This is a genomic window from Lysinibacillus sp. fls2-241-R2A-57 (assembly GCF_030209535.1).
Taxonomy (GTDB): domain Bacteria; phylum Bacillota; class Bacilli; order Bacillales_A; family Planococcaceae; genus Lysinibacillus.
Genome location: NZ_JARVRU010000119.1, coordinates 1 through 41361, shown reverse-complemented (window position 1 = coordinate 41361; position 41361 = coordinate 1). Strand labels below are relative to the sequence as shown.

General features: G+C 35.3%; 40 protein-coding genes and 3 pseudogenes. 16 read left to right on the top strand and 27 right to left on the bottom strand.

Translation table 11 applies throughout. From position 1 onward, the window contains the following. Positions 1-49: 49 nt before the first annotated feature. Positions 50-580 (top strand): GNAT family N-acetyltransferase, encoded by a 531-nt coding sequence (locus QRN68_RS18050; protein ID WP_285398291.1) that lies wholly within the window; start codon positions 50-52, stop codon positions 578-580. Positions 581-811: 231 nt separating this feature from the next. Here QRN68_RS18050 and QRN68_RS18045 read toward each other — a convergent pair whose 3' ends face one another. From QRN68_RS18045 to QRN68_RS18035, 3 genes are read right to left on the bottom strand one after another with little or no spacing between them, the layout of a single operon-like run. Further along, positions 812-1153 (bottom strand): hypothetical protein, encoded by a 342-nt coding sequence (locus QRN68_RS18045; RefSeq protein WP_285398289.1) that lies wholly within the window; start codon positions 1151-1153, stop codon positions 812-814. 54 nt (positions 1154-1207) lie between these two features. Next, a complete protein-coding gene (locus tag QRN68_RS18040) occupies positions 1208-1600 on the bottom strand; it encodes a DUF2178 domain-containing protein (RefSeq protein ID WP_285398288.1) in 393 nt (130 codons plus the stop codon). A gap of 1 nt (position 1601) precedes the next feature. Continuing rightward, positions 1602-1805, bottom strand: coding sequence for a helix-turn-helix transcriptional regulator (locus QRN68_RS18035; RefSeq protein ID WP_285398287.1), 204 nt, complete (start codon positions 1803-1805; stop codon positions 1602-1604). A 169-nt stretch (positions 1806-1974) separates the two neighbouring features. Here QRN68_RS18035 and QRN68_RS18030 point away from each other — a divergent pair. Further along, a pseudogene (locus QRN68_RS18030) lies at positions 1975-2234 on the top strand (IS110 family transposase); the annotation flags it as partial. A gap of 852 nt (positions 2235-3086) precedes the next feature. Here QRN68_RS18030 and QRN68_RS18025 read toward each other — a convergent pair. Beyond that, the gene (locus QRN68_RS18025; protein ID WP_285398290.1) at positions 3087-3500 is read right to left on the bottom strand and encodes an alpha/beta fold hydrolase; all 414 of its coding nucleotides are present in this window, start codon (positions 3498-3500) and stop codon (positions 3087-3089) included. A gap of 261 nt (positions 3501-3761) precedes the next feature. On the opposite strand from QRN68_RS18025, the gene QRN68_RS18020 reads away from it, so the two are divergent. After that, positions 3762-5855 (top strand): hypothetical protein, encoded by a 2094-nt coding sequence (locus tag QRN68_RS18020; RefSeq protein ID WP_285398286.1) that lies wholly within the window; start codon positions 3762-3764, stop codon positions 5853-5855. A 105-nt stretch (positions 5856-5960) separates the two neighbouring features. Here QRN68_RS18020 and QRN68_RS18015 read toward each other — a convergent pair whose 3' ends face one another. From QRN68_RS18015 to QRN68_RS18005, 3 genes are all read right to left on the bottom strand, one after another. Next, positions 5961-7199 carry a DNA polymerase IV gene (locus QRN68_RS18015; protein ID WP_285398285.1) on the bottom strand — a complete coding sequence of 413 codons (1239 nt, stop codon included), beginning with the start codon at positions 7197-7199 and terminating at the stop codon, positions 5961-5963. A 1076-nt stretch (positions 7200-8275) separates the two neighbouring features. Continuing rightward, positions 8276-9190, bottom strand: coding sequence for a DNA/RNA non-specific endonuclease (locus QRN68_RS18010; RefSeq protein WP_285398284.1), 915 nt, complete (start codon positions 9188-9190; stop codon positions 8276-8278). Positions 9191-9445: 255 nt separating this feature from the next. Beyond that, on the bottom strand, positions 9446-10843 hold the full coding sequence (locus QRN68_RS18005) for an aminotransferase-like domain-containing protein (protein WP_285398283.1): 1398 nt from the start codon (positions 10841-10843) through the stop codon (positions 9446-9448). Between the two features lie 128 nt (positions 10844-10971). Between QRN68_RS18005 and QRN68_RS18000 the strand changes: the two genes are divergently transcribed. Then, complete coding sequence (locus tag QRN68_RS18000) at positions 10972-12135, top strand: aminotransferase-like domain-containing protein (protein WP_285398282.1); 1164 nt, start codon at positions 10972-10974, stop codon at positions 12133-12135. A 54-nt stretch (positions 12136-12189) separates the two neighbouring features. On the opposite strand, the gene QRN68_RS17995 is transcribed toward QRN68_RS18000, so the two are convergent. Then, on the bottom strand, positions 12190-12744 hold the full coding sequence (locus QRN68_RS17995; RefSeq protein ID WP_285398281.1) for a helix-turn-helix domain-containing protein: 555 nt from the start codon (positions 12742-12744) through the stop codon (positions 12190-12192). Positions 12745-12860: 116 nt separating this feature from the next. Between QRN68_RS17995 and QRN68_RS17990 the strand changes: the two genes are divergently transcribed. Further along, positions 12861-13451: a LysE family transporter gene (locus tag QRN68_RS17990; RefSeq protein WP_285398280.1), complete on the top strand. Its 591-nt coding sequence runs from the start codon at positions 12861-12863 to the stop codon at positions 13449-13451. 78 nt (positions 13452-13529) lie between these two features. On the opposite strand, the gene QRN68_RS17985 is transcribed toward QRN68_RS17990, so the two are convergent. The 7 genes and pseudogenes from QRN68_RS17985 to QRN68_RS17955 all read right to left on the bottom strand — a co-directional run bounded on the left by QRN68_RS17985 (position 13530) and on the right by QRN68_RS17955 (position 19687). Beyond that, the gene (locus QRN68_RS17985) at positions 13530-13652 is read right to left on the bottom strand and encodes a hypothetical protein (RefSeq protein ID WP_285398279.1); all 123 of its coding nucleotides are present in this window, start codon (positions 13650-13652) and stop codon (positions 13530-13532) included. Between the two features lie 497 nt (positions 13653-14149). After that, positions 14150-15145 (bottom strand): biotin synthase BioB, encoded by a 996-nt coding sequence (bioB, locus tag QRN68_RS17980; protein WP_285398278.1) that lies wholly within the window; start codon positions 15143-15145, stop codon positions 14150-14152. 191 nt (positions 15146-15336) lie between these two features. Then, positions 15337-15927 (bottom strand): biotin transporter BioY, encoded by a 591-nt coding sequence (locus QRN68_RS17975; RefSeq protein WP_285398277.1) that lies wholly within the window; start codon positions 15925-15927, stop codon positions 15337-15339. Next, positions 15894-17297, bottom strand: a complete 1404-nt coding sequence (gene bioA / locus QRN68_RS17970; RefSeq protein ID WP_285398276.1) for an adenosylmethionine--8-amino-7-oxononanoate transaminase — start codon at positions 17295-17297, stop codon at positions 15894-15896. Before bioA ends, QRN68_RS17975 begins: the two co-directional genes overlap by 34 nt. After that, positions 17278-17982, bottom strand: a complete 705-nt coding sequence (bioD, locus tag QRN68_RS17965) for a dethiobiotin synthase (protein WP_285398275.1) — start codon at positions 17980-17982, stop codon at positions 17278-17280. The genes bioA and bioD overlap by 20 nt, the downstream gene beginning before the upstream one ends. Positions 17983-18354: 372 nt before the next feature. Next, positions 18355-18441: pseudogene (locus QRN68_RS17960) on the bottom strand (amino-acid racemase); the annotation flags it as partial. Between the two features lie 43 nt (positions 18442-18484). After that, on the bottom strand, positions 18485-19687 hold the full coding sequence (locus QRN68_RS17955; protein WP_285398274.1) for an MFS transporter: 1203 nt from the start codon (positions 19685-19687) through the stop codon (positions 18485-18487). A 204-nt stretch (positions 19688-19891) separates the two neighbouring features. On the opposite strand from QRN68_RS17955, the gene QRN68_RS17950 reads away from it, so the two are divergent. After that, complete coding sequence (locus tag QRN68_RS17950; RefSeq protein ID WP_285398273.1) at positions 19892-20443, top strand: CGNR zinc finger domain-containing protein; 552 nt, start codon at positions 19892-19894, stop codon at positions 20441-20443. Between the two features lie 419 nt (positions 20444-20862). Here QRN68_RS17950 and QRN68_RS17945 read toward each other — a convergent pair whose 3' ends face one another. Further along, a complete protein-coding gene (locus QRN68_RS17945; RefSeq protein ID WP_481817464.1) occupies positions 20863-21153 on the bottom strand; it encodes a GrpB family protein in 291 nt (96 codons plus the stop codon). A 303-nt stretch (positions 21154-21456) separates the two neighbouring features. Here QRN68_RS17945 and QRN68_RS17940 point away from each other — a divergent pair, with 303 nt between their 5' ends. Beyond that, positions 21457-21921, top strand: coding sequence for a hypothetical protein (locus tag QRN68_RS17940; protein ID WP_285398272.1), 465 nt, complete (start codon positions 21457-21459; stop codon positions 21919-21921). A gap of 177 nt (positions 21922-22098) precedes the next feature. On the opposite strand, the gene QRN68_RS17935 is transcribed toward QRN68_RS17940, so the two are convergent. Further along, positions 22099-22632, bottom strand: coding sequence for a DUF3841 domain-containing protein (locus QRN68_RS17935; RefSeq protein WP_285398271.1), 534 nt, complete (start codon positions 22630-22632; stop codon positions 22099-22101). 71 nt (positions 22633-22703) lie between these two features. Beyond that, a complete protein-coding gene (locus tag QRN68_RS17930) occupies positions 22704-22838 on the bottom strand; it encodes a hypothetical protein (RefSeq protein ID WP_285398270.1) in 135 nt (44 codons plus the stop codon). A gap of 460 nt (positions 22839-23298) precedes the next feature. Between QRN68_RS17930 and QRN68_RS17925 the strand changes: the two genes are divergently transcribed. The 3 genes from QRN68_RS17925 to QRN68_RS17915 are packed head-to-tail and all read left to right on the top strand — an operon-like array spanning position 23299 to position 25689. Beyond that, a complete protein-coding gene (locus QRN68_RS17925; protein WP_285398269.1) occupies positions 23299-23823 on the top strand; it encodes a hypothetical protein in 525 nt (174 codons plus the stop codon). 59 nt (positions 23824-23882) lie between these two features. After that, on the top strand, positions 23883-24581 hold the full coding sequence (locus tag QRN68_RS17920; protein ID WP_285398268.1) for an ABC transporter ATP-binding protein: 699 nt from the start codon (positions 23883-23885) through the stop codon (positions 24579-24581). Continuing rightward, complete coding sequence (locus QRN68_RS17915) at positions 24574-25689, top strand: ABC transporter permease (protein WP_285398267.1); 1116 nt, start codon at positions 24574-24576, stop codon at positions 25687-25689. The genes QRN68_RS17920 and QRN68_RS17915 overlap by 8 nt, the downstream gene beginning before the upstream one ends. 60 nt (positions 25690-25749) lie before the next feature. Here QRN68_RS17915 and QRN68_RS17910 read toward each other — a convergent pair whose 3' ends face one another. The 4 genes from QRN68_RS17910 to QRN68_RS17895 form a co-directional block, all read right to left on the bottom strand. After that, positions 25750-25995 (bottom strand): hypothetical protein, encoded by a 246-nt coding sequence (locus QRN68_RS17910; RefSeq protein ID WP_285398266.1) that lies wholly within the window; start codon positions 25993-25995, stop codon positions 25750-25752. Between the two features lie 135 nt (positions 25996-26130). Then, positions 26131-27168 (bottom strand): beta-carotene 15,15'-monooxygenase, encoded by a 1038-nt coding sequence (locus QRN68_RS17905; RefSeq protein WP_285398265.1) that lies wholly within the window; start codon positions 27166-27168, stop codon positions 26131-26133. Between the two features lies 1 nt (position 27169). Beyond that, positions 27170-27664, bottom strand: a complete 495-nt coding sequence (locus QRN68_RS17900) for a MarR family winged helix-turn-helix transcriptional regulator (RefSeq protein ID WP_285398264.1) — start codon at positions 27662-27664, stop codon at positions 27170-27172. Between the two features lie 269 nt (positions 27665-27933). Continuing rightward, positions 27934-28821 carry an AraC family transcriptional regulator gene (locus QRN68_RS17895; protein ID WP_285398263.1) on the bottom strand — a complete coding sequence of 296 codons (888 nt, stop codon included), beginning with the start codon at positions 28819-28821 and terminating at the stop codon, positions 27934-27936. 109 nt (positions 28822-28930) lie between these two features. Between QRN68_RS17895 and QRN68_RS17890 the strand changes: the two genes are divergently transcribed. Continuing rightward, positions 28931-29848 carry a DMT family transporter gene (locus tag QRN68_RS17890; RefSeq protein ID WP_285398262.1) on the top strand — a complete coding sequence of 306 codons (918 nt, stop codon included), beginning with the start codon at positions 28931-28933 and terminating at the stop codon, positions 29846-29848. Between the two features lie 169 nt (positions 29849-30017). Then, positions 30018-31064, top strand: coding sequence for a Cj0069 family protein (locus QRN68_RS17885; RefSeq protein ID WP_285398261.1), 1047 nt, complete (start codon positions 30018-30020; stop codon positions 31062-31064). Positions 31065-31099: 35 nt separating this feature from the next. Here QRN68_RS17885 and QRN68_RS17880 read toward each other — a convergent pair whose 3' ends face one another. The 3 genes from QRN68_RS17880 to QRN68_RS17870 form a co-directional block, all read right to left on the bottom strand. Further along, positions 31100-31732, bottom strand: coding sequence for a LysE family transporter (locus QRN68_RS17880; RefSeq protein ID WP_285398260.1), 633 nt, complete (start codon positions 31730-31732; stop codon positions 31100-31102). Positions 31733-32329: 597 nt separating this feature from the next. Further along, on the bottom strand, positions 32330-32593 hold the full coding sequence (locus QRN68_RS17875) for a LysM peptidoglycan-binding domain-containing protein (RefSeq protein WP_285398259.1): 264 nt from the start codon (positions 32591-32593) through the stop codon (positions 32330-32332). A gap of 360 nt (positions 32594-32953) precedes the next feature. Further along, entirely contained in the window at positions 32954-33565 is a 612-nt protein-coding gene (locus QRN68_RS17870; RefSeq protein WP_285398258.1) for a polysaccharide deacetylase family protein, read from the bottom strand. Positions 33566-33790: 225 nt separating this feature from the next. Here QRN68_RS17870 and QRN68_RS17865 point away from each other — a divergent pair, with 225 nt between their 5' ends. The 4 genes from QRN68_RS17865 (at position 33791) to QRN68_RS17850 (ending at position 39421) form a co-directional block, all read left to right on the top strand. Beyond that, the gene (locus QRN68_RS17865) at positions 33791-34777 is read left to right on the top strand and encodes a polysaccharide deacetylase family protein (RefSeq protein ID WP_285398257.1); all 987 of its coding nucleotides are present in this window, start codon (positions 33791-33793) and stop codon (positions 34775-34777) included. A gap of 233 nt (positions 34778-35010) precedes the next feature. Then, positions 35011-36972 carry a DUF3880 domain-containing protein gene (locus QRN68_RS17860; RefSeq protein ID WP_285398256.1) on the top strand — a complete coding sequence of 654 codons (1962 nt, stop codon included), beginning with the start codon at positions 35011-35013 and terminating at the stop codon, positions 36970-36972. Between the two features lie 28 nt (positions 36973-37000). After that, positions 37001-38188 carry a DUF3880 domain-containing protein gene (locus tag QRN68_RS17855; protein WP_285398255.1) on the top strand — a complete coding sequence of 396 codons (1188 nt, stop codon included), beginning with the start codon at positions 37001-37003 and terminating at the stop codon, positions 38186-38188. Positions 38189-38230: 42 nt separating this feature from the next. Next, entirely contained in the window at positions 38231-39421 is a 1191-nt protein-coding gene (locus QRN68_RS17850; protein ID WP_285398254.1) for a DUF3880 domain-containing protein, read from the top strand. Between the two features lie 190 nt (positions 39422-39611). Here the strand turns inward: QRN68_RS17850 and QRN68_RS17845 are convergent. Together QRN68_RS17845 and QRN68_RS17840 are read right to left on the bottom strand one after the other, a co-directional pair. After that, a pseudogene (locus QRN68_RS17845) lies at positions 39612-39806 on the bottom strand (transposase); the annotation flags it as partial. 421 nt (positions 39807-40227) lie between these two features. Next, positions 40228-40965 carry a tetratricopeptide repeat protein gene (locus tag QRN68_RS17840; RefSeq protein ID WP_285398253.1) on the bottom strand — a complete coding sequence of 246 codons (738 nt, stop codon included), beginning with the start codon at positions 40963-40965 and terminating at the stop codon, positions 40228-40230. Positions 40966-41361 lie beyond the last annotated feature (396 nt).

Here is a 41361-nt window from a genome sequence, read left to right as displayed (position 1 = left end):
TAATAAAGCCAGCTATCTGAAAAAAACATCAGAAAGCTGGCCATTTGTCGTGCGTACCGTGAGGTGCGCATATTTTTTTGAATTCGGGCTTACTATTGACTTTATTTATCGACTCTTCAGCAACGAAAAAGTATGTGAATTTTTATATGATGAAGAATTGTTTACGACTAGAAATGAAGCTACAGAGTTTGTTGAATGGAATTCAAATCCTGAAGAAAAAGGATTTAATCGGTGGATATTAGTCGAAAAAAATAATCAGCAACAAATTGGAACGTGTGGATATGATTCTTGGGATAGAACGAACCATATAGCGGAGATAGGCTATGATTTATGGCACGAATATTGGGGACAGGGATATATGAAAGAGGGATTGATAGTTGCTATCGAAAGTGGCTTTAATAATATGGCACTGAATAGAATTAACGCATTTGTAGCTTTGGAAAATATCAATTCTATAAAATTATTAGAAAAGCTAGGATTTAAGAATGAAGGGATTTACAGAGATAAGCATTTATTTAGAGGTAAGTATTATGACCACTACTCTTTCTCTTTGTTAAAAAGAGACTGGAATCAATTCTAAGGTTAATTCAACGATTCGACTAACGATCCCTTTAGTATGTGAATGATTGCACTTAAACTAACGGAGACTTTCCTTCAATAAGAATAGGACTTGCGTGTATTACTGAATCCCATACGCACAAGTCTTTTTGTTATGCTTCCTCAATCACTCCTGCAGCTTCTTACATAGCGTGATAGCGACGATTAGGTTGCCTGTAAAAATGAACCCTCTGCCTCACTATCAACGCTCCTTTTACCATTCTCTCCATTCTTCGGTTATGTCATCTTCGGATTCTAAACCAGCTATACTCGCTGCTTCTATAATAAATTCATACAATTCTTCTCTCTCCATAGTCTCAATAAAGTAATCATAATTATCATTTAGTTCATTTAAACTGATAACCACTTTTTCAACACATTCTAAGATTTCTTCCTCAGTCAGATTATTTCCAAGTTCTTTGAGACTATTGATGTATGTATCAAGAACCTCATTAGTTGCATTTATATTTTCGTCTGTAAAAATATCATCACCTTCATCCATTCTTTGTTTCCATTCTACTGTTGGTTTATTTTTTGTTAGTTCTTCAAAAGTCATAATATCCTCCCCGAAAATGTGTTATTTTATCTTGTTTATTACTTTCTTTTATTATTATTTGTACTTTTTTGAATAAACAAATTCAGTAATCGGAACTGTAATAAATGTAAGACCTACCACAATAACAAGGGGATAATTATCAATGTTATTAAATTTACCAGTTCCTTCGGAAATAAATAGTATTAAACCAGAAAGAATCATTAGTACATAATAACCTATCTTGGCACTTTGAGTTTCGATATGTCTATCTAATTCATCCTTCTCGCCACCACCTTCATGATGTCCCCAATTAAGCCAATTAAAAAAATAACTTAAAGCAAGGAAACTAAAGAATATACTACCAGCATCAACAGTTTTGAATTTTATCCATTTATACAAGGAAAATCCTGCGATTGATAAGAAAACAACAAAGGTTATAAGTGCGATAATTTTTTTTGTTTTATTCATTCTATTTTCCTCCCTTCTCTGATATAAATAATTCCTCCATAGTGACCTTTAAAGTCCTCGCAATATCGAATGCTAACTGTAAACTCGGGTCATATTTATTGTTTTCAATAGCATTAATCGTTTGCCTACTCACATTACATTTTTCTGCTAATTTCCCTTGTGAAAGACCACTTTTTTCTCTATATTCCTTAATTCTATTTTCCATTCACCAAGCCACCTTTAGATTCTATAAGGTGTAAAACATCTTTTACATCCTTATTGTAAAAAAGGATATATAAGATGTCAAACATCTTTTACATCTATATATCTTTTTTCTTCTTATTTTTTTATAGATACAGTTTGAAGTTATCGCCCAGCTTTTCCCCCTGTTCACACCGTACGTTGCCACCCGAATGGCAGAACAAATCTTAGCTGAAATCGGAACTGATGTAGAAAAGCAATTTCCAAGTGCAGCCCATCTCTGTTCTTGGGCGGGGCTAGTACCTGGACACAACGAAAGTGCAGGAAAAAAAGAAAATCCTCCGCTATGAAGAAAGGCAATAAATACTTGAAATCGGCTCTAATCGAAGCAGCTCATTCCGTCAAGGGATCTAAAACCTATCTAGGCGCATTATATAGATGGACTGCAGCCCGAAACATGGACTTTTTTAGTGCCAGAGATTTTATTTTCATGGGAGTTTAAGAAGAACAGAGACGCTAATTAAACAATCGCACTCCGTTAGTTGAACAAGGATATACTTCCATCTTTCTCGTACATCACCTTATTCCCTTTTGTAATTACATCCACAAGTTTCACATTTGGAATGAGTCTTATTGCTGACCATTTCCCCGCAAGAATGACAATTATTAACATTAGGCTCATTTACTTTTTTACCCTGACTATTCTTATAATCAGTTCTAAGTTTTTTTACATCCCAAGTATAAACGTTAATAAAACTTCTTTTTTAAAATCTACTGTTATCTTCGTAATAATAATCTTCATCAATAATATCTCAAATAAACACTACATTTCCTCTTCAAATTCAACTAACAAACTGGAATTATCATGTGAATCAAAATTTACTATTTTCCCCTCCTTTTTAGGATAAAGATTCTCCACTTATAAATCTTTTTCCTTCTTAAACAAAACTGCGCCTTTGTTGAACAAAGACATTCTATACCAAAAAGGTATTGGAAAATTATTACATGAAACCAAATAAACTCTTAAACGTAAATTTATTTAAGAATAATTATAAAGGTCAGTAACTATTTCAGGAAAAGGGATGAGTCATATGAAGAAATTGTTGCAAAGAAATAAAAGCCAAACGGGAAAAAGTAATAAGAGTGATAAAAATTATACATTTTTAGATTTCATTTTTGATGTACTATCCTGTATACCAGAATTAATTTTCTTACCCTTCAAATTAATCTTCTGGTTGCTAAGAAGCGTAGGAAGATTAATTGGAAGTGTATTTGATTTTGTATAAGATTAATATACATACCCCTATTAAAACAAGGTACTGGTTAACCCCAATATCTTATATAACGTTTTAGCTTGAAACTTGGCGAAGGATTTATTTTTTATTAAGGGAAAAGTTAATTTTATCAATGGTCTAATCCATTTTTCTGCAACTGGGGAAGGCGTCACTAAAGCACTGTTGATGATGGCTGAATCTATTAATCGCGGCTTTAAACTAACCATTTGAATAGCAATTTGAGCTCCTAGTGAAAATCCGACTACTATGACACGTTTATTTTCTGCTTTTTCTTCAATTATCGTCAGAAGTTTATTTGCACAATCCTCAATTGAAAAATCAGCGTCATCATTGATTAATTCTGGTACAACACAATGATAATCGGAAAAATATTGGACTTGTTTATCCCACATCCACCCTCCCACACCACCCCCATGGATCAACATTATGAGTGGCTTATGTAGTTCACAGTACTCCTTGTAATGCATTACCACACCTTCTTTCTTTGTTCTAGTATTTCTCGGGAAATAATTAGATTATTCTTGTATTTTATACACTGTATTTATTTTACTATTTATAGTGTCATATTTATAGTTTCTGTTGCATATATAATACTTGAAAAACATTTTGCATATTTTAATGAAGCATTGTGGCTCTTGGGATTGAGGAAGAAAGACAAAAAAATAATAAACATGGAGGTAATACAAATGGATCAAAACAAAACGAACGAAGTAAAAGAATTAGTAAAAGCCATCACCCCTTCCAGTTTAGGAGAATTTCCCCTCGCACCAATTAGTGGCTTATATGCATGGAGTGAACAGCAAATCAGTGAGGAACTTCGTATCGATGTAGACGGATACTACCCACAAATGGTCGCAAGCGGAACTATTATTTCAAACATGTCTTCTACTATTCATTGGATTGCCAAGTTAACAGCTAATGGACCAAATACTTGGACAGGCAATATTCGAAATAAATACTTAGACGAAATACAATCATTTCCTTATACAAATGTAAAAATACAAGTAACACACGGTTCATTAGCTGAACAGCATACTGCAGAAGTCGCATTTCTGATTGGAGGAGAGACAGACCGAACTAGCTCGTTCAAGTTTCAATCTCCTTACTACCATCCTGTGGAATTTGAATTTGATGGTGAAGAAGGTACAACACCAGTCACAACCTATCAAACACACGCGCATCCAGACAAACCAACATCTTTGCCGGATGAAACCCTGTCAATTTCAGAAGTTTTTAAACGCACTGGGTTTGATGTAAAAATATCAGAAGGTAATAATATTGTTTCCAAAGACTATACAGGGACTGATAAAAAGTGGAACACTCAAGAGATGCATGATGCCATGCAAGTATATTGGTCACACTTTGATAATAAACCGCAATGGTCCATGTGGACATTCTTTGCAAATTCGGAAGCTGAAGAAGGCCATGGTCTGGGCGGTATTATGTTTGATAGTATAGGTCCGAATCATCGTCAAGGGACAGCCATTTTTAATAATTCATTTATTTCAGATCCACCTAAAGGGGACCCCTCCCCAGAAGCTTGGGTACAGAGATATCGTTTTTGGTGTGCTTGCCACGAGATGGGACATGCTTTCAATCTCCTGCACTCTTGGCAAAAACACCTAGGTCATCCTTGGGAACCGTTGGATCGCCCTCTTACCCCAGAACCAAAGGCTCTAAGCTTTATGAATTATCCTTTCAAATTTGATGGCAACCAACAGGCTTTCTTTAAAAACTTTGAGTATCGTTTTAGTGATCAAGAGCTTTTGTTTTTGCGCCACGCTCCTGAGCGCTTCGTACAAATGGGTAATGCTGACTGGGCTGTAGATCATGGTTTTGAGCAACCAAACATTTCTATGCACCCTTCATTTAATCTTGAATTGAGGGTTAACCGTAAAACATCTATATTCCAATGGTTAGAACCTGCAGTAATTGAAATCAAATTAACAAATACTTCGAATCAACCTCAGACAATCAATAAACATATATTGTCCGATTTATACGGAATGACTGTAATAGTTAAAAAAGATGGAAAACAAGGACGTCGATTACTACCTCATGTTCAATATTTATGGAACAAAGAGAATAAGGTAATAATGCCTGGTGAATCACTATACGAAACTATTTTCGCTTCCGTAGGGAAAAATGGCTGGTTAATTGATGACCCAGGATTTTATAACATTCAAGTAGCTATGCAAATAAACGGCCATAACATCGTATCAAACAACTTAAGACTTCGAGTTTTACCACCTACCGGATACGATCAGGAATTCCTTGCTCAAGACTATTTCTCTGAAGAAGTCGGCCGTGTTCTTGCATTCGATGGCAGTCGTTATCTTGACAAAGGAAACGATATCCTTCGTGAGATAACTGAAAAACTTCCTGACCATGCTGTTGCTCTTCACGCTCATATCGCCCTTGCTAAACCATTGGCGTTCGATTATCAATTCCTTGACTTCACAGGAGACTCAGATACAAAAGGTAAAATCAAACTAATACCTGCCCAACCAGATGAGGCACGTAAACAGTTTACATCTGCGTTAACAGAGCACAAACAGATTGCTGCTAAGACACTTTCCAATATAGATTATCATGATTATATGGGGACATTCAGTGAATTTCTAAGTAAACAAGAAGAAAACAAGGAAGCCGCACAGGTACAGAATGTCCTTTATCAAACGCTAGCTGAACGGAATGTGCTTGATAGTGTATTACAAAAAATCCAAGATCGCCGTGAAAACTATGAACAAAAGGAAAATGAATTTTCTACGAACATATAATATTTCCCCGCTTTCCATCTAAATACAAATAGAAAACCGTCATTTCAAGAAAAGGTTAATCGAAATGACGGTTTTCTGTTTGATTTTAAAGTTTGATCATTTATTCTACTTAGGTTCGTCCCAAAAGTCCTTACTAAAACTCGTATTTGCATGATATTTCCCAACTGGTTTAGCAATATCTGAACCTCTAACGATCGTTCCTTTTCCAAACTTTTGCTCGATTTGATCAACGAGTTTAATGATTGGTTCTTCCTTTACATGCTCTTCAAAATTAAATAACGTTAGCTGTTGTGTTGTTTCTTTAATATCACTGACATTCGATACAGTAACACCCAGTAACCGTACTGGCTCTTCATTCCAATGCTTATTAAATAGATACCAGGCATGCTCAACGATATCTTCTTTTGAATGAATTGCGTTATTGATAGACTTACATCGTGTACACGTTTCCCAATCAGCTGAACGAATCATGATACTAACAGTTACCCCAGCAAGTTTTTTAGCCTTTAATCTTTCCGCTACTTTTTCAGAAAGTATTGCGATTACTTTATATAATTCATCTCTATCTGTCGTATCATGAGAAAGTGTTGTAGAATTCCCTACACTTTTCGTATCGTATATTGCTTCTGGATCAACAGGTCTGTCATCTTCGCCATTTGCTTTTTGTTTCATCCTTAGACCATTAATACCGAAGTTTTGCTTTAATACATATTCATCAGCTACAGCTAGTTCTCCAATTGTTTGTATACCTAATTTCCCTAATTTCTCCGCTGTACTTTTGCCAACCCCATGCATCTCAATGACATTCATCGGCCATAATATTGTTGGCACATCGCGCTTACGGAGTATTGTAATACCCATCGGCTTTTTCATGTCACTTGCCATTTTCGCCAAAAATTTATTTGGCGCAATGCCGATTGAACAAGGGAGTTGCAGTTCTTTCCAGATTCTATCTTGTATATTTTGTACGAGTTGCAATACATTTTGGCCATCAACTATAGGAAGTTGCAAATAACCTTCATCGATTGAAACTGGTTGAAGAATTTCGCTATATTCTTTTAACAAATTAAAAAAAGACTTGGACGCAGCTCTATATCGTTCAAAATTAGGAGGTAGTACAATTAGCTCTGGGCACTTTCGCCGTGCCTCCCCAACATTCATAGTTGTATAAACACCTCTTGCCCTTGCTTCATAACTACAAGTAATAATAATACCTCTACGTTCTTTAGGATTTCCTGCTATAGCTATGGCCTTGCCTTTTAAACTCGGGTCATAAATCTGTTCTACTGAAGCATAAAAACTGTTCATGTCAATATGGAGAATGATTCTTGATTTATTAGCCATACTATTCCCTCCATAAATAACGTATTATCGGCAACATCTAATCGTTTTGATAGATGCGAAACGATAGGCTTTGTTGATTAACACAAAACAAGAATATTTGTTCTTATTTTATCATCAAAAGGGATGTTTTGGCTATCACTAACCGACATTCCTCACACGTTTTCTCATCGGAAAATTTTTGATCAATTAATCCATCTCCTTATTATAAATATTAACTAGTCATACATACGCTTAACCAATTCCATGATTATTGTTACATGCTTACTTAAACTACATGAACCATAAACAAATACCACTGAATAGCCTCTATTCTAACAGGGCGAAATTAAAAGTTACGAATCTTTTATAAGGAGTTGATGAAAGATTAATGAGCATTTTCTCATTTTCTATCAGGCGTGTTGATTAGGAAAAAATAGGCTTAATTTTTGAGCGAAAAAAAGGATTTTTGTTGGCTCATCACAAAAAGTTATGGATGATATTTGTTAAAACATATGCCATGTATTAGTTGATCTTCGTTCTGATGGGCAACTCCTTGGAGATTAGCGTCACAGATAAGACCCTGCAACGAGCAACGCGAGTAAAGCGGCTCATCGGACGCCCCAGGAAAGTACCCAGCTGGAAAGGAAATCACCCCCTCGTTTTTTGTCGAAGAGCCATAGAAAAGAGTTGTCTCAGCGCAAGAGACAACTCTTTTCTTAGTATCGAAACAAAATCGCTCTTTATCGAAACTATTTGAGCTTTTATCGAAACAAAATCTCATTTTATCGAAACTTTTTAGGCTTTTATCGAAAAACAAGCTCTCAAAGAAATCAACCACACGTTATTGTAATGATCCAATATATTCCTATTTTAACTGATTGTAGAGTAGGGCTACTCGATTCCCACTGGAAAGCGAGACAGACGAGACCCTGCATGGAGCGAATGTTTTCTGTGCGAAAGCGTAGTGTAACGTAGCGGCAGCAATTGTTTTATATGTGCGAAAGCGAAGCGACAGCAACAAAACGAGTAGCCCGTAGCGGAAATCTGCCTCTTAGAATGTATAAAAATGGTTAATCAACACACCTGTTAATTTTTAATCATGTGGACCGATCTAATATTAAATCTGCTTGATCTCGAATAATGTATGCTTCTGGAGTAGCGATATTGGCTCTTTCAGTCATAGCGTTAGCATGGTAATATAAAGGATTTGTCTCATACAAATATTCATCAAATTGTATTCCTGTAATTTCAGTTATTGTTGTTAAAGGAACTTGGTATTGTGTTAGGACATCCATATTCTCTAGTAAGAGACTTTTTGTCGAAGAACGAAATTCTGCCTTCAAGTTATGTTTCCAATAATCATCCTGTAATATTTTAAATGCGACTGAATGGAGCCTATCATCAACCCCAATATAAAAAGCTACTTTCCAAAATCCGGCCGGTATCTTTATACCGCAACCTAAAGGTTTTTGATAGCCACAGTACTCCCTGTCATTTTCCGTAAAGATAGGACCAGTGAAAATTGAGAATTTTTTATTTTTGCTCTTTGTTTGATTAATAATCCATCCTTCGATATCTCCCCATTTTGTATGATGAAACTCTTTATGTTGAGGGGCTATATTGGCAAAGCAAAAAGAATCACAATCTCCATCCTTTGCTTCATCTCTTTCTCCCCAACCTACATCAGCTCTTCTGACAAGGTGACCTCTATCCCACAAGTCTGCTTGACCACCTTCATATAACCATCCGCCTACCTGATTTCCCTCTCCAATCCGATCATCAGTATGCCAATTATTACATCTCCTAAGTTGTAAATCCCGTTCTTTATCCGTATTGTTTGCTCCATAAATTGCAAATTTCCGTACTTTGTTCATCACAATTGAAAAGTGCGTAAATGGATAAACTTTACCTCCTTCTAATGCAACTTGGCCAATATCTTCACGTAAACGTGGAAAAGGGATCGGAAACTCTTCTCCTAAAAAGGTAGGATTAAAGCCTTCATTTAAACTCATTTTTGAACGACCTCCTTCTTCTCTAGAAATCAATACGAACCAATAGATCCTCTTGGACATTACAAATAAACCAAAAATATATTGCTCGGGAAAATTAATCAAAGGGATGAGGCATGTCCTAATTTTGTTTGTTTATATTTATATATTTGCTCTGAGCAACATATATGACTTCCACATGCTATTCTCATTACTTAAATTTTGATTTTCCGACAGAAGAAAAGATCGCTATGGTATCACCACTTTGCCTTCCCTATTTTAATCAACAAATGTATAATCCCCGTCACTTTCAAGTAAATCCTTCAAAATAATCAGTGCTTGTTCAAGTTGATTTTCAGGAGCAGTGATTGCTAGGCGAACTGCATTTACTGGCTTCGCATTTCCTACAGCAAAACGTTCAGCTGCGTACACTTGCACACCCGCTTTGGATGCAAGCAATTCAAATTGAACACTCGAAAATTTTTCGGGAAGTATAAGCCATCTGAAAATACATTCTTCTTCTCCTAAAATGTTGTAGTCTCCTAAATATTGATTAACAAGGGCATTTTGTTGCTTGGCATACGACCGGTGTTTCTCTAAAATTGTTTGTGCGATACCATCATGAATCATCCTTGCTGTAAGCTCCACCATCATAGGCGACACTGAGATATTTATATTGTACAGGGTTTCCATTATTTTCTTCCGGAGTGCTGGAGGTGTAACAATAAAGGAAAGTCTTAAGCCAGGCGAAATGGTTTTTGACACACTTGCAATATAAATGACCTTTTCTGGTGCGTAGGAGGCTATTGGTGCATATGGCTGTTCCTTAAGAAAACTATATATCGCATCCTCAATGACGATTAAGCCCGTTTGCCTTGCAACTTCCGCAATCATTTTTCTTGTTTCCATCGACATTGTATGGGTAGTAGGATTATGAAAATCAGGAATAACATAAAGCCCCTTTATATGCTCATTTTTGCAAGCGTATAATAACCCCTCTCTTGTCATTTCTCCGTTTCTTTGCTGGATTGCTACAAGTTGGATGCCAAGCATATTTGCCGCTGTTTTTATCCCTGCATACGTAATAGGATCTGTTCCAATTCGATCTCCTGGTTGAAACAATGCAGCTAGTGTCCCAACAATGGCATTTTGTCCCCCAGCACCAAGTAATACAGGTTGATCCGTTTGAAAGTTGACTTTTTCCAAAAGCTTTATGGCCGCCTCCGTTTGCCATGCATTACCTTCAGGTCGTCCATACTGAAATAATTTGCTAAAATTAGGGTCATTCAGCATCTTTTTCATATAACGTGTAATATCCTCATTAGCATGATTTTCTGGTAAAACAGAACCCATTTCGATCATCTGAGAAGAATTACTTGTTGGTAATAAAATTTTATTTGTCGCTGCATCTGATGAAACGAATGTTCCGCTACCGATAGAAGCATAAATAAGCCCTTTCTGTCCACAAAGCTTAAAAGCCCTTGTTATCGTGCTTAAATTAACATCTAAAAAATCAGCTAATTCTCGCTGAGGAGGTAGCTTGGTCCCTGGCGATAATTTTCCATCCTTAATATCTTTTTCAAGCTGTTCAGCTATGGCTATATATAATGGAGCCGAAATATTGCTGATATTTGGCTTCCAGCTCATTGGATACTCTTCAAATGAATTTACTGGCATATTCTAAGCTCCTTCTCTCTTATTTTTTGCATACAATATTTAATTGTCTTGCATACAATGATAATATTGTATGCAAATCATTTCAATGCTATAATTTTTAAAAAATCAGAAAAAAGGAACGATAAATTATGGAATTTTCAGAAAAAATCTTAAATACACCATCCTCTTTCATCCGAAATATTTTGAAAGTGACTGATGCAGAGGATGTCATTTCCTTTGCAGGGGGCCTTCCGAACCCAATCTCTTTCCCAATCGAAGCATTACAGGCATCTGCGAACCATGCCATTGCTGAAAACGGCAGTCGTCTATTCCAATATTCATCTACACAGGGCTATGCACCTTTACGTGAGTACATCGCTGCAAAATACCAACGTGTACACGGATTAGATGTACATGCTGACGATGTCTTTATTACAACAGGCTCACAGCAAGCTCTTGAGTTAATTGGGAAAGTACTGATTAACAAAGGTGATGGCATTATCATTGAAGAACCTGGTTATTTAGGTGCTATTCAAGCATTCACATTAAGTGAACCAACCTTCTATGGTGTAACTCTTGAAAATGACGGATTAAACTTAGAAGAGTTAGAAAACGCTCTACAACAACCAAATGTAAAATTCATTTATACAGTACCAAATTTCCAAAACCCAACAGGTCTTACGTATTCTAAAGAAAAACGTCAGCAAATTTGCGAAATCATTTCAAAATACGATGTAGCGTTAATCGAGGATGATCCTTATGGAGAATTACGCTTCGAAGGTGAACCACTACCATACATCGGTGCTGGTAAATTAGAAAATAGTATTTTGCTAGGTTCTTTCTCTAAAACAGTCACACCAGGAATGCGTCTTGGCTTTATCATTACGAAAAATAAAGAATTAATGCAGCATATCGAAACAGCGAAGCAAGCAACTGACCTACACACAAATATTTTCTCTCAATATGTCATTTATGATTATCTAGCAAACAATGACTATATGGAACACGTACAAAAAATTATAACGTTATATAAAAACCAAGCAGATGCCATGCTAGACGCTATGCAAGAGTTCTTCCCAGCGCACGTGGACTACACACGTCCTGAAGGTGGAATGTTCATCTGGGCGACAATGAACAATGGAGCATCAGCATTAGATGTTTTCCATCAAGCGATGGAGCAAAAAGTTGCCTTCGTACCTGGCGACCCATTCTACACATCTAAAACTGGAGTTAGTACAATGCGCCTAAACTATACGAATGCAACACCTGAGGTTATCCGAGAAGGAATTAAACGATTAGGCAGTATTTTATAATCAACAAAGAAACCGTATGAGCGCAATTCAAAACGCTTATACGGTTTTTTTACATTATTCAGGATAATAGATGGTCATACTTACTCGTGTTAAAGTGTCGCCAGGATTCATATATATGTGTGGACGATCTGCTTTAAATCTAATAGAGTCTCCGCTTTTTAATTTAAATTCATCTTCATTAACACAAATCGTTAGGTCACCATCAAAAACAGTGATAAATTCTTCGGTTCCCTCTTTATGAGCTTCAGCACTTAATTTTCCTTCCCTTTCAATCTCCACCGTGTATATTTCAAAGCGGCTATCCTCTTGAATAGGGAAATATGGATATACTCTATATCTTCCATTATCCTCAGACAACATCTGAACATCTTCTCTAACAATAATCTCAGTATCAGGCTGTGGATTATTAATAAGAGTAGTAAAAGAAACCGTTAGCCCATTCGCTATTTTCCAAATAGTAGTAAGAGTTGGACTGGACTCGCCTCTTTCAATTTGTCCTATCATCGTTTTACTTACACCGCACAATTGAGAAACCTTCTCTAAACTTAATTTTTCCTTCTCTCGAATAGCTTTTAAATTTCTAGCAAAGATAAGATGAATTTCTTCCATTAAATATCACCTCTTCAGAATGTACAATATAACGACCATTATGTATAATAAAAAGACCGACGTTATATTGTTTATTTCGGACATTATAACATACAAATTCAAAGGGGGTCGGAAAAATGCCTTTACTTTCTTTTTTAGTATTCGTTATGATTACTAGCTTCACACCAGGTCCTAACAATATTATGGCAATGGCATTTGCCAACAAACATGGATTATCCAATACTTTTCAATTCTGTTTAGGGGTTGGGGTTGGTTTTTTGACGATTACTGGCTTGAGTAGCTTATTTAATATTGTCCTTACAAATATCATGCCAATGATCGAATTTCCTTTAACCATTCTTAGTGTTGGCTACATGTTATATTTGGCTATTAAAATACTAACGAGCAAAGAGGATAATAATGATAAAGAAGAGGAAAATAAGCGAAATTTATTTTTAATCGGCGTATTCTTACAATTCGTCAACCCTAAAGGTATTTTGTTTGGCATTACAGTAGTAGCGACCTATATTCTTCCCTATTATTCTTCCTATGTCAGCTACTTTCTTTTTTCTTTATTTTTAGGAATGGTCGGTATAATGAGTACATTCAGTTGGGCGCTATTTGGTTCAGCTTTTCAAAAAATTTTACAACAGTATCGCCAATCGTTTAATGTCGTGATGGCTCTTTTATTAGTGTACAGTGCGATTTCAATTCTCGTTCATTCATAGGATTATTAGCACAACGTAAAAAGCACCCCTCTTCGTGCGCTATAGCGTCGAAAAGGGGTGCTTCGTTCAAATCTGAAATTATTTTGTATATGTTAAAACGGCATTTTTCTTAAATTTTGCTAAAGCTTGTGTTGCCTCATTTTTGTTTGCATACTCAAAAATCCGAACGTCCTTTTTATCAAATACTGTTATAACCCACATCATAAAATCTCCCTTCCAATTTGTTTTTGTAATATAACAACCACCGAAAACTGTGATACTTTTTCTAAACTGTTTTATAACAATTCCTTACTTGATTCTTATTTTACGCCAATTTTTTTAAAAATAAAGCCTTATGTGAAGCCCTTCACAAACTGTTCAATTTCAAAACGCTTTCATTGAACAATTTGTGAAAACCTAAATTTTCAAGGCATAAATACAATCTTTATATCGTTTCGATATTGTCTATACGCCACTTGGGATACCCTTGCTATCTGTCGTTCAGGGTACTCTCTCCCTTTCTTATCCGTCCCATACAAAAAAGCCGTATGTACGCCTTTTCCACGACGCACATACGACTTTTCAATTTCGATGATAATTAAGTAGTAGTAGTAGATTTTTTATTCCATACAGTGAGACTTTAATCAGTGGGGTTTTCTTCATCTCCCACTGCAAATCGGGCAGTTACTCTCGCCCGTAATGCTTGGATAAATTTTTACTTAGCAGAATGCTTCTTCTTGTTTCGCTGATAATTCAATTTCAAAGCCTAAATCCTCAAGCATACGATAATCACTGTTTACTTCTTGGCCTTCTGTTGTTAAGTAATCCCCAACAAAGATACTGTTTGCTGCATATAGACCTATAGGCTGAAGTGACCCAAGATTGACTTCACGCCCACCAGAAATACGAATTTCTTTTGTTGGATTAATATAACGGAACAACGCTAAAACCTTTAAACAATAGCGTGGATTTAATTCCTTTGTCCCTTCTAGTTTCGTACCGTCAATCGCGTTTAAGAAGTTGACAGGGATAGAATCCGCGTCTAATTGATGAAGTGCACGAGCAATATTCACGACATCCTCTTTTGTTTCCTTCATACCGATAATGGCACCTGAACAAGGCGATATTCCATGCTTTTTCGCAATTTCAACCGTATTAACACGATCTTCATACGTATGGGAAGTAGTAATATAGGAGTGATGTCGTTCAGATGTATTTAAATTATGGTTGTAACGGTCTACCCCCGCTTCTTTTAATTGCTGTGCCTGTTCTTCTTTTAATAAGCCAAGACAAGCACATACTTTTAAGCCATACTTTTCTTTAATTTCTGTAACAGCTTCACTTACTACATTGACATCCTTTCGAGTTGGCCCACGACCACTCGCCACGATACAATAAGTACCAATTTTATTGTCAAATGCTCGTTTTGCTCCCGCTAAAATTTCCTCTTTCGTAATGAATGGATATTTGTCAATCGGAGCTGTTGATTTAGATGACTGTGAACAATAGCCACAATCCTCCGGGCAATAACCACTCTTAGCATTCATAATCATATTTAATTTTACTTTTTTCCCATAATAGTGCTTACGAATAGCAAAGGCACCATCCATTACCTTCAATAGCTCATCATCATCACTATTTAAAATAGCAAGAGCCTCCTCATCGCTAATGATCTTCCCCTCAATAACTTCCTCTGCTAACTGTAACCAATTCATTAGACATTCTCCCTCTCTACGTGAACAATTATTTATCAATTATGCCTCGGCATAATTGCGTCCAGAATCGGCTTTGTGCTTGCACAAAGAACTCCTTTCCGATTCCTTGACATCCGCCGGAGGCTTAACTTCTTTCAGCGGATGTTTGGACACCCACTGAAAAATAGCTTCAACCCGCATTTATCTCACACCTATAGAGGTGGGATACTTTTGCTGAAAGAAGTTAAAGCCCTTGCTGAATAAAATACTTTGTAAAGTCGCTCAGCCAGTAGTGCAGAAGCTATCGCTAAGCAAAAATCTGCAACAATACTGTTTAAAAAGCCAACTAAGAAAATATGTGACCAGCTAGTTTCCATGTGTAACCAGAAATTCAAAGACACATATAAATATGGAACGGCCACCGCGTAAATAACGATAAGCCCTACAATATTTGCACCGATAAAATGTTTTTTCGTTGGAGTATCCACTCTTTCAATTATGAAACCAATTACTAAAGCTGCCAGTGCAAAGCCAATAAGGTAACCAAATGTTGGTTGCAGTACATAGGTGATACCTCCACCTTGTGTAAAAACTGGCAAACCAACTAAACCAACGCCTATGTAGACGAGCTGACTTTGAAATCCATTGCGACTGCCAAGTAAGCAACCAGCTAAAAAAACAAAGACAATTTGTAGTGTAAAGGGCACTACAGGTAGCGGTATTTTAATAAATGCTCCGATTGCGGTTAAAGCGGCAAACATCGCAATCATTACAAGTGACAATGTTGATTGTCGTTTGAACAACTTACTCCCTCCCACTCCTTAAAAAATTGCACAATCGTCTCTTTTGTTGTATCAATCATAAAGCGCATTTCATCATCAGATATAATGTATGGCGGCATAAAATACAATATATTGCCAAGAGGGCGTATCAGTAAGCCTTTCGCTAAAGCACGTTTATATATTTGATAACCGATACGTTCCTCACTCGGAAGTGGCTCCTTTGTTTCACGATTGGCGACTAGTTCAATGGCGCCAACTAGCCCTAGCTGTCGATATTCACCAACAAACGGCAATTGTTCAAATGCCTGCATAGCTAGCTTTCGCATACGCTCACCCTTGTTTTGTACAATGTCAATAACACGTTCCTCTTCAAACATTGTCAAAACTTCTAGGGCTACTCGACATGCTAATGTATTACCGGAATAGCTATGAGAGTGTAAAAACGCTTTCATCGTGCCGTAATCATCATAAAAAGCGTTGTAAACATCATCAGTCGTTAACACAGCGGATAGTGGCAAATACCCTCCCGTTAAACCTTTTGACAAGCACATAAAATCTGGTGCAATACCCGCTTGCTCACAGGCAAATAATGTACCTGTTCGTCCAAAACCAACTGCAATTTCATCTGCAATTAAATGAATATCGTATTTTGTACAAAGCTCTCGTAATCGCTTCAAATAGATGGCAGGATACATTTTCATGCCAGCTGCTGCTTGAATAAGTGGCTCAATAATAACAGCTGTAATTTCTTCATGGTGCTGACTAAGCTCTTCTTCAACAAATTGTATACATTGAGCTTGACAGCTTTCAGGCTTCTCCTTAAAAGGACATCGGAAGCAATCTGGCCCTTGTGCGCGTATAGTATCCAATAAAAGTGGCTGATACACTTCGTTATACAACCCTACTCCTCCAACAGATAAGGCACCAATTGTTTCACCGTGATAAGCATCCGTTAAGGCTAAAAAACGCTTTTTCGTTGTTTTTCCAGTTTGCATATGATACTGAAAACTCATTTTTAGTGCGACTTCTATAGCTGATGAGCCGTTGTCTGCAAAAAATACTTTATTTAAACCGTCTGGCGTTAAGGCTACTAATTTTTCTGCCACCTTAATTGCAGGTTCATGTGAAAAATTCGCAAAAATCGCATGTTCTAATGTAAATGCTTGATCGCTTAATGCTTGACTAATTCGAGGATTTGCATGTCCAAATAAATTAACCCACCAAGAAGATACGGCATCTAAATAGCGATGATTATTTTCATCATAAAGCCAGACACCTTGTCCTTTTTTTAGTACAATAGGCGGAAATTGCTCATAATCCTTCATTTGTGAGCAAGGATGCCAGACATGCTGTAAATCTCTCTTTTGCAATTCAGTTAATGCTTGTTTCATATTTGACCAACCTTTCAAACAAAGATGTACGTGAAATGGAATAGTCAACAACATGTGAAATATCTTGAAGCTTAGGAATTGTTGCATATGGCAAATCATGATGTTGTAGAATCGTTTTCACATTATCTTGTTCCATCTTACTGCCTGTGTCTCCATTAAATACAATGCCAAGAACCTCAACATTTCGAGTATGTAAAGCTTCAAGAGTTAGCAATGTGTGGTTAATTGTTCCTAGTGTTGTTCGTGTGACAATAACAACGGGAAGCTTACTTTGAACGATTACATCAAGGAGCGTATTTTCTCCAAAAGTATCTAATGGAACAAAAAGTCCCCCTGCTCCTTCACAAATTACGACATCGTATGATTGCTGTAACTTCTGAATTTGCTGTAATAAATGCTCCACATTAATTTGCTGGCCCTCCAGTTGCGCAGCAAAATGTGGTGATGCGGCTTCCTTAAACGAATAGCCATTTAAATTTTCTGGCTCCAGTCTTTGTAATGAATACTTTTCATACATTGCTGTATCGTAGTAATAGCAATGCCCATTCTCATGTACCTCACCAGTTTGTACAGGCTTATAAGGCGTGACTTGTAGATCCTGCTGTTGTAATTGGCGCATCAGTAATGTGGTGATAACTGTTTTACCGACATCTGTATCTGTCCCAACAACCCAAAAATGTTGCATCGTTAACCTCCCCCTCTCTTTAAGTTAACTGTTTACATTTTTAAAGTTAACACATTTATTTTTATTTTGTAAATGCTATTTCCACATTTCTTCATAAACAGCTCTATTCTTTACAAAAAAAAGAGAATTTTGCGATAAATCAATAACTTTTTTCATCAGCAAAAGACACTAGATCGTTACCTTGAGATAAAATCTAGTGCCATTTTATTAAAAAACTATTATGTCAATGATATTAAGCTGTCAATTTAAATATAGTATGGATCTTCGGCAAAACTAGGGATTGATTTCCGTTCCGGCTGGGCGTTTTGTAGCTGACGCTTTGCTTTCGTCGAGGAATAAAGCTTCCTGGGGGCGTCCGCTGAGCCGCTGATCCCCATATATCTTTTGGCACTGGTCTACAACTTTATCTACAAATGGTCTAGTAGATTTTGGGCCCATTCCTGATAAAATTCCAATCATAGTTTTCCCCCCCTAAAATAATGAAGTTGTAAGTAACTCTAAATCAAGTTAATGAACTAATATTTTGTTTTTCTGCACATTCGGTTTTTTCCTTCATACTACGATGTATCATATTAAATAAAATTGAAGCCAAAACACCTATCGCTAAAAATATTAGCCAACACCAGGAAATATGGTTGAATTTATTTAACCATGATCCAAGATAATTTCCGAAAGAACCTCCAAAAGCCCAACATGCTTGAAACATTCCGAAAAACAAACCTGCTGGCTGGTTAGCACTAAATTGTGCCACCGTCATTTCAGCTCCTGGCAGTACAAGTGTTTCTCCTAACGTATAAAGAAAAATACAAAATAGCATCCAATAAATAGATGACATGAGCGGAATCATCCCGATTGCTACCCCCATAATCAAGACACCAAATTTCACCATAACCATAGGATCTTGATTAATAAATAATTTTCTTAAAAAAAACATTAAGAGTAATCCTGAAACCCCATTTATTATGAAAATGGAACTCACTAATTGTTTATCACCAGATAAATCATATACTTTAATTGGAAATAAAATATTTAATTGAGCAAACATGATCCAAAACAAAGGCATTACACATATAAATAATACAAACAATTTATTTGAAATAGCTGCTTTCAAACTTAATAATACTTTTTGGTTATCCTTAATAGTTCTAGGATATCTACTGTGATACATAAAAAGAATAAATGATAAAACTAACATAGCAATACCTGCGATAGTAAATGGATATACTGGATCAAATTTAACCAATAATGCTCCAACTAACGGACCTATAATCACTCCTGTGTTAAGCATTTGGTTAAAGTAAGTAAATATTTTTTTTCGAACTGTTTCTTTTTGCGAAGTAAAGAAAGCAGTCACAGAAGGATCAAATAATGCTCCTCCAAAGCCAAATAAGAATGCTGCAATAGCCACAGACCAAAAACTGTTAGCAAAAACAAACGCCCCAAATCCTAAAGCTCTTACCATCACTCCTAAAATTACATTTACTGTATGACTTACACGATCACCTATAAAACCTGTAAATACTGGTAGCCCACGCTGCGAAACGAGAATTGTAGTTAAAATAGTCCCCACTTCCCAAGAGGAGAAGTGGAGATCGTTTGTTAAATGCAGTGCTAAAAAAGGCATAATCATAAAACTTCCTGTATTCATAAATAACACAGCTGTAAGTAATATCTTGATGGGAACAGGAATTCTTGTATTTATCATTTATTGTTACTCCCTTCCTTTCTTCTAAATTTACTGCAACATTTTAGTTCCGTTATGTAATCTCCTGTATAGCTCTACTTAAAAGCCTGACTATCATTTGATTTTGTTAACCTTCTTTAATTTTTGATGGTTAACAATCTCTTTCGTTATGTTACCAATGATTGTATAATAAAGTCAATGTTAAAAATTCAGAGGTGAACAGGATTGATTAATAACCAAGTAGCACCAGAAGAGCTAGAAATTGTCCGCAGTTTCTTAAATACCTGGGAGATTCCAAATGATACACGTAAGCCATTAGAACATTTAAATTGTGAAGAAGATATTAATAATTTTATATCAAAGAATTTTAGTGGTATTAAATTTTCTGGTAAGTTAGAGGATGTACATCGATTTCGGAAAGATATTCGCATGTCAATAGAAACAAATAATGTTGATAATTTAACCAAGTGGTTAACGAGTTATCCTATAAATATATCCATTTTAGATGTTGATAATATTCAATATAACGCTATTAAAAAACATAACTTTTTTAGTAGTATTTTAACAATAATCACCAAGAGCATCTCCTTAAGTCAGTGGAAACGTCTTAAAGCATGTCCAGATTGCAAATGGGTTTTTTATGATAATTCTCGAAATGGAAGTAAACGTTGGTGTGGGATGTATGCATCTGAACCAAAAGGGAGATCATGCGGTACCATAGCAAAAGTGCAACGACATCGAAAAAAGAGTAAAGCTACTTCAAAGGAATTGGAATAATATTTTTGTGTGCAAAACAAATATTTAACGTAGAGTGAGAATAACAAAAGATTCCTAACGATACCAACTTCTTTATATTGTCAATTCAACACATTCCATGACGTATATTTGTTTGGCTTTTTGAGAGAATATTGGAATAGCTTACAAATCAAGAAATTAAAAAGCATTTATTCAAGTTATACAATAGTTGCTACAGTGTCATCTGCGAAGGAAGAGGAGTGATTGAGGAGACATATCAAAAGGGCTTGCATACATGAAATTTAATCATACATGCAAGTCCTATTCTTATTTAACAAGCCAACGTTAATTGAATAAGAAAATCGATTATTTATTTTTTAATCCATTACTTTTTCTAATAACTGATTTATAAATTCTGTTTTACCTAAATGTATAGGATTTTCGGTCTTTTATAGTATCTGCTAAGTTCCTTTAATATTTTCATACTCAATTACAGCTTGTGGGTTATTTCGCAAATAATCTCTGAATGCTAAATGCTTTGCAAGTTCTTTACTATTTTTGTTACAAACATAAAGGTGGTGCTCCACCCATTGTGTACCTTTTCCATCCCACAGGGTGGATATATCCTTCCTGCCAAATGCTTCTCTACCTTCAAAACTCCATTCTTCTTGATGAAAATATCCTATCTCTGTGCGACAGCGTAGCGCTAACGTAGCGATAGCAACAACAAATGTTTTCTGTAGCGAAAGCAAAGCGGCAGCTACAAATCTTTTAACTGTGCGAACAGGAAAACGAGTAGCTAGGAACCGAAATCACCTTTATTAAAAGACAACATTTACAAAGATCTCAATTCTATGACACTAGATTGTTACCTTAAGGTAAAATCTAGTGCTGCCATAATGTGTATTTAAATTGCAATTTATACAATGATTGTAGCTAAAGTTTCAATAATTTTTAAGGAAGGAATATTAGCATCACTATATTTCCGAATATTATCAAAAATTAAAAGGATTTTACTGTTTGTTCGTAGTATTAAACTAGATGGGGGTGGCTGTATGTTTGGTATTTTCAAAGAATCAGAAAAGATTATAGATACTTATGAGCATGTTAGTTTTATTTTAAAATCCTTACTCACATATGAGCTTAGAGACTTACCGATTCGTTATGAATTTTGGTATCGCGTGGCTATTCGTCAGGAAGAATTACGATCGTTAAATACTGAGCATCGAAGAAAAATTACGATGACTACAGCAGTAGGACGCTTTCACCAAACGCAATATGAGGTAACGAAACAAAAATTGGCAAAGCTTGAGCGTCTCGCAGATATATATAAATCGTTTTGTATCGAGGAAGAACGAGATGCATTAAACCATCGACTCCACTTCCATAAAGAAGCGATTACCGAACTCTATGAGCATGTTCAAAATAAAGAGCTATATACGTATTGTGATTCAGTACAGCAACAATTTTGGGATGCAGTCAGCGAAGATATATTAAATGCAATTGCCCACCTAGATTAGTAGATGGGCAATTAGTCTATCCTTTTTTCTTTGAGCATTCCTTTATCCATCTGTACGAGTCAATATAAATATCTATAGGCTTCTCTTCTATCCAAAAACGATTACTTCCTCTTACATATCAAAATAAAAGCAAGCTCTTTCATACTTGCTGCATGTTATATAGTCTGTCCTATTGTTTTAAATTCTTAAATTAAGTTTTTTTGAAGTGAAATATTTTACTGCAACTACTTTTTCAACAGAAATTTTACCTGTTGTACCTTGTAGACACAATTCTTCCGATTCATTTTCATAAAAATTGGTTTTTAACCAATCAAAATCAAATATCTTCTCCCAATCAGACATATCAACATTTCTATTATATTTATAGACTCTAGGTAGGATGATGTCATTATCGAAACTTCCACTATTTAAAGGAACATGCCAAGCTTCAAAATCAGATAAAAGTACGTCTTTATCATCAAGCTCTATCGTTAGTAATACGAATTTTTTACGTGCAACATCTGAAAATCGGAATCTATAAAATTCAGGAATTTCCGTCCAAAGCCAAACGGGATATTCACCTTTGTAATTCGCCAATCGTTTAGACATTTGTTCCATCATCCATTGATAATGCTCTGAATACAAACCGTATTCATTATTACCTTCCATATACCCTTGCTTCATGAATTTTTCCCATATTTTGCGTGGCTGAATTGAGTAATATAAAGTCATAAAAAACTCCTTTTATTTATCCCATATATGAGTCACTTTACCAAAAACCCCACCCCTTGTCACCCAACCATTCATGAATGTGATCCACGGACAGCATGAATTTTATGTGTAACATACCTACCTTTCACACGACAAAATACAACATCATCCATCGAATGCTCCGTTTCTTCAACTACAGGTGTTACTGACTGATTACTTTTTAGCAAGGTTGCCACCTTCTTTGTATCGTTCAACTGACTGACCTTTACGAAATAAATCAGCTATAAGAGTCCTTCTGTTCTGGCTACTTACTGCAATTAATCCAAATTTGTTCAAGATCATTTTCAAGTAATAGTTGATGTATGTTCATCCAAATCCACCCTTATTCTAATAATACTATTTGAATTATTTAAGTTTATAATTCGACTGTTTTTTATCCAATAGTAGTTGAATTTGTTTTTCCAATTCATCATTTACTTTGTCAATTTCATTTGGTAAAGCTTTTAAACTGGAAATTTCGCTTGAGTAGCTCCTAAAGATTAATTCGCTGTTAGCCGCTTTCCATTCTTCTTAATTCACTATTTTTGGTCTATCTCTATAATCTTTTTTAATACAATTGTTTTAATTAAAAACTTACGGTACTTTAATTAATATAACTCTGTATTAATTAAAGTCTGGAGGTTTTTTATGATTGCTTGGATTATTACTGCGGAAATTGCCTTTTGGATTGTTATTATTCTTGGGCTTATTTGCAGATATGTTTTGAAAATGCCGAAACTAAGCATTTTATTTTTTGCATTAACACCTGTTATAGACTTATTACTTGTCATTCTCACTGCGATGGATTTAAAAGCAGGTACTCCTGCTTCTATCTCTCACGGAATAGCAGCCATCTATATTGGTGTCTCCATAGCGTACGGTAAAACGATGATTGCATGGGCAGATGAAAAATTCCAACAATGGTTTTTAAAATCTGATCATAAAAAAGAGCCAATGACTAGAATGACAAAAGGTAAGCATGAAATGAAAATGCTTGGACAGCATATTGTTGCCTTCATCATTGGTGCTGGATTATTGTATGCTATGTCACTTTTTGTTGGTTCAAATTCTGATACTTCTTCCTTATTTCAAGTAATGAAAGTTTGGGGTATCGTACTTGCAATTGATGCCGCAATTAGCATTTCATACGTGATATTCCCAAAAAAGAAATAACTCAAAATTTGAAACATTACTCCTCTTTATTCGTAAATATATAAAAGGAGAGGAAGTTAATGACAATAGATATTAACATACATACAGGTGGCTATGTAGAAGAAGAAAATGTTATTGTAGACATTCAATTTCAAGTAAATAGCGGTGAGCTTGTTGGATTAATCGGTTCAAATGGGGCAGGTAAGAGTACAACCTTGCAGGCAATGATGGGTGTCTTACCAATTATGGATGGGCAAGTCTCGATAGGAACTTACGGCTACATACCAGAAAGACCAATTTTATATGAGTATTTTACATTATGGGAGCATATTGATTTTTACATGCGTGTTGCAGGTAAAGAGGCTTCTTTAACAGATCGTGCGCAAGAATTACTAAATATTTTTAAATTAGACCATAAGCTACATGATTATCCAACAACGTTTTCCAAAGGTATGCAACAAAAAGTGATGCTGATTTTAGCATTTCTTGACAATCATTCTTCTTATATTTTAGATGAACCTTTTATGGGGCTAGATCCACAGGCAATGCGTAAGCTCTTAACGATTTTAGATGAATTAAAAGCACAAGGCGCCGCAATTTTAATGAGTACACATGCACTCGATACGGCAGAAAAAATATGTGATCGTTTCATACTAATTGATCGTGGGCGAATTATACAGCAAGGTACACTCACATCGTTACGCTTAACGGTGAAACAGGACAAAGCATCTCTTCTCGATATTTTCGATACATTACTTGAGGAAAACCACCATGACTAGTTTATTTCAGCAACGAAGAAAAATAGAGCGCTCCAATAATTTTAAGCTACTAGCAAGCGTTATCGATTGGACAGTCGCCTTATATATTGTTGTGCCGACTCTTGTGATTGGCTTTTTCCTTTATAAAGACTTTATCTTAACTATAAGTACATCGTGGGTCGTACATATTCCGCTAGCTTTCTTAATTGTTCTGTTATTTATTATTACACGTATTGAAACTATTCGAACTTATTCGCAGCGAGCTGATCGTCTTTTTTTAATCCAAAACCGAAAACAAATGATAAAGTTAAAACAAGCTGGTCTTTATTGGACGTTTAGTAAGCATCTCTTCATACTAATTTCTGCCATTGCTTTATTAGCGCCCATTTTTATAATCGTTCATCATGTAACGATATTGGAATTACTTATTTTATTACTGCTACTATTTACAACTAATTTTTTCAATGCACTTGTACAATTAAGACTTCGTCGATGGCAGCAGCTTTTAAGTAAAATTGTGATGTGTATTCTCGGCACAGTTTTCTTTTTGTATGTGCCCAATAGTATTACTGCACTTTTGTATCTACTTCTTCTTGTCTATTGCACAAGCTATTATTATAGACATTTTATTTATAGCACGAAATATTTTGATCAGCAGGTGGAGCTCGATCAGGCAGCGTTTTATAAATGGCAAAGTCTTTTATTTCAAATTGCTCCTGAGCTTAAAAGTCAGTTAGCACCAAAATTAAAAAAGCCTCGCCTACTATGGAAAAATTCAAAGCGCATGTTTCGACGTTCTGATTATTTTATAGAGGAACTAGTATGCAAAACGATGCTTCGCCAAAAACAGTATCGCTTTGGCTATCTTCGTTTTTTAGTGATGGGGATCGGGCTTACCATCATTGTTCCGATTTGGGGTAAATTTATCATTATTGGAATGCTTTATTTTACTTTACGTAGCGTTATGCAATCGATAATCCAGCAAATTATAGAGCACAAAATTTGGTCAATCTTTCAAATATCCAATGAACAAACTCATACAGCTAGAAGTCGATTAATAAAGGGGTTTGTGGATTTTCCATTATTGTGTATTATTGTTATCCTAGTTATTTTTAGTCTTGTAAATTAAAGCTCATCACAATAACCCGGGGTTAATTTCCGTTCCGACTAGATATAAATAAACTATATTTTAACAAATATCATCCCGACTTTTGGTGATGAGTTCTAAAATAAACAAAGCTTGGATACAACTAGCTGATAAAAGAGAAATCGATGCTGTTTCGATTTCTCTTTTACTATGTTTGACCTTTAATGAGCTATTGTTTTGAGATTTATCGAGAACTTTTGATTGTTTATCGACTAACTTTTTCGATTTATCGACCAACTTTTTAAAGTTATCACACAACTTTCGAAAAATATCGACATCTACCTTCATGAAACACTATCTGACCGCACTTTTGAGGCAAAATTTAAATATTTAACATCAAAAAAGCGTGAGAAATCAACGTTTCTAAATTGATTTCTCACGCTTTTTAAGGTTTTGGCCAGTTTTGTCCCAACCACCTTTTTATTATCTAGTATCTTCCATTCCTTGTAAAAGCATATTTCTAAATTCCTGTGCTTGGTCAGCTTTAATGGCAACTTTGTTATAACGTTTTTTAAGTCCAAGCATGAAAGTTACTTCCACAGGTTCTTTCATCTTTAAAATAAACTGTGGATAGGCCTCGCCAAAATCACGTGCTACAAAATCAATTGTATCCTTCGATAATTTCCCTTCCAATTGGTCCTTATCCTCAATAAGCTCTTCAATTTGTTCAAAGCGAATTTCTGCACGTTTCATCAAACCTAACGACAAATACAGCTTATCAGATGTTACATAGACGGGATTTAAACGAATTGCCTGCATATCTGCAATAAAAAATATAACAGAGTATACATTAAAAATAAGCAATAGAATTGAAAGAACCATCGATTTCTCATGTAGCCACCAATGAATCCCAATTGTTTCAATGGCTATTCCATGGATGATCATAATTTGAAAAGCAATATAGCTCGAATTTTTATGTAAGGTTAATCCCGGACGCTCTTTTCTCTTCCAGCTTGCAAAACCGTAGTAAAGAACTAAAAAGTCTGTGCAAAGCATTTGAACAATAAGATGCTTTGGGGCATGTTTATCAACTGCTTGTGGAAATGTGAACATGTCTGGTAAAGTATTTGATCGTACATCCGCTAGAATTCTCGGCATGTAGCGAACAAGAGTTGAAACTAGTAATATTTCTAATAAAATAATCGAACCTTCAATGGCAAATCCAACCCACGTTACCGCAACAAAAGGTTGCAAATATTCTATCGGAATAATAAAACGCGCTGCAATACAACCAGTCGCTGCTAATAGTACCGCTTGTTTTACAGAAAACTTTCCTTTATACAACATGAATAGAACAGGCATAACGAGAAGAAAATCAATTAAAGAGCCTATAACAACTCCATTTGTTTCAAATGGTAAAATTGATAAACCAGGCCCAGTGTTATAAAGCATGTAATTGCTGGCAAGTACCACTAACAAAAAAGCTAGCCATAAATTTTGCTTTTTCTTTAAAGCAATCATATTAAATCTCTCCCTTTTTCAAATGTTGATCGTTTAACTCATCGATAATACCTTCCTTAATTACAATCTGATTTAGTTTCTGAATAATTTTCTTTAATTCCACGACCTCACTTAAATCGAGCTTAGAATAATATTTAGAGATAATAAATCGTTTTATTTCTTCCTCTCGTTCAAAATACTTAGTGCCTAAAGTATCTAGACTTACAAATATTTCACGTCGGTTTTCAGGATTAATACGCCGAGTGACATATTGCTGTTCTTCAAGTTTACTAACCAATTGACCGACAGCACTTGAAGTAATATTCAAATAACTTGCAATCTGTCCTATCGTCACTTGGCTATTTTTTTCAATAAAATCTAATAAAATTATTTGCTTAGGCGATAAATCATCAGTCACTAAATTCTGGTGTAACTTAATGAAATGACTATCCATCGAATAAATGGCATCATTTATCTCCTGCACAAGGTTATATAGAAATTCCTCATCCTTTTTCATTAACAACCCAATCCTTTAAGTGAAATTAATAGTAAAGTTTGCTTTACTATTAATTTCACTTTACTACATTTGGTTATTGCTGTAAATAACGTAAGCATTAAAGACTCTATCCTTTCCCCAATAATTTTCAATATTTTTTCACAAATTGGGATTTGATTCTCTTTTCGCGGGTATTCACTTGCTTCGCGCGGATATTTGCTTCTCCTCCGCGGGCATTCTCTTACTTCGCGCGGATATTGATCTCTCTTCCACGGATATTCTATGCACTACTATCTTTTTTCAATAAACTTTTGTCTATAGACACGCGGCGAGTATCCCGTGTATTCCTTAAACTTCTCGATGTAATAGCTAACTGTACTAAAACCTGTTGTTGCAGCAATTGTCGTGATTGATTGCTCGCTATCACGTAATAGTTCCATGCTTTTGCGAAGGCGGTAATGTAATAAGTATGTGAATGGGGTCATACCGACCATTTTTTTAAAGAAGCGACTGCATTCTTCCCGACTTAAAAAAACATGTGTAGCTAAATTTTCTAACGATACCTTCTCTTGATAATGAGTATGTAAATAATTAAGCATATCTTTCGCTCGCTCATGTTGGACAATAATTGCTGGGTCCAGTATTTCTTCCGTTAACATCGATTGTGACAAAATCGTTTCCCAAATTACTAATAGCTCTCTCCATACTTTTAGCTCATAAAAGATGGCCTTCTCTTGTAGCAATTTTGCTATAACTTCTACTTTTTGTGCCAATTGTCCTGAAAGCTTTACATAAGGCAATCTATTGTTTGCTATGTATGGCAGTACATATTTAGTAGCAAAAATACTCCCCTCATGTCCACCTAAGAGTAATGGATTCACATTCACACAGAGGGTTTTTGCTTGAGCTATATGGTAAGGCTTTGCTTCATGTAACCCTGATGCATTGACAAATAGTCCCTCCCCCTCCTCAACTACAAAGACATCTGCTCCTATACGGTATTCCACACGCCCACTTTTCACATAGACAAATTGAATTTCCTTATGCCAATGTAACGGTATAAAATCTAAACTTTCTAATCGCAGGACAGTCTCGTATAGTGCAACTGGGAATTCCCTCGTCCCATGTAACGTCAGTTCTTGTAAATCCTTCGCAATTTTAATATGTGTTAACGCCACACTTCATCCACCTCAATATATTGATATTTTCAAACATTTAAATCGATATTACTTGTACTTAACTTTCCTTATAATCATCCTATATTGATAGTTTAGGAGATGTTTTCAGATGAATCAATCAGTACAAAAAAATCGTACTCGCGGTTTTATTCTAGTCATTCTAGGGGCAAGTTTTTGGGGGATTGGCGGAACCGTCGCGCAAAAGCTTTTTCAACAGGAAAATATTGAGGTTGGATGGCTCGTTTCTAGTCGACTTCTTTTAGCAGGCCTATTACTAATTGCTGCCTATAAATTTACACATCGTAAGGAATCTATTTTTGTGATGTGGCGTACGAGGCAAAATGCTTTTAGACAAATTTTATTTAGTTTACTCGGAATGCTTGCGGTTCAATATACTTATATGATGTCAATTTCTCTAGGCAATTCCGCAGTGGCTACATTATTACAATATTTAGCACCACTCTTCATAATGGCCTATTATTTCATAACAAAGCACAGTCAATTGACAAGGCAAGATGGCATAGCTGTAACTCTGACACTTGTTGGTACTTTTTTATTACTAACAAACGGCTCGTTATCCACACTTTCTGTTCCATCGATGGCCGTGTTTTGGGGGATTTTATCTGGTCTTTCAGCTGCTTTTTATACATTATATGCCGTATCACTATTACAACAGTTTCACTCATTACTTGTTGTAGGTTGGTCAATGCTTATTGGCGGAATTGTGATGAGCTTTTTCCATCAACCTTGGCAAATTGACATGACAAATTGGGCATTTTCAACAATCACTTATTTTCTTTTTATCGTTATTTTCGGGACAATGCTCGCATTTTGGTTTTATATTGCAAGTTTGAAGTATTTATCGCCAAAAGAAACAAGTTTACTCGGCAGCCTAGAACCCCTTACAGCTGTTATAACAAGTGTGTTTTGGCTTAAAATTGACTTTGGTGGTTTTCAGTTTATTGGAACCTTGCTTATTTTATGTATGATTTTATATCTCACTGTTTTTCAGAAAAAACACTCTTAGAAAGATTTTGTTAAATTTGGATTATTCCAAAAACAATAGTCATTAATTCCTATAACAGCTCATAAAAACTATAAATCTATACATAAAATTTACTTATTTTATATATCTTTTTTCCTTGTCTGTCCAGTATACTGAAATTATCATCAATCATTTTAAAGGGGTATTTTTTATGGATAAAAAAGTTATTTTTTTCGAGGTTCGTGGCGGCACAGATAAGGGTCCTGATGGCTATCGACAAGATACAATGCCAATGGTGAATGCGCTAAAACAACGTGGACAAGATGCAGAAGTCATTTTCTTTGATGTTACAAAAAAAGAGGAAATTTATCATTACGTCAAAGAGCATGGTATTGCCTATGTATCACGTATAAATCCAGGAAACTTACAGCATGAGGAAGAATATTTTGAGATGTTACGCGAGCTATGTAATGCGGGTATCATCGGTATGCCTCATCCAGATGCGATGATTGGCTATGGCTCTAAAGATGTATTATCAAAGCTGTCTTCTACGAATTTAGTACCCGATGATACATTTGCTTATTATACGATTGAAGCATTTAAAGCCCAATTCCCTACCTCTCTCGCTATTAACGAACGTGTTCTAAAGCAAAATCGTGGTTCAACAGGCGAAGGTATATGGCGAGTTAAATTGGTTGAACCTCTTGCTGAAGGCATCACAGAAGTGCCCCTTGATGCGGAGATTAAATGTACAGAGGCAAAAGATAATCACGTGGAATATTGGAAACTTGGGGATTTCATGACGTTCTGTGAACAGTACATTACAGGTCCAAATGGCATGCTAATTGATATGCGCTTCCTTCCTCGTATTACTGAAGGTGAAATCCGCTTATTTATGTTACGTGATAAACCAGTTCACGTAGTTCATAAAAAACCAGCAGATTCCGAGGACGCATTTAGTGCAACATTATTTTCAGGCGCTCAATACCGTTATGATACACCGGAAGACTGGGAAGAACTTGTTCAAAACTTTTTAACCCAACTACCTCTCGTAACTAGTTTACTAGGCAATTATGACTTACCACTTATATGGACAGCTGATTTCATGTTAGATACGAACGAAACTGGCGAAGATTGCTATATTTTAGGAGAAATGAATTGTTCATGTGTAGGCTTCACTTCTGAACTCTCTTTAGCACATCAAGTAGCAGAAGAAATTTTGGCTTGTCTCAATGAAAATATCGATATTTCAGCATAAAATGAAAAAGTGCGATCTTTTTGGGATCGCACTTTTTATATATAGACTTTGATGGCCTGTATAAATTCATAAATAAAATACCCTGCAAAGCCAATTAATAATACGCCCGCTACTATTGTAAACGACTTTATCACCTTACGACTCATCGCTTTGCGGGTAACTGAAACAATGGTCATCAAGCCTAGATCATGTAACAATATGCCACTCAGAACCCCTGCCGCAATTACTAAGAAGCTATCTGACTCTCCCTGCCCATATGATTTGGCTAGTACGACACCGAAAACATTTACCCAAAAAACTAGATTTCCAGGCGAAATTGCTACTAGTAAACCATTACGATAAGAAGTAAAAAACGATTTTGTCCCTTTCTCTCCTGCCAGCGTAATATCATGATCAGCATTTTTTATAGAATCCAGACCTAAAAGAAATAAGAAACCAGCCCCTATAAGCCACATAGGAATTTGAATAATAGGCATTGCTAAAATGGATGCTAGTCCCATATACAAAGCAAAAACCAATACAACATCAATTGTCATGCCACCAAGCCCTACAGCCCAACCATGCATAAAGCCATTTTTTAGTCCTTGCTTTGTCATTTCAACTGTAATGGCTCCAACAGGCATAGCAATCGCAAGTCCTACCAATACATACGCTACATATAAACTCAAACCAACACTTCTTTTCTGTAATCAGATAAGTTTCATACGTCCGTTTATAGTTGTATTATAGCATAAAAATACAAAAATAGAACATTATACTAATATTTATTCATTTCCATGCAATTACTTTATTATTCTATGATGTTATCGGGAAACCTATACCTATTGCTATTTAAGTTTTTTTGAGGCCTATCTGAGCATTTTCGTCTACTAAAAGATTTCACGTGAACATTATTCTTTTTCACTTACAGCCTTTACATAAAGATTTTTAGAGTGAGAGTGCTGTTGATGTCACAAAAGAATATGGAACTGGGTGAAGTTCGGTTTATAAGGTATTGAAGGAAAATAGTTAATCTATATTACCTATTCTATGAGGAACCGTACCAAAAATAGGTGCGGTTTTTGTGTAAAATCCTATTTCCCTTCTTCAAATGTTTATATATCTAAAATAGCAGTGGACTAAAATTAATCATAGTAAATAAATTTTGCAGGCGTGTTGATTGGGAAAAAATAGGTTCATTATTGAGCGGTAAAAGGATTTTTTCGTTACTATTTTTCAGATATATTTCCATTTTAACCAATTGGCGGTTTGTGGCAATAATTGCATTATCCAATCGCCCTGCTTTCAGCTAACATGATACCAAATAATACAGGAAAAGGAATTTCATATTTTATTGAACAATTTCTGATAGGTGTTACCCAATTTAAAATCCGTTCATCTTCTATTATATCTGGAGAGAGAATTATATCATCTATTTCAGGAATTTCTTCCTCTTTTAGTACTTGATCAATAAAAATGGTATCAGAAAAAAGTTGGTTAAGCTCTTTCAGCTGACTGAATTTGACTCCAAATCTTTCTGATATGCCCATAAAGTATCTCCTTTTTTCACAACGTAATGTTTATATTTTCGATTAGATCATTCTGCTTTGTTCCTCAGCTCTCAGGCAAAAAATAATAATCTCACTTTAAAACTGTAAATGTCAAAATAACAATGTACATTTTTGCTAGTCTAAGCATGTACACTTTCGCTGATTAACTACTTTTCTATACAAGTGCGTGAATAATTACAACTTGACACGGAGCCTCTACTCGCACGATTCGATAGCCTAGAACCCAGCTATCCGAACAAGGCTATCATGCTCGCCTCTCCCTGTAAAGTTGTAATATACAAAGGAAATCAAAAATGTACTTGGTTAAACAAGCATTTTTGTACATATTTATTTCAACGTTTATAAAAACAATAACATTTCATTAATCGTTACAATTTTATAATTCATATCCAAAGCTTTTTCAATCATATATGGAAGGGCCTTAAGGGACGATTCGGTTGGGTGCATCAAAATGATAGAGCCATTCTTAATATTAGGGACAATTTTATCAATAATCTCATTTTGGTTTTCAATTTTCCAATCCATTGTATCCAGTGACCATAAGACAGTAACCATCTCAAGACGTGTCGCTATTTCAAGAACTCTCGTATCGAAATATCCATATGGTGGAGTAAAGTATTTAGGCTTAACCCCTAATAGCTCATTGATTATTTCATTGGTTTTAGTAATCTCCATATGAATTTCATCTACTGATAGTGTTTTCATATCCTTGTGAGAATAAGAGTGATTCCCAATCTCATGATTTGAATCTTTAATCATCAGAGCCAATTCAAGATTCTGTTCAATCCACCTTCCTTCGAGAAAAAAAGTAAGGCAAATATCCCTTTTCTTTAGTAATTCTAATAATTTTATTAGATACTCATTTCCCCAAGCTACATTTACGATAAAAGTAATGCTTGGAATGATTTCGTTCCCATGATAGATAGGCATCAAGGATTTTTTATTATTCATATCGTTTTCTCCTTGCTATTGTGATTCTTTAATGTATGTAAAAACAAATAAAAAGATTGTTTATATATCCTACTATTACTCAAACAAAGTTCTAATAATGAAACCCATTTACATTGCGCTGGGCCATCATCTTATACAGCTTTCTAATTAATACATACGATATTTTTGAGGCACTTTGTTATATCAATTTTAAAAATCAGACTAACAGTTGGTGAAAAAAGAAGAATGAACGTACAGAAAATCGATATTTATGTTGACGGCCATCCGATCCAAAGCAATTACTGTGAAAGTAAAGGATATATGATGGTTCCAGCCTTATTCTTTAAGCATACGTATGCCTTAGTAGACTATGATGGAGAAAAACGATCAATAACACTGGAAAAAAATGATATCAAAATAACCTTCTTTAAAGATCAATTTGTGGTCTTAATAGAAAAAGAAAATCAACTAAAAAATGAAACTTTGAAGATTTCGCCTATTGAGATTAATGAAGAAATCTTCATACCGTTTCAATTTGTTACTCAAATACTTAAAATGTCCATTTTGGAGTGTTCAACGGGAGGATCAATCAATTTAAGGACCAATAATTCTGTAAAAAGTAATGAAACAGTTTTTTATAAAGGTCAGAAAAATAAAAAAATGGCCGCTCTAACCTTTGATGATGGACCAGATGATATTTATACACCTCAAATATTAGATATCCTTGAAGAAAAAAAAGTCAAAGCAACCTTCTTTGTGGTTGGTCAACAAGTTAGGTGGCAACCTGAAATCTTTAAAAGAATTATTCGAGAAGGTCATGAAATCGGTAATCATAGTTGGAGCCATCCTAACTTTATAGAGCTAACAACATCGGAGCTGAAAAATGAAATTAAATCCACCGAAACAGAAATTCGTTCACATACAGGAAAATCTACAACACTTTTTCGTCCCCCATATGGTTTTATTACGAATTCGGACATTCAAATCATTAATGAATTAGGTTATAAGATCATCATGTGGTCAGTAGATACACTTGATTGGTCTGGTTTAACAAATGAGGAGATTATGTCGATTGTAAATAGGGATTTAACAGAGGGGGCCATTATATTACAGCATTCCTTTAAAAATATAACAGGCAGGCTCGATGGAACCGTTAAGGCTTTGCCTGAAATTATTGATAAGTTAATAAGAGAAGGTTATGAAATTGTCACGATACCAATGTTACTAGACTAATATTTTAACAGGTGTGTTGATTAACCATTTTTATACATTCGAATTAATTCGAATAGGCTGGTTTCTCTACGGGCTACTCGCTTTCCTGTGGGAGTCGAGTAGCCCTACGCTACAATCAGTTAAAATGGAAATATATCAACAAAATGGTAACAAAAAAATCCTTTTATCGCTTTTTCCTAATCAACACGCCTTATATTTTAATTATCTTTTTCCAACTAAAGAGGAGTGTACTTATGCGCATTTTATTCTTAGAAAGCCATCCAATGTGGATTCATGGATTACCAAATGGATTTATGGATGCGGGGCATGAAGTGAAAATTTCCGGTCCATTGGACGGTCTGGATATTCCTAATCTTATTTCAGAATTTCGACCAGATTTAATCATTACAATGGGATGGGGTCCTGAAAACTCAACGATAGGAAAGCAAAAAAAAATATATGAAAGCACGATAAATGTTAATATTCCTCATGTTTATTGGGCAACAGAAGATCCAACATCCACGGAAATATTTACTGTTCCTTATATTAGCAGAGCCCATCCGGATTTTGTGTTCACGATTTGCCGGGACAGGGTCGATTATTACAGAAGTTTAGGAATCCCTTCGGAGCATTTAGATTTTGGATATCACCCTAAAGTTCATTCTCCGGTAGAGTTTGATCCCCAATATTATTCACCAGTTAGTATTGTTGCGAATGGATATCCAAGAAAACTTTCTTATTTTCCAAATCATTTTCGTCACCAATCAATGAAAAATTTAATTAAACCGTTGATTGAAAATAATATTCAAATAAATTTTTACGGGAATCATTGGGATAATATGGGACCTCTTTTGGGGGTAGAAATCCCAAAAGAATGGATTCGTGGCTATATTGATTACACAATTGCAAATAAAATTTATAGTTCTTCTGATATCATCATTGGCTTGCAAAATCTGCCTACACAACTGACACAGCGAACATATGAAGTACTGGGATCAGGAGGATTTTTGTTAACAAACAGCACCCCTGAAGTCTTGCGGCTCTTTAAATCTGGAAGAGAATTAATAACATCATCATCACCTGAAGAAACAATTGAATTAGTAAATTATTTCCTTCAACACACTAAAGAAAGGGAGAAAATCCAGAAGTATGGCATTGAAACGGTAAACAAACACTCTTATAAAGCAAGAGCCCAATATATGCTAGAAGTTTTAGAGAAAAGTGGAATCTTTAACAAAAGGAAAAGTACCTACAGTTTAAGAATTGAAAGAAAAGTCTACCAACAGGGTAATTTTGAAATCTATAACATTAAAAATGGGGATACTTTTTATCAAATTTCAAAAGAGTTTGGGGTAACAATTGATCAGTTAAAGCATTTAAATGACTTAACCTCAGATATAATCGAAACCGGTCTCCCTTTGAAAATAAGATTAGCTGAAAATAAAGTGAATAAATACGATTATTATACAATTTGTCATGGAGAATCGTTGGGAAAGATCTCAAAGGAGTTTGGTATTTCAGTCGAAGAACTAATAAAAGAAAATGAATTAACATCAGATTTTATCTATGCTGGCCAACTCTTAAAGATTGATAAAAAGTATTTCAAATCAAAAAAGTTACCCTCTGTTCTCCTTTCTAAAGGTTTAAAGGATGACAAAATGATTTCCTTAACATTTGATGCTGGCGATAGTGCAGAAAATACTGAAGCTATTTTAGATGTTTTAAAAAAACATAATATACAAACAACCATGTTTTTAACCGGGGCCTGGGTAGAAAAATTTCCTCATTTTGCGAAAAGAATTGTTTCAGATGGACACGAAATTGCAAATCATTCATATAGTCATCCAGATCTAACGAAGTATTCCAAAAATGAAATCCTATCAGAATTAACACGCACATCTTCGTGTATTGAAAAAGTTCTTGGGATAAAGGGTAGCCCTTTATTCCGCCCACCATTTGGTTATTGGAATAAAATCCTCCTAGAAGCTGCAGGTCAAATCGATATTCCTTTTACAATTTATTGGAGCATAGATACTCTGGATTGGCAAGAACCAACTGCAGATACGATTTTTAGTCGGATTTTTTCAAAGCTTACAGGTAATGACATTGTACTTGCACATTTAAATGGAAAACCTACAGCAGCTGCAATGGATCTCGTCATACCAGAACTAAAAAAACAAGGATATCAGTTAGTAAAAGTAAGTGAAATGCTATGAAACTAAGTTTTTACAGGAAGTGGATATTATGCGTGTATTGTTTCTAGAAAGTGATCCGATGTGGATTTACGGACTTCCAAACGGTTTTTGTGATGCTGGGCATACCGTCATGGTTTCGGGTCCTCTGACTAAAGACAGCATCATGGATATGATATCAAACTTTCAGCCGGACTTAATTTTCACGATGGGACATACAGCAGAACATACAGAAGAAAAACAAAAGATGATTCGAGAGTGTGTCCCATCCACAAATATTCCTCATGTCTATTGGTCTACAGAAGATCCAGGTTATACATTCATCTTTTCCCTGCCTCTAATTCAGACCATTGAACCCGACTTTGTGTTTACCATTTGTCCCTCCAGAGTAGATTTCTATCGAGAGAAAAACATTCCTTCGGCACACTTGGATTTTGGATATCATTCAAGTGTTCATTCCCCTGTGGAAGTTAATGAAAAACATAAGGCTCAGATTGCAATTGTTGCGAACGGTTATCCAATGCTATATAAAAAAAGCCCTGATCACTACCGGTTTAAAGCGCTTCGGTCACTTCTCAGTCCATTTCTGGATGAAAATATAAGAATTGATTTCTGGGGTCGCTACTGGGATCAAATGGAGCATATCCTTGGAAAGAAGATTCCCAATGACTGGATTCACGGGTTTCTTCCATATACCGAGGCAAATAAAGTGTACAGTTCAGCAGAAATTATTTTAGGTATACAAAATCATGATACGCAATTAACACAGCGCACGTATGAAGTGCTGGGGTCAGGTGGTTTTTTACTTACAAATGATACATCTGAAATTAGGAGATTATTTTCCACAGGTAAAGATCTTATCGTAAGTCATTCCTCTAAAGAAACGATTGAACTTGTAAAATACTATTTAAGTCATCCTGAAGAACGTAATAAAGTAAAGAAAGCAGGTATGGAAACCATAAAAAAATACTCTTATGAGCAGCGAGCTAATTATATTATTGAAACACTCATCGATGCTGGTATTCTTTCAAAAAGTGCGAAAAGCTCTGGAGAAGGAAAATTGGTTCATTATGTGGATACATTAAGAGAAAACTACGAAATTTATATTATTGAGCCAAATGATACTTTATCGAGTATATCAAGAAAGTTTGGAGTAAGCATTGAAGAAATTAAGCATTTAAATTGCCTTAAATCAGATACAATTGAGGTTAATCATTTTTTAAAAATAAAAAAGAAATAATTAAATTGTAAACTCTTTTTAGATAATAATAGAGGTGAAACAATGCGTATTCTCTTTTTAGAAAGCGGAGAAATTTGGACTAATAGTTTAGCAAGAGGGTTTCAGGCGGAAGGGCATGATATTCTTATTTCAGGGTCTATAAATAATGAAAATCTATCCAAGATGATTGAAGATTTTAATCCTGATTTTGCTATTACTATCGGTTGGGGAAAGGAGCATACAAAAGATAAGCAAGAGATAATTCGAAAACAGATGGTATCACACAAAATTCCGTTGGTTTATTGGGCTGTCGAAGACCCAGCTTATACAGATGTTTGGTCGATTCCTTTAGTAAATACTATTAAACCTGACTTTATTTTCACATTATGCCCCGATAATGTAGAAACCTATAAACAATTAGGAATACCTTCTGACCATTTAGATTTCGGTTATGAAGAAACGATACACCATCCAACTAATATTCATCCTGAATATGAATCAGATATTGCTATAGTTGCAAATGCATATCCAGATATTTTAGACAAATATCCAGAACATTACCGCCACAGATCTTTGGATATTTTAATTAAACCACTTCTTATGAAGAATATTCGTATTGATTTTTGGGGGAACAATTGGGACAAAATGGCTGATTATTTTGGCTTTGATATACCCAATGAATGGATTCATGGTTTTCTAAATTATAATGATGCAAATAAAGTGTACAGCTCCGCAAAAATTTTATTAGGTTTACAAAATTATCCTGATTTACTGACGCAGCGGACCTATGAAATTTTAGGATCCGGCGGCTTTCTAATGACAGTAGATACACCTGGAGTAAGAAAAAATTTTATACCAGGTAAAGATTTGGTTGTCTCTTTATCGCCAGAAGAAACCGTACAGAAAATTATATACTTCCTTAATCATTCCAAAAAAAGATCACAAATTCAAATACAAGGACGAAAAACTGTTCAAGGCCACTCATATAAAGCCAGAGCAAAACAAATGATAAAAACATTAATTAACAATAACATTCTAAAAACTAGTTTTTATCCAACCAAAGAAAAAGGTGAAATTTTATATTATAGGCCACTGGATGATTACGAAACCTATAAGGTTAATAAGGGAGATACTTTGTATAGAATATCCAGTGAATTTAATGTTTCAATTAAGGATTTAAAAACTTTAAATGGGTTAACATCTGATTTGATTTTTGAGGATCAGATACTAAAAATAAGAAAAAGGATTGTTTAAATCGCATTTAGAAGTCATACGATGAAGCGTATCATAAGAAACTTTAAAATTTATACAAATCGGAAGAAAACATGAATAAAAAAGCTGGGACAAAACTAGCTGTTATCCAGAAAAAAAGAGAAAGTCGTTTCGAGTTCTCTTTTTTCTTGGATTCATTGAGTTATTTCATTTTCTCTATCCTATTTCTCTGTTAATGGGCCGTGTATTTCCGAAGATTTACTGCCATTAATGCAAAGCCCATTTCGTTTTCTACCTTCGATTTTCCATGGACAGAAAATCGAGTAAAACGTAAATCAGCCTTCAAGAATCCAAAAACTGGTTCTACATCAATTTTCCGCTGAAGATAGATGGCACCTGTTTTTTCTTCTGAAAGCGCCCTCGATACATTCCGGATCCAACGAATGCACCAGAATTTGTTTCTGGTGTCCAGGAGATCTTCAATGGACGTACCTTTTGCTGAATTGCTTTACTGTAAGGCATTTCTGGGCTTTGAATAATCGAATAACAAACTAAGTCTGGTCCAGCTACTTAGTCCAGTAATGTAGTAGTATCACGTATGGTTCTAGTCTGCGCAAATTCAAATGCCAGCCTATTTAATGCCTCACTAATATAAGGTCCCATTGGCACGCGACCACGCATAGGCTTTAGGCTGACGATACCGCTGCATAATACTCTATTTCTATTGATATTCAATAATCATTTCCCCACCCATTACAGTAAATCCGTCTAACAGGCTTGAATTTTACCTTTGCATCAGAAAATTGATCTTTTAAGCATGCAATTTTTAAGACAGCTTCCCATTCCTCTTATAACATTTGTTTTCTCCATTGTGATAGCATGTCATTGGATTTCGCTATGTCCATTTTTAATGCAACCTGTTTAGCAGCGCAACGTTTTTTAGCCTTTTCCCAAGCTTCTTCTAAAGCAGGTAAATAGCTTAAATTTTTTGTCGCTGAGACAAGCTGTAAGAAAATGTTTCCTTGTATATAGTACCAGCGAGGGTTCATGCTATCTAACTGTGTAGCTTCTTCAATAAGGCGCAGTGCCAAATACGGACTGCCTTCACTACGGTTCAAATACTGCGCGAAGGCTCCCCAGTAAAGAGCTTTATTTGGCTGTAGTTTTACCGCTTCTGCATATTGCACAAGTGCTTTGTCATGCTCCTTTGCAAGAACAAAATATTCAGCCATTGTATAGTAAGCATTCGCTTGTGCCTCGACCGACCCTGCTAATAATTCATCTACTACTTTACCGAATTGCTTATCATCCTGACTTCCTATATATGCAGCAAGTACATCACGTTCCGGATAAGAGCCATCTGCCCGTTCAACACTTTGCTTCACCTTTTCAGCAGAAGGAACAGGCATATTTGCATAGCCGTTCGCTTCCAACAATTCGACGTGTTGTTGAATTGTTGCGTATGAATCATGATCTGTAAACGTACTATCAGCTAAAAGTGTTTTGGCTAATTGATAGCTTTCTTTCACTTGACCACTTAAAAATAATTCATTTATCTGTTGAACTTCATCAAATTGTTTGACCACTATTAAAATCCTCACCTTCACCAAAAGAAAAGTCTTATAGGTAGTTTACCATCTTTAGAGAGAAAAGGAGCGATTATCATGCTAAAACAAACTAAATAGCAATAATTTTTTTATAATTCTTTTAATTTAAAGTTGAATCATAGACAACGAAGTCTGTTTATTGTATTTAAATCATCCTCTATTAGGGTTCATCACCATAACGTGGGATTGATTTCCGTTTCGAATGGATGCTTTCATGGGGCCGGGATCAGTAGATGTTTTTTGTGCAAAAACGGAACGTAAGCAGCATTGTTTAGTACTGTTGGAATTACTTTTATTTAAATTCATGCGTGTTGATTAGAAAAAAATAGGTTTATTATTGATCGATGAAAGGGTTTTTCTTGTTGCTATTTAGTG

Excerpts from the sequence above, each read along its gene's own strand:
- QRN68_RS18010 (WP_285398284.1), bottom strand. The coding sequence starts at position 9,190 with ATGAGTTTAAATGAAGGCTTTAATCCTACCTTTTTAGGAGAAGAGTTT.
- QRN68_RS18005 (WP_285398283.1), bottom strand. The coding sequence starts at position 10,843 with ATGCCAGTAAATTCATTTGAAGAGTATCCAATGAGCTGGAAGCCAAAT.
- QRN68_RS17915 (WP_285398267.1), top strand. The coding sequence starts at position 24,574 with ATGACTAGTTTATTTCAGCAACGAAGAAAAATAGAGCGCTCCAATAAT.
- QRN68_RS17910 (WP_285398266.1), bottom strand. The coding sequence starts at position 25,995 with ATGAAGGTAGATGTCGATATTTTTCGAAAGTTGTGTGATAACTTTAAA.
- QRN68_RS18040 (WP_285398288.1), bottom strand. The coding sequence starts at position 1,600 with ATGAATAAAACAAAAAAAATTATCGCACTTATAACCTTTGTTGTTTTC.
- QRN68_RS17955 (WP_285398274.1), bottom strand. The coding sequence starts at position 19,687 with ATGATAAATACAAGAATTCCTGTTCCCATCAAGATATTACTTACAGCT.
- QRN68_RS17900 (WP_285398264.1), bottom strand. The coding sequence starts at position 27,664 with ATGAAAAAGGATGAGGAATTTCTATATAACCTTGTGCAGGAGATAAAT.
- bioD (WP_285398275.1), bottom strand. The coding sequence starts at position 17,982 with ATGCAACATTTTTGGGTTGTTGGGACAGATACAGATGTCGGTAAAACA.
- QRN68_RS17870 (WP_285398258.1), bottom strand. The coding sequence starts at position 33,565 with ATGAATAATAAAAAATCCTTGATGCCTATCTATCATGGGAACGAAATC.
- QRN68_RS17905 (WP_285398265.1), bottom strand. The coding sequence starts at position 27,168 with ATGATTGCTTTAAAGAAAAAGCAAAATTTATGGCTAGCTTTTTTGTTA.
- QRN68_RS17865 (WP_285398257.1), top strand. The coding sequence starts at position 33,791 with ATGAACGTACAGAAAATCGATATTTATGTTGACGGCCATCCGATCCAA.
- QRN68_RS17985 (WP_285398279.1), bottom strand. The coding sequence starts at position 13,652 with ATGTGGGTTATAACAGTATTTGATAAAAAGGACGTTCGGATTTTTGAG.
- QRN68_RS18015 (WP_285398285.1), bottom strand. The coding sequence starts at position 7,199 with ATGGCTAATAAATCAAGAATCATTCTCCATATTGACATGAACAGTTTT.
- QRN68_RS18035 (WP_285398287.1), bottom strand. The coding sequence starts at position 1,805 with ATGGAAAATAGAATTAAGGAATATAGAGAAAAAAGTGGTCTTTCACAA.
- QRN68_RS17925 (WP_285398269.1), top strand. The coding sequence starts at position 23,299 with ATGATTGCTTGGATTATTACTGCGGAAATTGCCTTTTGGATTGTTATT.
- QRN68_RS17855 (WP_285398255.1), top strand. The coding sequence starts at position 37,001 with ATGCGTGTATTGTTTCTAGAAAGTGATCCGATGTGGATTTACGGACTT.
- QRN68_RS17995 (WP_285398281.1), bottom strand. The coding sequence starts at position 12,744 with ATGGAAGAAATTCATCTTATCTTTGCTAGAAATTTAAAAGCTATTCGA.
- QRN68_RS17850 (WP_285398254.1), top strand. The coding sequence starts at position 38,231 with ATGCGTATTCTCTTTTTAGAAAGCGGAGAAATTTGGACTAATAGTTTA.
- QRN68_RS17990 (WP_285398280.1), top strand. The coding sequence starts at position 12,861 with ATGCCTTTACTTTCTTTTTTAGTATTCGTTATGATTACTAGCTTCACA.
- QRN68_RS17940 (WP_285398272.1), top strand. The coding sequence starts at position 21,457 with ATGTTTGGTATTTTCAAAGAATCAGAAAAGATTATAGATACTTATGAG.
- bioB (WP_285398278.1), bottom strand. The coding sequence starts at position 15,145 with ATGAATTGGTTACAGTTAGCAGAGGAAGTTATTGAGGGGAAGATCATT.
- QRN68_RS18045 (WP_285398289.1), bottom strand. The coding sequence starts at position 1,153 with ATGACTTTTGAAGAACTAACAAAAAATAAACCAACAGTAGAATGGAAA.
- QRN68_RS17875 (WP_285398259.1), bottom strand. The coding sequence starts at position 32,593 with ATGGGCATATCAGAAAGATTTGGAGTCAAATTCAGTCAGCTGAAAGAG.
- bioA (WP_285398276.1), bottom strand. The coding sequence starts at position 17,297 with ATGAAACAAGCATTAACTGAATTGCAAAAGAGAGATTTACAGCATGTC.
- QRN68_RS17885 (WP_285398261.1), top strand. The coding sequence starts at position 30,018 with ATGGATAAAAAAGTTATTTTTTTCGAGGTTCGTGGCGGCACAGATAAG.
- QRN68_RS17860 (WP_285398256.1), top strand. The coding sequence starts at position 35,011 with ATGCGCATTTTATTCTTAGAAAGCCATCCAATGTGGATTCATGGATTA.
- QRN68_RS18000 (WP_285398282.1), top strand. The coding sequence starts at position 10,972 with ATGGAATTTTCAGAAAAAATCTTAAATACACCATCCTCTTTCATCCGA.
- QRN68_RS17935 (WP_285398271.1), bottom strand. The coding sequence starts at position 22,632 with ATGACTTTATATTACTCAATTCAGCCACGCAAAATATGGGAAAAATTC.
- QRN68_RS17920 (WP_285398268.1), top strand. The coding sequence starts at position 23,883 with ATGACAATAGATATTAACATACATACAGGTGGCTATGTAGAAGAAGAA.
- QRN68_RS17890 (WP_285398262.1), top strand. The coding sequence starts at position 28,931 with ATGAATCAATCAGTACAAAAAAATCGTACTCGCGGTTTTATTCTAGTC.
- QRN68_RS18020 (WP_285398286.1), top strand. The coding sequence starts at position 3,762 with ATGGATCAAAACAAAACGAACGAAGTAAAAGAATTAGTAAAAGCCATC.
- QRN68_RS18025 (WP_285398290.1), bottom strand. The coding sequence starts at position 3,500 with ATGTTGATCCATGGGGGTGGTGTGGGAGGGTGGATGTGGGATAAACAA.